This window comes from Mesorhizobium sp. WSM4845 (assembly GCF_055811455.1).
Genome location: NZ_JBVVQA010000038.1, coordinates 1 through 56,228 on the forward strand (window position 1 = coordinate 1; position 56,228 = coordinate 56,228).

A 56,228-nucleotide genomic window follows, 5' to 3' on the forward strand; every position below is an offset into this window, starting at 1 on the left:
CCCCCCCCCCCCCCCCCCCCCCCCCCCCCCCCCCCCCCCCCCCCCCCCCCCCCCCCCCCCCCCCCCCCCCCCCCCGGGCCCCCCCCCCCCCCCCCCCCCCCCCCCCCCCCCCCCCCCCGGCGGTAGCCGTGCCGGCACCGGCGGCAGGCGAGGCGCCGCCGGAGGCAGGCGGGGCGCCACCAGCGGCAGGCGCGTTTCGCGCCGAGTTGCGTCCGGGATTCGACGCCAGGAGGCCGGCCACGCTGACCGAGGTGCAGGCGCAATCCTCGGCTGTCGAGCCTGTCATCGCGCGCGTGGAGCTGCCGGTGCGTTCCGATCCGGCTCCGGTCAAATCGCCCGTGACACTTGCTGGTGACAGGGTGGCGGCCGAAGCGGCCCCGGCCGCCAAGCCGGAGCCGAATGCGCCTGCGATGGCAAGGGTTGCGGAGACGACCGACAGTATCGTTGCCGGGTGGCGGCGTGACATCGCCGCAATCAGCGAAGCGAAGACCGCGGCCAGGCCGGACAGGGCCCCAGACAGGGCTGAGCTGCGACAGACGCCGGATGCCGAACGGAAGGCTGAGGTTTTGGAGGACGCGGCCGAACCTGCTTTCGAGCCGGCCGTGCCGCGAAGCGGGTTGGCGCGCCCGGCGACGAGCGAGGCACCGTCCGCTCGTCCGGCGATCCTTTCCGAACATACGGGCCGGCAAGTTGCCGCCGCCTTCGGCGAGCTTTCCGATGCGTTCGCCAGCCGCAGCAAGAAAACCTTCGACGAGATGGCTGAGGAGATGCTGAGGCCCATGCTGCAGGACTGGCTGGACAACAATCTGCCGACGCTGGTCGAGCGGCTGGTACGCGAAGAAATCGAACGCGTGGCGCGCGGCGCGCAGTAACCGGCAAATCGCCGAAGTCGGCGCCGCCCCTCATCTGCCTGCCGGCATCTTCTCCCCGTATAGGGACGGGGAGAAGGGGCTGGCCGCAACCTGGGCGCACTTTCTGCAACGCTGGAAATTGGCGAAATCTTTTGCGATGTGTCTTTCTCCCCGTCACTATACGGGGAGAAATGCCCGGCAGGGCAATGAGGGGCAGCGCAAGCCTCTAAGCGATTGCCCTGCGACGCTCACTTCTGCAAGTTGCCCCGATCTGCCCAGGCGCTATTTGCTGGCATGGCCGTCTGCCGCTCGCTTGCGGTTGACTTGGCCAAAACCTTCCGATTTACACCGGACCAGCAAAAACCCGACAGCCCGGACGCCTTTCCATGCTCGAAAAAACCTACGACGCAAAAATCGTCGAGCCGAAGATCGCCAAAGTCTGGGAGGAGGCCGACGCGTTTCGCGCCGGCGCAGGCGCTGAGGAGGGCGCGGAAGCCTTCACCATCGTCATCCCGCCACCGAACGTCACCGGTTCGCTGCATATGGGCCATGCGCTCAACAACACGCTGCAGGACATTCTGGTGCGCTTCGAGCGCATGCGCGGCAAGAACGTGCTGTGGCAGCCCGGCATGGACCACGCCGGCATCGCCACGCAGATGGTGGTCGAGCGCCAGCTCATGGAGAAGCAGATCCACCGCCGCGACCTGACGCGCGATGAGTTCATCGAGAAGGTCTGGGAGTGGAAGGCCGAATCCGGCGGCGCGATCTTCAACCAGCTGAAGCGGCTGGGGGCCTCGGCCGACTGGAGCCGAGAGCGTTTCACCATGGACGAGGGTCTGTCCAGGGCGGTGCTCGAAGTGTTTGTCACCCTCTACAAGCAGGGCCTGATCTACAAGGACAAGCGCCTCGTTAACTGGGACCCGAAGCTGTTGACTGCGATTTCCGACCTCGAGGTCGAACAGCAGGAGGTCAACGGCAATCTTTGGCATTTCCGCTATCCCGTCGAGGGCGAGGTCTTCGATCCGGAAAATCCAAAAACCTTCATCACCGTGGCGACGACGCGGCCCGAAACGATGCTGGGCGATACGGCGGTGGCGGTGCATCCCGACGACGAGCGTTTTCGGCATCTGGTCGGAAAGAACCTCGTCCTGCCGATCGTCGGCCGCAAGATCCCGGTGGTGGCGGACCAATATTCCGATCCGGAGAAGGGCAGCGGCGCGGTCAAGATCACGCCGGCGCACGACTTTAACGACTTCGAGGTCGGCAGGCGCCACAAGCTGCCGGCCATCAATATCCTCACCGTCGAGGCGGCGGTCGCCCTCACCGACAATGACGAGTTTCTCGCCAGGCTGGAGATAACGCCCGAGCGTCGGGCCGTCTGGGATGAGCTCAACGGGCTCGATCGTTTCGTCGCGCGCAACAAGATCGTCGAGCTGATGGAGGCGGGCGGTTTCCTCGAAAAGGTCGAGCCGCATCGCCATGCCGTGCCGCATGGCGATCGCGGCGGCGTGCCGATCGAACCGTTCCTGACCGAACAATGGTATGCGAACGCGGCGGAGCTCGCCAAGCCGGCGATCGCCTCCGTGCGCGAGGGCCGTACCAGGTTCGTGCCGAAGAACTGGGAGAAGACTTATTTCGACTGGATGGAGAACATCCAGCCCTGGTGCATTTCGCGCCAACTCTGGTGGGGACACCAGATCCCGGCCTGGTACGGGCCGGACGGCCGCATCTTCGTGGAGAAGACCGAGGAGGAGGCGCTCGCCGCCGCAATCGAATATTATCTGGCGCTGGAAGGGCCGTGGAAGGCCTGGGTCGAGGACAAACTCGAGAATTTCAAGCCGGGCGAGATCCTGACCCGCGACGAGGATGTGCTCGACACATGGTTCTCGTCGGCTCTGTGGCCGTTCTCGACGCTCGGCTGGCCGGACCAGACGCCGGAGCTGAAGACCTATTACCAGACCGACGTGCTGGTAACCGGCTTCGACATCATCTTCTTCTGGGTCGCTCGCATGATGATGATGGGCCTGCATTTCATGGGGGAGGAGCCGTTTCATACCGTCTATGTCCATGCGCTGGTGCGCGACAAGAACGGGCAGAAGATGTCGAAGTCGAAAGGCAACGTCATCGACCCGCTCGATCTCATCGACGAATATGGCGCCGACGCACTGCGCTTCACGCTGACGGTGATGGCCGCGCAAGGGCGTGACGTGAAGCTCGATCCGGCTCGTATCGCCGGCTACCGCAATTTTGGCACCAAGCTGTGGAACGCGACGCGTTTTGCCGAGATGAACGACGTCGCGAGAAACGACGATTTCTGGCTGAACGACGCCAAGCTGGCGGTCAACCGCTGGATCCTGACCGAACTGACGCGCGCGGCGCGTGAAATCACCGATGGCATCACTTCATACCGATTCAACGAGGCTGCGACTGCTGCCTACCGCTTCGTCTGGAACCTGTTCTGCGACTGGTACCTGGAACTGCTGAAGCCGGTCTTCATGGGCGCGGACGAGGCTGCCAAGGCCGAGAGCCGGGCTTGCGTCGCCTTCGTGCTCGACGAGATCTACAAGCTGCTGCATCCGATGATGCCGTTCATGACCGAAGAGCTGTGGGCTGAGACATCAGGTGAGGGCAAGCAACGGCCGTCGCTGCTTTGCCATGCCGCGTGGCCGTCGCCCGACTTCGAGGACGAGGCAGCGGCCGCCGACATCAACTGGCTGATCGACCTGGTCTCAGGCATCCGTTCCGTGCGTTCGGAAATGAACGTGCCGCCGGCGGCGATCGCGCCGCTGATGGTGATCGGCGCCAATACCGCAACCCGCGAAAGGCTTGAGCGTCAGGCATCGGCCGTCAAGCGACTGGCGCGGGTCGGCGACATCTCGCTTGTCGATACGGCGCCCAAGGGCTCCGCCCAGATCGTGCTCAACGAAGCCACCATCTGCCTGCCGCTCGGCAGCCTGATCGACCTTGCCGCCGAGGCGGCGCGGCTGCAGAAGGAATTGGTCAAGGTGACCGAAGAGATCGCCCGCCTGCACAAGAAGCTGTCCAACGACAAATTCGTCGCCAACGCGCCGGAAGATGTCGTCGAAGCCGAGCGCGAAAAACTCGCTGAGTATCGCGAGGCGCAAGAGAAGCTTTCGGTGGCGCTGACACGCGTGCGCGAAGCCGGTTGACCCATCTGTGGTATTTGAGAACCGAATTGGCGGAGGAGCGGATTTGCCAACCGGCTTCCGCTTCTTGGGCGCCTGATGCTCAGGATTCGCGAGTTCTGTGAACGCGCTTTTCGGGCGGGCTTCCTGCACGAAAAATAGGCATTCCGCAGGGTAAATCTTGACGTAAACGGAATGTTTTAGCCCCATTGTTGCCATAATGTAACAATGGGCTCAGTTGCCGCAAAACGGGCGGTTTTTGCGCCGTTCCATGTGCGTTTTTCCGAGTTTTTGCTCGATTTGCCGCACACAAGCCGTTTTCCGGCTTTGCTGTGGAGCTGTCACCCTGTCTGAAATGCGGTCGGCGAAGGCGTACATGTACGCATCGAGAATTCGTTGTTGCGCCGTTAACCTGAATTGGGTCTAGCTTAGTCCATTCGTACTAGGGGAGGAGATTCATGAACAATTTGCGTCTGAAAGCGCTGCTGGGGGCGGGGTGCTTTTCGCTATTGATGTCGGGCGTTGCCAACGCCGGCGGCTTCGACCGGGGCGGTGTCAACATCGACCAGTTGTTCGATGCCGCGCCATATTCGTTCGACGCCGGCGTCACCTATGTTTCGCCACAGCGCACACTGAAGAATGTGCAGCGCCTGGATTCTCCGCCAGCCCCGGTTGCGTTGTCGTCCTCGTCGGTGGACGTTGGCGGCGACTATGCGGTGCCGCGCGTCGGCATCAAGGCTAACATTTTTGAACCAGTGGATTGCCTTGCGACCTATACGGAACCGTATGGCGCGGAGGCGGACTTCGGAATGAACAATGCCTATTCGCCATCAGCGGTCGAATACTACGTCAGAACAAATGATTTCGGCCTTACCTGTTCCTACAAGGTGAATGTCGGCAAGGGAGCCCTGCGGTTCATTGGCGGGATCTCCTACCAGGAGGTCGATGCATTTCTGTCGCGCCAGACCTTGCTGGCCTTCGGCAATACCGGCCTTGGCAAATTCCAGCTTTCCGATGAGGCATGGGCTTGGCGCGTGGGTGCCGCCTATGAAATTCCCGAAATCGCCTTGCGCGCAAGCCTGGTCTACTCTTCGCGCTACAAATATGACGAGTTGTCGGGAACCGTCGACTCCACCGGTTTCAGGGGCACCCCTCCGGCGGATCTTGTTCCAGGCTCTACCGGGGTGTTCCCTGTGTCCGCCTCGGCCGAAATACCCCAGGCCGTGGAACTCAAGCTGCAGAGCGGCATAGCGCCGGGCTGGCTGGCGTTTGGTTCTATCCGCTGGCAGGAATGGAGCAAGCTTGGCATAATTCCGATCCAAGGTGTCCGCAGCCCTATAACCGGCGGCATACCTGGCTCCCCAGACTCGCCCGTTTCCTTCGACCTGCTCTATCGCGACGGCTGGACGGTTTCGGGCGGCATAGCGCACAAGTTCACCGACCAGTTGTCGGCCGCGGTTTCGCTGACCTGGGATCGTGGAACCTCGACGACCTCCGGCTATCAGTCGGACACCTGGTCCGTGGCCAGCGGCGTCTCCTATTCGCCGAACGACAAGATCGAGGTCAGACTTGGTGGCTCGATCGGTGTCCTGACCAGTGGGTCGTCGACCTTCACCGGTGTTGGCGACACGGCAAATGCCGTCACCTACACATATGACGACGATCTGCTCCTTGCTGGCTCAGCTTCGGTTAAGGTCAAGTTCTAAACATCTGTTTTTAACAGCAAAAGGGCCGGGCAATGCCCGGCCCTTTTGCTTGAGGGGCTTGCCCGCGACCAGGCGGCGCTGCAACGACGCCGATTCCCTCTGTCTCACGCGATCGTGATGTTTTGGCAACAGTTTCTGAACAACCCTCGCGCCACAACCGCGCCCGCCGACATTGCCTACTTCCCGCCATAAACCCGGCGCACCTCGAATGCGTCCCAGGGCATGCCAAAAGGCTCGGCGTTGGGGCAGGTCGCACCGCTCGCGGCAAGGGAAGAGAATGAACGCCAGAGTCATCTCCAAGGCCAAGCTGCCCAGCCGCTATGTGACCGTCGGTCCGGCGCGTGCGCCGCACCGATCCTATCTTTATGCGATGGGCTTGTCGGCGGCCGAGATCGCGCAGCCACTGGTCGGCGTCGCCAGCTGCTGGAACGAGGCGGCACCCTGCAACATCTCGCTGATGCGCCAGGCGCAGGTGGTCAAGAAGGGCGTTGCCGCGGCTAGCGGCACGCCGCGCGAATTCTGCACCATCACCGTCACGGACGGCATCGCCATGGGCCACCAGGGCATGAAATCGTCACTGGTGTCGCGCGAGGTCATCGCCGATTCGGTCGAACTCACCATGCGCGGCCATTGCTACGATGCGCTGGTCGGCCTTGCCGGTTGCGACAAGTCGCTGCCCGGCATGATGATGGCCATGGTGCGGCTCAACGTGCCGTCGATCTTCATTTATGGCGGCTCGATCCTGCCCGGTTCCTACAAGGGCCGGCAGATCACCGTGCAGGATGTGTTCGAGGCCGTCGGCCAGCACTCGGTCGGCACGATCGGCGATGCCGAACTCCTCGAAATCGAGCAAGCCGCTTGTCCGTCGGCCGGCTCCTGTGGCGCCCAATTCACCGCCAACACCATGGCCACCGTCGCCGAGGCGATCGGGTTGGCGCTGCCCTATTCCTGCGGGGCGCCGGCGCCCTATGAGATGCGCGACCGCTTCAATTTCGCCTCCGGCGAAAAGATCATGGAGCTGATTGCAAAAAATATCCGCCCGCGCGACATCGTCACTCTGGAGGCGCTGGAGAATGCGGCGACCGTGGTCTCGGCCACCGGCGGCTCGACCAACGCGGCGCTGCATCTGCCGGCGATCGCGCATGAGGCGGGGATAAAGTTCGACCTGTTCGACGTCGCCAGGATCTTCCAGAAGACGCCTTATATCGCCGACCTGAAGCCGGGCGGCAAATATGTCGCCAAGGACATGTTCGAGGCCGGCGGCATTCCGCTCTTGATGAAGACGTTGCTCGACCACGGCTATCTGCATGGCGACTGCCTGACCGTGACCGGCCGCACTTTAGCCGAAAATATGGAGCACGTTGCCTGGAATGATAGCCAGGATGTGGTCCGTCCCGCCAACCGACCAATCACCCGAACGGGTGGCGTCGTGGGCTTGAAGGGAAACCTTGCCCCCGAAGGCGCGATCGTGAAGGTCGCGGGCATGTCGGAGCTTAAATTCTCTGGCCCGGCACGCTGCTTCGATTCGGAAGAGGAATGTTTCCAGGCGGTTACGGATCGCAGCTACAGCGAAGGCGAGGTCCTCGTGATCCGCTACGAGGGACCGCGCGGCGGTCCGGGCATGCGCGAAATGCTGTCGACGACGGCGGCTCTCTATGGCCAGGGCATGGGCGGCAAGGTGGCTCTCATCACCGACGGGCGTTTTTCGGGCGCGACACGCGGTTTCTGCATCGGCCATGTCGGGCCGGAAGCCGCCGTGGGTGGCCCGATCGGGCTGCTCAGGGATGGCGACTTGATCTCGATCGATGCGGTGAACGGCACCATCGAGGTGGCGCTGTCCGACACCGAACTGGCGACCAGGGCAAAGGCATGGAAGGCGCGCGCGACCGACTATCAGTCGGGCGCGATCTGGAAATATGCACAAACGGTAGGGCCTGCCCGCGACGGGGCGGTCACCCATCCCGGTGGTGCGAGAGAAACACATTGTTATGCGGATATCTGAGTTGCTGAGGCTGTCTGTCATTTCGGCACTGGTCGCGATCGCCACTTTCGGCGCGACCTTGGGCGCCGCGGGCCAGGCCATGGCCTTCGACGACAAGGTGTTCGACGACAAGACCGGCGTGAAGCCGCAGTCGAGCCCGTGGGCAGTGTTCCAGTTCGGCTTCTCCGCCTACAAGAACGGCCGCAAGGAGCAGGCTGCGGAGGCTTATAAATACGCGGCCGAAAACGGCCAGATCGGCGCCACATGGAAGCTTGCGCGCATGTATGCCGAGGGCGACGGCGTCGAGCGCGACGACTACGCGGCCTTCAAGTTCTTCAGTGAGATCGTCGACCAGGACGTCGAGCCCGGCTCGCCCGAAGAGAGCTATGTCTCGGATGCGCTCGTGGCGCTCGGCGACTATCTGAGGAAGGGCATCCCCGGCAGCCCGATCAAAGAGAACGAGGTGGCGGCCCAGGAGTACTACATGCGCGCCGCCGCCAACTACCGCAACCCGAATGCCCAGTTCGAGATGGGCCAGATCTTCCTGAACGGCAAGGGCGGCGTCAAGGCGAGCATCAAGCAGGCCGGACGCTGGTTTCAACTCGCTGCGGAAAAGGGCCATGCCGGCGCGCAGGCGACGCTCGGCCATCTGCTCTTCCAGAGCGGCAAGATCGTTCGGGGGCTGGCGATGATGACCGCGGCGCTTGAACGAGCCGCGCCTTCCGACCAGCCATGGATACGCGGCATGCAGGAAGAGGCGTTCGCCGCCGCAGGCGAGGCCGACCGCCGCACCGCGATTTCGCTGGCCGACGACATCCTCACCAAGGGTGGCGGCGACCGGTAGTCGCGAAACCAACAGCCAGGAAAGACTGGGTCAATAGTCAGGAAGAGTGGGGATCTCGAAAAGAAAAAAACGAGATCAATTCTCGGTCGGTTGCGTTGGAACGGGACCGGACTCCGGCGTTGAAATCGGCGTGGCCGGCGGCGCCAGCTTGGTTTTAGGACAATCGTCGCGGATCCTTGTCCATGACGTGTTGTTGAGCACCATGTCGCAGCGGGCGAGATGGCTCCGGCCGGAAAGCGTCAGGCAGGCGACCTGGCCGATCTGGAATGATGTTCCGTTGGCCAGGCATGCAGGATTGGCAAACGCCGACGTTGCCGCGAGGGCGAGCGCGGCGGCACATGGGCAAATCGCAAACCTGATCGTCATCCTGAACCCCGGCCGAACCCGGATTGCAGCGGAAACCCCGATTGTGGCGATATGACGGTCTATCAACCGGCAATCCGGCGGTTCGCGCCCCGAAATGATCAGATTGGCGCAAAACCCAGTTCGATGGCCACCGGCACGTGGTCCGAGGGTTTTTCCCAGGCGCGCACATGCTTTTCGATCGAGGCCGAGGAAAAGCGATTGGCGGCCTCGGGCGAGAGCAGCAAGTGATCGATGCGGATGCCGTTGTTCTTCTGCCAGGCGCCGGCCTGATAGTCCCAGAACGTAAAAATGTCCGGCGAGTCGCTGACCGCGCGCACGGCTTCGGTGAAGCCGAGGTTCTTCAGCCGGCGGAACGCCTGCCTGGTCTGCGGCTGGAACAGCGCATCGCCGAGCCAGTTCTCCGGGAACTTCGCATCGATCGGTTCGGGGATGACATTGTAGTCGCCGGCCAGCACCAGCGCCTCTTCGAGCGAGAGCCGTTCCTCGGCCCAGCGCTCCAGCCGCGCCATCCAGGACAGCTTGTAGGAGAACTTCTTCTCGTCATCGATCGGATTGCCGTTCGGCAAGTACAGCGAGGCAACGCGCAACGCGCCCTTGTCGGTCGAGAACACGCCCTCGATGAAACGCGCCTGATCGTCGGCATCGTCGCCCGGCAGGCCCCTGATGACCTCGTCGAAGCGCAGCTTCGACAGGATGGCGACGCCGTTGAAACCCTTTTGGCCATAGATTTCGACGTTGTAGCCAAGCGCCTCGATCTCGGCCCGCGGAAACTGCTCGTCGACCGTCTTGATCTCCTGCAGGCAGGCAATATCGGGCGCGCTTTCCGTCAGCCAGTGGGTCAAATTGCCGATACGGGCCCGAACGCCATTGATGTTCCAGGTGACGATTTTCATGACGGCCTCATTGCTGTTCAGGCGGATGGCGTTCGACGAGGCCGATCGTATTGCCTGCCGGATCCTTTAGGAAGGCCATCCATTCGCTTTCCCCCGCCGGCCCGAACAGGCCCTCGGTGTCGCGGTGGACGAGCATCGGCGGCGCGGTGAAGGGGACACCGGCGGCTTTTGCCGAGGCGTGGAAATCGTCAAGGCCCGAAATGTCGAGATAGACGGTGCCGGCCGGCAGGCCATCGGTGAACAGCAGCCGCACATCGCCGGCCATGATGAAGGCGATGCCAGGCGGATCGAAGCGCACGTGCACGGCCATGCCAAGCACATCCTGCCAGAACGCCAGCGTTGCATCGAGATCGCGCCCGGCTGAAAGCGCGACCTGACGGACCGCGCTAATGGTAGGCATTCCCTAAATACTGAAGCTGGTGCCGCAGCCGCACGAGGCGACCGCATTCGGGTTCCTGATCTGGAACGACTGGCCCATCAGATCGTCGACGAAATCGATCACCGAGCCACCCATATAAACCAGCGAGAGGTCGTCGATCAGCACGGTGGCGCCGTCCTTCTCAATGGCGACGTCGTCATCGTTGCGGGTGTCGACCAGGTCGAACTTGTAGGAAAAGCCGGAACAGCCGCCGCCCTCGACCGAAACGCGCAGCGCCGTCTTGCCGGCTTCGCCAGACACAATCTTGGAAATCCGCTTGGCGGCGGCGTCGGTCATCTCGACTTTCATGGCGGTCTTGGCATCAGCGCCCATGGGCGTCACCTTGCTTTCGGTTTCACATGATAGGTATGAAGCGCGAGGGGGCAAGTCAACTGCGGCGTAGGCTATGGAAATTGGCGGGGCTATGGAAATTGGTTGGGGCTATGGAAATCGGTTGGGGCGATGACAAATGAGTTGGGCGACATCGGATTCGGCTATCGGCCACGCGCCGCCTATGCCTGCGATCCGGCAAAGTCGCGCGGGCGGCTGTTCGACGAGGTGGAGAGCCCGACCCGGACGCCGTTCCAGCGCGACCGCGACCGCATCATCCATTCGACGGCCTTCCGCCGGCTGAAGCACAAGACGCAGGTGTTCGTCGCGCATGAGGGCGACCATTACCGCACCCGGCTGACGCATTCGATCGAGGTGGCGCAGATCGCGCGCGCCCTGGCGCGGGCGCTGCGCGGCGACGAGGACCTGGCAGAGGCGGTGGCGCTGGTGCACGATTTCGGCCACACGCCCTTCGGCCATACCGGCGAGGATGCGCTGAACCAGAAGATGGCGGCCTGGGGCGGCTTCGACCACAATGCACAGTCGCTGCGCGTGGTGACGCGGCTGGAGAGCCGCTATGCCGAATTCGACGGGCTGAACCTCACCTGGGAGACGCTGGAGGGGCTGGTCAAGCACAACGGACCGCTGACCGACGCCAGCGGAAACGGGCTGAAGGGGCCGGTGCCGCAAGCGATCCGCGACTATTCGGAGCTGCACGACCTCGAGCTCGACCGCTTCGCCGGCATCGAGGCGCAGTGCGCGGCGATCGCCGACGACATCGCTTACAACAGCCATGACATCGATGACGGCCTGAGGTCGGGCCTTCTGAAATTGGACATGCTGGAAAAGGTTTCGCTGCCCGGCTCGATCCTCGACGGCGTGCGTCAGCGCTATCCGGCGCTGGACGATGTGAGGACAGGGCACGAACTGATGCGCCGGCAGATCACGATGATGGTCGAGGATGTCATCGTCTCCACCACCGCCAATCTGGCCCGCATTAAGCCGGACAGCGCCGACGCGGTGAGGGCGGCAGGCGAGACGATGGTGACCTTTTCAGCCGAAATGGCCGCTTTCGAAGAGGAATTGAAAGCCTTTCTCTACAAGCATCTCTATCGACACAGCGAAGTCGTGCGCGTGCGCAACCAGGCCGAGCAGATCGTCAACGACCTGTTCGAGGTCTATTTCGCCGATCCGCGCGCCATGCCCGATGGCTGGCGCGAAGGGCTCGACCGGGCTGATGATCGCATCAAGGCGCGCAGCGTCGCCGATTTCCTGGCGGGCATGACGGATACCTACGCTTTGAAGGAACACCGCCGTTTGTTTGACCATACGCCTGAATTAAGCTAGGCGGGGCTCGATTTTGCCGGCCAATAGACCGGTTTCCCGCAAAGCCGCCAGAGCCAGGGCCACACCAATGAACATCTTCGCCGATTTCAACGCGCGAATTATAAAGGCCGTCGAAGCGCTTGATTTGAAAGACAAAGACGGCGGTTCGCTGGACTTGTTGCGCGTCGCCGTCGAGCCGCCACGCGACGCCAGCCATGGCGACCTGGCGACCAATGCGGCAATGGTGCTGGCCAAGCCGACCGGCCAGCCGCCGCGCGCACTGGCTGAAAGGCTGGCGCAAGCGCTGCGCGCCGACCCGGACATCGCCGCTGCAGACGTTGCCGGTCCGGGCTTCGTCAATCTCAGGCTCAAGGACGCGTTCTGGCAGGTGCATCTGACTGCGCTGCTCGGCGAAGGCCGCAATTACGGCCGCTCGACCGTTGGCGGCGGCAAGAAGGCCAATGTCGAATATGTCTCGGCCAACCCGACCGGACCGATGCATGTCGGCCATTGCCGCGGCGCGGTGGTGGGTGATGCGCTCGCCAATCTGATGGCCTTCGCCGGTTATGACGTGATCAAGGAATATGTCATCAACGACGCTGGTTCGCAGATCGACGTGCTCGGCCGCTCGGTCATGCTGCGTTACCGCGAGGCGCTCGGCGACGACATCGGCGAGATTCCTGCCGGGCTCTATCCAGGCGACTATCTCGTGCCGGTCGGCCAGGCTCTGGTAAGCGAATTTGGCCGTTCCTTGCTGCAGATGCCGGATGAGGAAGCGCTTGCCATTGTCAAGGACAGGACGATCGACGCGATGATGGCAATGATCCGTGAGGATCTGGCGCTGCTCAATGTGCATCACGACGTCTTTTTCTCGGAGCGCACCCTACACGCCGACAACGCCCGGAAAATCCGCTCGGCGATCAATGACCTGACCCTCAAGGGCCATATCTACAAGGGCAAGCTGCCGCCGCCCAAGGGCGAGAAGCCGGACGACTGGGAGGATCGCGAGCAGACGCTGTTCCGCTCGACAGCGGTCGGCGACGACATGGACCGGGCGCTGGTCAAGTCGGACGGCACCTTCACCTATTTTGCCGCGGACGTCGCCTATCTGAAGGACAAGGTCGATCGCGGTTTCGTCGAGCTAATCTATGTGCTTGGCGCCGATCATGGCGGTTATGTGAAGCGCCTGGAAGCGCTCGCCCGGGCGATTTCCGGCGACGAGGTGAAGCTCACCGTGCTGCTTTGCCAGTTGGTAAAGCTTTTTCGCGAGGGCGAGCCGGTGCGCATGTCGAAGCGGTCGGGCGATTTCGTAACGCTGCGCGAAGTGGTGGAGGAGGTCGGTCGCGACCCGATCCGCTTCATGATGCTCTACCGCAAGAACGATGCGCCGCTCGATTTCGACTTCGCCAAAGTGACCGAGCAGTCGAAGGACAATCCGGTGTTCTACGTCCAGTACGCCTCGGCGCGCTGCCATTCGGTGTTCCGGCAGGCGAGCGAACAGCTGGGCGAGGCCAATTTCGACCGCAATCGGCTGGCCGCCGCTACCGCTTCGCTGACCGACGAAGGCGAGATCGGCCTGATCAGGAAGCTTGCCGAATATCCGCGGCTGATCGAATCCGCGGCACTTGCGCTCGAGCCGCACCGGCTGGCATTCTACCTCTACGATCTCGCCTCCAGCTTCCACGGACATTGGAACCGCGGCACCGAAAATCCCGACTTACGTTTTGTTAAGGTTAACGACCGACAATTGACCCATGCCAGACTAGGGCTGGTGCAGGCTGTTTCGGACGTTTTGACGTCCGGCCTGACGCTGATCGGAGCCGATGCGCCCACCGAAATGCGTTAGGTTTGACTAAAAAACCTGTCACCTTTTGCCCACATTGCGCTGGTAAGGGCCAACCCTGCGCGACGTCCACGGCGTCCGAATGAGTGCGAGTTCGGGAACAATAATGGCAGACAGAACCCAGCTGAAAGCAGCCGCCCAAAACGATATCGCCAACGATGATCCGTTCGCGGAACTGACCAGGATCATGGGCTTCGACCCGCGCCAGCCGGTCAAGCCGCAGGCCCAGTCGACGGCGGCTGCAGCAAGTCAGCCAGCGGACGACGGCGATTTCGGCATCGACCTCGAGAAGGAACTGATGGGCGAATTCGGCGGCGACGCCAATGACAGCGCAGCCGAGCTTCGCGAGCCGGCTTTCGACGCGGCTGCTACTGACCCAATCGACGACGAGCTTGTCGCGTCGCTCGAACAGGATCTCCTGCTCGACGACGATGCGGTAGACGAAATCGCCGATGCCGTTGCTATCGACGATGTTCGCTCTGGCGTTGCCGGAACTTCCTCGGCTGCTGAAGCTGCTTTCGACGACGATTTCGACGAAGCGCTCGTCAGTTCGCTCGAAGACGTGTCGCTATTCGAAGACGATTTGCCCGTGGACGACGGGCTTGGGAACGACGAGCTTGGGAACGACAGGCTAGGGAACGACAGGCTTGCCGCGTCGCTCGAACAGGATTTCCGGCTGGACGACGACACGGCGGACGAAACTGCCCATGTCGTTGCCGCCGCCGACCTGGGTTCCGGTGTTGCCGAAGTATCCGCGCCGGCTGTTGAAGCGGCGTTCGACGACGATTTTGACCATGCGATCGCCAGTTCGCTCGAAGACGTGTCGCCGTTCGAAGACGATTTGCCGGTAAACGACGAACTCTCTGCGTCGCTCGAACAGGATTTCCGGCTGGACGACGATGCGACGGACGAACAGAATACCGTCGCCGACATCTCCGCGCCGGCCGCTGACCCCGCCTTCGACGATGAATTCGACAACGCCGTCGCAAGCTCGCTCGGAGACGAGCTGACGCTCGACGAGCACGTGCAGGTGGAGCAGGCTGCCGAAGCCGCCGACATCGCCGCGCCGGCCGCCGAATCCGGGTTCGACGATGAATTCGACAACGCCGTCGCAAGCTCGCTCGAAGACGAGCGGACGCTCGACGAGCATGAGCCGATCGAGGCCGCTGTCGAGGCTCCCGCTGCGGCTGTTTGGGCCGTTTCGGATGAGTCCGACGAGGACTTTGCCGAACACGACACTATGGCCGACGTCGCCATGGATGACGTCGACATGGATTTCGACATTTGCACGGCTGAGCCGATCGAAGTCGACGAGCCGGAAATTGACGAGCCGGATTCTATCGCCGCCAACGACGACGAGCCTTCCGCCGCGACCCCGGAACATGCGTTGGACGACGACCTTGAATTGAGCTTGGACGACACGCTTGCCGATGAAGCCGAGGAGCCGGCTACTCGGGCCCCCGGCGTTGCAGCCGAACCGACGGCGCCAGCCGCCGTCGCTGAGGAGCGGAGCCTCGAAGACGAATTGAACGCGCTGTTGGGCACCATGAGCGCACGGGCTGCCCCGGTGGCAGCGTCCGCGGCCGCCATGGTCCAGCAACCTGTAGCCGCGGCTGGAGAAGCCGCCGACGAACCAGTGGATCCCACCGACGAACTGGCCGGGAGCCTTGACGAGCAAGACCTTTCGGAGCAGTCGAATGAAGACGCGGTCCAGGCCGCCGACGCCGATCTCGACACCGTTCTCCTCGACGGGCTCGTGGGCCATGATTTCGGCGCTGAAGATGCTGCCGGACCGGCTGATATCGATTTCGACGACGATGCATTGCACGCCGCCTTCGCCAAGGACATCGGTCTGGATCATGGCGATGACGTTGCGGCCGCCGCTCCACAGCAGGATCCGAATGATTCGCTCAGCTGGATGACGGCACCCTCCGCCGCGCCTGCGCCGGCCCGTTCGTGGAGCCGCGTAACGCCGGTCGCACAGCCGCAGCCTGCCTTTGCAGCCCAGCCGACGGCTTCGGCGACCACAGAAACAACGACACCGCCAACGGCTGCGGCACCCTCCTATCAGGATGAGCCGGCCTATCATGATGAGCCAGCTGAAGGCGATGCCGCCGATGCGGCGCCTGCGCCAGTGCAAAGCGAACAAGCCTCTGCATATGACGAGATGCCCGATGTCGAGACGGTCGATGTGCCCGAGCGCGTCGTGGCGCTGGCGGACGACCTCGATATTCCGGAACTCGACTCCAATGAAGACGAACTGCCGGCGCCTGCCTATGACGATCTCGATACCGAGTTCGCCAACCTTCTCTCGGAAATGAATGCCGTGGACGTCGCTGCCGGGCCGGCGCGCAGCGCGGCCTATGACGACGAATCCTACAATACCGGATTCAAGCCGGGGGCCGGACCCCAGCCGAGGGCAGGGTTCCAGTCAGGCCATGAGTCCGACCGCGTTGAAACGCGAACCTATGCGGCGAGACCCGCAGTATCGCCCGTCAATGCCTCTTACGCCGATGCCGCCAGCGGCTTCGATCTGGGCGACTTGCCCAGCGGCCGACCGGTTTCGCAAGTGCAAGCCAACGACTTTGCCCTGGACGAACTCGACTACGACCCCGAACTGGATGAGGCCATGTCGGTTCCAGGCCTGGCCGAGCAGGATGCCGCGAGGCCCCGGAGCCGCGGCCTGCTGGTCGCCGCAGTCGTCGGCGCCGTGGCGATCGCCGGCGGTCTCGGCGCCTTCGCGCTGTCTTTCGGCGGCAACGGCGGCACCGATGCGCCGGTCATCGTCAAGGCGGACAACGCACCGATCAAGGTCAGGCCGGAAAACCCGGGCGGCACCGTCGTGCCGAACCAGGACAACAAGGTTTACGACGCCGTGGCCAAGGGGGGCGCGAGGCCTGCCGAACCGGTCCAGGAAAAACTGGTCACCAACACCGAAGAGCCGGTGGACGTGGCGGCCAAGGAACCGCCGCAGAGCCGTGTGGTCGATCTTTCGCCCGACGACATCGACACGGCTGAAGCCGCCGATGCGGCCGGCGGCACGCAAGCGGCCGGCGGCACGCAAGCGGCCGGCGGCACGCAAGCGGCCGGCGGCACGCAAGCGGCCGGGAATGCCGACGCCGCCGCGCCGGCACCCAAGTCCGAGGATCGTATCGCCCAGGTTCTGCAAGAGGCCGAGCAGGGCATCGAGCCGGATGTCGTCGCCGTTGCGCCACGCAAGGTGAGAACCATGGTGGTCAAATCTGATGGTTCACTGGTTGCGCGCGAGGATCCGGCGCCTGCGGCATCGCAGGTGGCTGCCGTCGAGCCTGTCGATCCAGCGCCGCAGCTTGTGGCCCCGGCGGGTCAGGCCGGCGAAGCGGCGCAGACCGGTACCGTAGCGTCTGTTGCCGACCAGGCAAGTGGCGACCTGTTGGGCGGCGACCCAGTGGCCGGCGACCGGGCCGAAACCGCCACGCCGGAAGCAGTCAATCTGGCCGCCGTGCCCACGGCTGAGGCTGAAGCTCAAACCAACCAGCCTGCCAACACGCCGGCCACGGTTCCGGTGGCGCCGCAGCGTCCGTCCGACCAGCCGGTCGACGTCGTCGGTGAGGTCAAGCCCGACCAGGTTGCGTCCATCAGTCCGGCGGCGGCCTCGACCGGCGGTGGCTCGTGGTCGATGCAGATCGCCTCGCAGCCGACCGTCGAAAGCGCCCAGTCGACCTATCAGGATCTGCAGCGTCGCTATGGCAGCGTGCTTTCCGGCCACACGGCCAACATCGTCAAGGCCGAGATCGCCGGCAAGGGAACGTTCTATCGCGTTCGCGTCCCGGCGAAGTCGCGCAACGATGCGATCAGCCTGTGCACCAACTACAAGGCTGCCGGCGGCAACTGTTTCGTGTCGCGCTAACCATTTTCAAATCTCCCGCCCTTGGGCCGAAAGAACCGGCGCGGTCACAGACCACGCCGGTTTTCTATGGTGGAAGGAGTTCCTCGTGTGGAAGGGATTCCGGCTCGAGCGATGTGGCTCGATGCGATTCCCTTTGTCTGCGTGAAGCTCTAAACTCCCGCCCATGACCGAATCAAAATCCATGATCCTTGGCTGCGCCGGGAAATCGCTCACACGCGATGAAATCAGTTTCTATCGCAGCGAATGCCCGTGGGGATTCATCCTGTTTGCCCGCAACATCGGCGAGGCCGAGCAGATCCGAGATCTGGTCGCCGCGATGCGCGATTGTGTCGAGCGCCCGGACGCCCCGGTGTTCATCGACCAGGAAGGCGGCCGTGTGCAGCGCCTGCGGCCGCCGCTGGCACCGAATTATCCGGCCGGTGGCGCGCTCGGCGCCTTGTGGCGCAACGACCACGATGCCGGCAACCGCGCAGTATGGCTGATGGCGCGGCTGCATGCTTTCGACCTGCTGCGCTACGGTATCACGGCTGATTGCCTGCCGGTGCTCGACGTGCCGATCGAGGGCGCCAGCGACGTCATCGGCGCGCGCGCCTATGGCAAGGAGCCTCGTGCCGTCATCGAACTGGGCCGCGCCGCGGCGGAGGGCCTGATGTCGGGAGGCGTGCTGCCGGTGATGAAGCATATTCCCGGGCATGGACGGGCCTTTGCCGACACGCATTTCGAACTGCCGACCGTCGATGCCTCGATGAGCGACTTGCAGCGGCATGATTTCGCCCCGTTCAGGGAGCTCAATCATTTGCCGATGGCGATGACGGCGCATGTCGTCTACAGCGCGATCGACCCGAAGAACCCGGCCACCACCTCCGGCAAGGTCATCGACGAGATCATCCGCGGCGAAATCGGTTTCGACGGGCTGCTGATGAGCGACGACACCTCGATGAAGGCACTTTCTGGGGATTTCCCGACAAAGGCGGCGGCGATCCTTGCGGCGGGCTGCGATCTGGTCCTTCACTGCAACGGCGTTTTCGAGGAGATGGTCGGCATTGCGTCGCGCACAATGGGGCTTGAAGGCACGTCGCTGCAACGCGCGCAACGGGCGCTGACCTATATCAAGAACCGCGATCGGGCTGATGAAGCCGAGATACGCGCCGAATTCGCCACCTATTTCGATGCGGTGACCTAGACCATGATGCCGAACGGAGGGAGCCGGTTTTTCGGAACAGATCACGGTCAAACAAGAAGATAGAAGCAAAGGACGCGACAGGAAGTGGCGGAAACGTTGGACAGCAAGGCCGGCAAGGCCGCACCGATGGACCGTCTTTGGGCCGAGAACGACGATTCGCGGCTGACCGGCGATCCCGCGCTGGTCGTCGATGTCGACGGTTTCGAGGGCCCGCTCGATCTTCTGCTGCATCTTGCCCGCAACCAGAAGGTCGATCTGTCGCGCATCTCGATCCTGGCGCTTGCCGAGCAATATCTGGCCTTCGTCGAAAAGGTGAGGGCGCTCAGGCTGGAGCTTGCCGCCGACTATTTGGTGATGGCGGCGTGGCTGGCGTTTCTCAAGTCGAAGCTTTTGATCCCCAAGCAACCCGGCGACGACGGTGAAAGCGGCGAGGAACTGGCGGCGGTGCTGCAATTCCGGTTGAAGCGGCTGGAAGCGATGCGTGACGCGGCGGCACGCCTGGTCAATCGCAATCGGCTCGGGCGCGACGTGTTCGCCCGCGGCATGCCGGAAATGGTCATCGTCGAGAAACGCAACGCCTATTCGGCCTCGCTCTACGATCTGCTGACCGCCTATGCGGCGCAACGCCAGAAGCAGGCGATCACCAATGTGACGATCGCCAGGCGCGGTGTGTGGTCGCTCAAGGATGCGCGCGACATCCTGAACAGACTGATCGGCACGCTTGCCGACTGGACGGCGCTGGACCGTTTCCTGGTCGAATATCTGACCGACCCGGACGAGCGGCGTACCGCGATTGCCAGTTCGTTTGCGGCGACGCTGGAGCTGGTGCGCGAAGGCAAAATGGAAATGCGGCAGGACGACGTGTTCGCGCCGCTCTATCTGCGCGGTCGTGCGCAAGGCATCAGGGCAGTTGAGGTGGCATCATGAGCGAGCGTACCAACGCTTCGGTCATTCCGTTCAAGGTCGACGACGAGACCGAAGACGGCGTGCTCGCCGAGGTGCCGGCAGAAAGTCAGGCCCAGAACTTGTCCCAGAATCCTGGCGAGCGGCTGCATATGGCAGAGGCCGTGCGCATGGCCGAGGCGATCGTGTTCGCCAGCGCCGAGCCGGTCAGCGAAAGGCAGCTTGCCGGGCGCCTGCCCGACGGCATCAATATTGCCGCGGCGATGGCTGAACTGCAGCAGATTTATGCGCGGCGCGGCGTTAATCTGGTGCGCGTTGGCGATGCCTGGGCGTTCCGCACCGCCGGCGATCTCGCTTTCCTGATGAGCCGCGACACGGTGCAGCAGAAGAAGCTTTCCCGTGCGGCGCTCGAAGTGCTGGCGATCATCGCCTACCACCAGCCGGTGACGCGCGCCGAGATCGAGGATATCAGAGGCGTCGAGACCTCGAAGGGCACGCTGGACACGCTGATGGAGACCGAATGGGTGAAGATGCGCGGCCGGCGCCGCACGCCCGGCCGTCCCGTCACCTACGGCACCACCGACATCTTCCTCGACCATTTCGCGTTGGAGGAGATTCGCGATCTCCCAGGCATGGAGGAATTGAAGGGTGCCGGGCTGCTTTCGGGCCGCATGCCGTCGAATTTTTCCATTCCGATGCCGCCGGCCGACCCGGACGTGCTGACCGATGACGAGGATCCGCTGACCGACATCGACCTTGAGGAACTCGGCCTGTTGACGCCGCGTGTCGAGGAAGATTGACCGCAAACGACGTGCCGAAAGCGATGGTATTTAGCGGCTGCGCCGATAGGTAGCGGGCTGAGGCGCCGAAACTGCGTGACTTCGGCCACTCATTTATAAACTCTGTCGCGGTTGTGTTTGAATCCCGGCGCGAAAGCGCATAGATCATCGTCAGAGAAAACTTTCGAGAGAGATTGTTATGGGTTCATTTTCGATTTGGCATTGGCTGATCGTGCTGGTGATCGTGCTGCTGGTATTCGGTCGCGGCAAGATTCCCGAGCTGATGGGTGACATGGCCAAGGGTATCAAGAGCTTCAAGAAGGGCATCGCCGACGACGAGGTTGCTGAGGACAAGCGCACCGTCGAGCACCGTGCGGACGAAACCGTTTCGGCAGCGAAGGAAAAGGCCAGCAAGAGCTGAGCCCAAAACTTTAGTCGGAACGTATCGCCATGTTCGACATCGGCTGGACCGAGATGCTGGTGATCGCGATCGTCATGATCGTGGTCGTCGGGCCCAAGGATTTGCCCAAGATGCTGCGCACTTTTGGCCGCACGACGGCGAAGATGCGCGGCATGGCCGCCGACTTCCAGAAACAGTTCAACGATGCGCTGAAGGAGGCCGAGCTTGACGACGTCAAGAAGTCGGTCGATTCACTCAGAAGCCTCAACCCGGCCGCCGAGATCAGGAAACAGCTCAACCCGTTCGAGCAGGCGGCGGCCGACGTCCGTTCAGGCGTCGACGCGGTGATGAAGCCGAAGCCGGCCGCAGACCCGGTCGCGCCGGCTGCTTCGACGCCGCAGGATACCGAGCTGAACAATGGCGCGACGGTGCTGCCGGGCGTCGATGCCCCGGAAGCGGCGCCGGCGGCGCCGACCTTTCCGGCGATGACCGATGGTTCGGTGACACCGCCTGTCGCGACGGCGGCGCCGGCCGCATCGCCAAAGGCCTCGGCGGCGAAGACGGGTGCCGCGCCAGCGAAAGCGATGCCGGCCTCCAAGGCCGCAGCGAAGCCAGCGGCAAAACCTGCTGTGACAAAGACCGCGGCTAAAAAGGCCGAGCCGAAGCCCGCACCAGCAACGGTTAAGAAGCCGGCCGCAGCCGCCAAAAAGACGGCGGGAGCCGCCAAGTGAGCATTTCGGAAAAGGACGAGATCGACAAGTCGGCGGCTCCGCTGATGGAGCATCTGATCGAGTTGCGCCGGCGGCTGATGTGGTCGATCGGCGGGTTCTTCGTCGCCTTCCTGTTCTGCTTCTTCTTCGCCAAGCAGTTGTTCAACCTGCTGGTCATCCCGTTCAAATGGGCGACGCAATGGGCAGGGCTCGACCCGCACAAGGTCGAGCTGATCTACACGGCGCCGCAGGAATTCTTCTTCACCCAGGTCAAGCTGGCGATGTTCGGCGGCATGGTGATCGCCTTTCCGCTGATCGCCACCCAGATCTACAAATTCATCGCGCCCGGCCTCTACAAGAATGAACGCAACGCCTTCCTGCCGTTCCTGATCGCTTCGCCGATCCTGTTCCTGATGGGCGCGTCGCTGGTCTATTTCTTCTTCACGCCGATGGTGATGTGGTTCTTCCTCGCCATGCAGCAGGCCGGCACCGACGACCAGGTGCAGATTTCGCTGCTGCCGAAAGTGTCGGAATATCTCAGCCTGATCATGACGCTGATCTTCTCCTTCGGGCTGGTGTTCCAGTTGCCGGTGGTGACCAGCCTGATGACGCGGGTGGGCATGCTGTCGTCCGAGGCGCTGGTCGAAAAGCGCAAATGGGCAATCGTCATCGCTTTCGTCGTCGCGGCTATTCTGACGCCGCCCGACCCGATAAGCCAGATCGGCCTGGCCGTTCCCACGATCCTTCTCTACGAGGTCTCGATCTGGTCGGCCCGGCTGATCGAGCGCAGCAAGGAACGGGAACGTCTGGCGCGCGAGAAGCGGGAGGCTGCGGAAGCGGCGGCCGAGAAGCCGGCGGACGCGTCGTCGACCTAGCGGCATCGCCGTTATCTTGAGGTTTGCGGGACAGCGCGGGGCGCGAGGGAACTCGATCTTCACATCTTGCATCGGTCAAGGATGCGGTTTACGCCCCCTCTAGCCTACTTGAGGACGAACAGACCATGCTTGACATCAAATGGATTCGCGACCATCCGATGGCCCTTGTCGAGGCGCTCCAGAAGCGCTCGTGGTCGGCTGCGGAGGCGGAGTCCACGGTCGATGATCTGATCGCCAGGGACGAGGCGCGGCGCGAACATCTGACCGAGCTGCAGACCAGGCAGGAGCGCCGCAACGCCGCCTCGAGAGAAATCGGCAACGCCATGCGCTCGGGCGACGCCGCCCTTGCCGAAAGACTGAAGGCCGAGGTCGGCGAGATCAAGGCCTTCATCCAGAACGGCGAGGCGCGCGAACGCGAGCTCGACAACGCGCTGAACGACGCATCGGCGGTGCTGCCCAACGTGCCGTTCGACGACGTGCCGGTCGGCAAGGACGAGCACGACAACGTCGTCAAGCGCACCGTCGGCAAGGTGCCGGCCCGCCCGAACTGGGTGAAGGAGCATTTCGAGATCGGCGAAGCGCTCGGCATGATGGATTTTGAGCGGGCGGCGAAACTGTCCGGTTCGCGGTTCACGGTGCTCAAGGGCGGACTGGCACGGATGGAGCGCGCGCTCGGCCAGTTCATGCTGGACCTGCATACGACCGAGCATGGCTACGAGGAGGTCCAGCCGCCGCTGATGGTGCGCGACGAAGCGCTTTTCGGCACCGGGCAACTGCCGAAGTTCGAGGAGGATCTGTTCTTCGCCCCGCATGGGGACGGCAGGCTTGGCCTCATTCCCACCGCCGAAGTGCCGCTGACAAATCTCGTGCGCGAAGACATCACGCCGCATGAAAGACTGCCGCTGCGCTATACCGCGCTGACGCCGTGCTTCCGTTCGGAAGCGGGCTCGGCCGGGCGCGATACGCGCGGCATGCTGCGCCAGCACCAGTTCTACAAGGTCGAACTGGTGTCGATCACCGACCAGGACACCTCGCTTGCCGAGCACGATCGGATGACCGAATGCGCTGAGGAAGTGCTGAAGCGGCTCGGCCTGCCGTTCCGCACCGTGACGCTGTGCACCGGCGACATGGGCTTTGGCGCGCGCAAGACCTATGACATCGAGGTCTGGCTGCCGGGCCAGAACGCCTATCGCGAGATTTCGTCCTGCTCGGTCTGTGGCGATTTCCAGGCGCGGCGCATGGATGCCCGCTACAAGGATAAGGACGGCAAGGGCAACCGCTTCGTCCACACGCTGAACGGTTCCGGCACCGCCGTCGGCCGCGCCCTTATTGCCGTCATCGAAAACTACCAGAATGAGGATGGCAGCGTAACCATTCCTGAAGCGCTTCGGCCTTACATGGGCGGTCTGGAAAAGATCGAATCGAGATAATGCGCATCCTCCTGACCAATGATGACGGCATCCATGCCGAGGGCCTTGCATCGCTCGAACGCATCGCCCGCACGCTGTCGGATGATGTCTGGGTGGTGGCGCCGGAGCAGGATCAGTCCGGCTATGCGCATTCGCTGTCGATCTCGGAGCCGCTGCGCCTGAGAAAGATCGGCGAAAAGCACTTTGCCGTGCGCGGCACGCCGACCGACTGCGTCATCATGGGCGTAAAAAAAATCCTGCCCGCAGCACCAGACCTGATCCTGTCCGGGGTCAATTCCGGCGCCAACATCGCCGACGACGTCACCTATTCGGGCACCGTTGCCGGCGCCATGGAAGGCGCATTGCTCGGCGTGCGCTCGATCGCGCTCAGCCAGGCTTATTCCTATGTCGGCGAGGATCGCCTCGTCCCTTACGAGACCACCGAGGCGCTGGCGCCGGCGCTGCTCAAAAAACTGGTCGCCATGCCGCTGCCGGATGGCGTGCTGCTCAACGTCAATTTTCCGAATTGCCTTCCCGAAGAGATCGCCGGCACGGTGGTCACCTCGCAAGGCAAGCTCGTCCACAGCCTGTGGGTCGACGAGCGCCGCGACGGCCGCGGGCTTCCCTATTATTGGCTGCGCTTCGGCCGCGAGCCGGTCGAGGGCAAGCAAGGCACTGATCTCCATGCCATGCGCAACCGGCTGGTGTCGGTGACGCCGCTGCAGCTCGATCTAACAGCGCACGAAATCCGCGATCAACTAACCAAGGCGCTCGCATGAACCTGAACCATGGTCCGACGGCCGATGACCGCGAAGGCTTCGCCGCTTTCCTGCTCCGCCTGCGTGGCAAGGGCGTGGTGCCGAAGGCGCTGATCGCCGCCTTCGAGGCGACGCCGCGGCGCGGCTTCCTTTCCGCACAGTTCCATCCGATCGCCTGGTCGGACCGCATGCTGCCGATCGAATGCGGCGAGGCGATCGAGGGCGCCGATCTGCAGGCTGCGGTGATCGCAGCACTTGCCATCGAGCCGGGCAACCGGGTGCTCGAGATCGGCACCGGGTCGGGCTACACGGCGGCGGTGATGTCGCGGCTCGCCGCGCGCGTCGTCACCATCGATCGCTACAAGACGCTGGTCGAGCAGGCCAAACAGCGCTTCGAGGCGCTCGGCATCGGCAATGTCATCGTGCGCCAGGCGGACGGCTCCAACGGACTGGCCAATGAAGCGCCGTTCGACCGTATCGTCGCGTGGGCGGCCTTCGACAGCCTGCCGCGCTTCCTGCTCGATCAATTGTCGAGCGGCGGCATCGTCATCGCCCCGATCGGACCCGAGGAGGGCGAGCAGGTGCTGGCCAAGCTGACCAAGGTCGGCAGCCGCTTCGAACGCGAGGACATCGGTCTCGTACGCCTGCAGCCGATCCTGCGCAGCGTGGCCGCCGTCATCTAGGATCTGTCGATATTCAGGTGATGCCCGCAACTTACCTGTCTGGTCCGTCTCCGGCTTACCTGAGCTGGACCACGCCCGTCCAAGCAGCTTTAAATATTTTAAGAAAATTTGCGTCTGATTCTAGAGGTTTAACCGGCCGGTAACATTAACGCGCTTTAATCACGGTCAGTCTGTACCGGGTATCTGCGGGTAAATGCGATGCAATTCAGTATTTTGAAGGCAAACGGACGCAACCTGGCGCGGGGTATCGCCGTCCTGATGGTTGCGGGCACTACGGCGGGATGCAGTTCCCAGGTCTCGCGGTTCAACAGCGTCGACGATGTCTTCACGTCGTCGACAAACAACCAGCGCGCCATAATCGACAAGCAGGACGCCGCCCAGCCCTATCCCGGCGATGCCGCCGCGGTTTCGGCCGCGCCGTCCGACGGCAGCCACACCCAGTCGGTAAGCCGTTCAAGCCTCGAACCGGTCACGACGCAGCAATTGCCGCCGGTCGACCAGGCGCAGCCGGCTACCGCGTCGGCGCCCGCCGCCAGTCCGGCTCGCACCGCTTCGGCGCCAGCCGCTCCCCGGGTCGACCGGACTGCGACCGGAACCGTGGCAAAGCCGTTCAAAGAGTCACAGCCCGATGCTCCGCGCATGGCGACTGCGGGCGGCGAGCCGCGTGCCACCGAGATCATCGTCAAGGACGGCGAGACAATTTCCGGCCTGTCGCGGCGCTACGGTGTGCCCGCCGACGCGCTGATGAAGGTCAATGGGCTAAGCGCGACCAACGGGCTGAAGACCGGCCAGAAGATCGTCATCCCGGCCTATGCCTATTCGGGCAAGAAACCGGCCCCGAAGCTTGCCGACGCCAAGCCTGCGAACGACACCAAGCACGATGTGCCGGCCAAGGCACCGGAGATGGTCGCCGTGCTGCCGCAGCAGCCCAAGCTCAAGGAGGGCAAGTCCACCGCGCAGGTGGATGCATCGGCCGCAGCAAGCCAGCCGAAGGACGCCGCACCCAAGGCGGCTGGTGCCGGTGGCTCCTACACCGTGCAGCAGGGCGATACGCTGTCGGCCATCGCCAGGAAGACCGGCGTCGGCGTGGTTGCGTTGAAGCAGGCGAACGGCATGCAGGACGGTCTGCTCAAGATCGGCCAGACATTGAAGGTGCCGGCCGGCGGAACCGCGACAGTTGCCAACGCCAAGCCGGCAAAGGTCGATCCGGTAACAACTGCCACCACCCCGCCTGCGGCGAAGACGACGCCGTCGGAAACGCTCGCCGCCTACACGCCGCCGAAGAAGGAAAAGGTCATCCAGCAGGCCGAGGACGACGACGCGGTCGCGCCGAACGCCACCGGTATCGGCAAGATGCGCTGGCCGGTGCGCGGCCGCGTGATCTCCAGTTTCGGCGGCGGCAAGGACGGTGTCGACATCGCCGTGCCGGAAGGAACGCCAGTCAAGGCGGCCGAGAACGGCGTCGTCATCTATGCCGGCGATGGCCTCAAGGAATTCGGCAATACGGTGCTGGTGCGCCACGAGAACGGTTTGGTCACAGTCTATGGTCACGCCCGTTCGATAGAGGTCCAGCGCGGCCAGAAGGTCAAGCGCGGCCAGGAAATCGCGCAGTCCGGCATGAGCGGCACCACCGACTCGCCGAAACTGCATTTCGAAGTGCGCAAGAATTCGGCGCCGGTCGATCCTTCGACCTATCTTGAATAAAGAAAGTCGATCGTTCGACCTATCTTGAATAGAACAAGAAAAGCGATTGCGGGCCGCCTGACCTCCAGTCCGGCCCGCCGCTCAGCCCGCTCCGCAAGGGGCGGGCTTTTTTAGGGGCTTTTCCGGACCATGATCTTGTCCGAAAACCGGGCTCCACTTTTTGCTACGCTGACCTTCGGTTCGGGATCATGGTCTAATCCTGGAGCGACTTGCCGAGCCGGCCTGCCAGATCCTGGGTGTACTGCCAGGCGACACGGCCCGAACGGCTGCCGCGCGTCGTCGCCCATTCCAGCGCCTCGGCGCGCAGCGTCTCGGGATCGATGGCAAGTCGGTGATGGCGGACATATCCGTCGATCATGTCGAGATACTCGTCCTGCGAGCATTTGTGGAAGCCGAGCCAGAGGCCGAAACGGTCGGAGAGCGAGACTTTTTCCTCGACCGCTTCCGACGGGTTGATGGCGGTCGAGCGCTCATTGTCGATCATGTCGCGCGGCAAAAGGTGGCGCCGGTTCGACGTGGCGTAGAAGATCACATTGGCCGGGCGGCCCTCGACTCCGCCTTCGAGCGCCGCCTTCAGCGACTTGTAGGACGTGTCGTCGTGGTCGAATGAGAGGTCGTCGCAAAACAGGATAAAACGGTAAGGCGCTGCCTTCAGCAGCGCCATCAGCTTCGGCAGCGTGTCGATGTCCTCGCGGTGGATCTCGATGAGCTTGAGTGGCAGGTCCAGCTTTGCCGATGCGTTGACCGCCGCGTGCACGGCCTTGACCAGCGAGGATTTTCCCATGCCGCGTGCGCCCCACAACAGCACGTTGTTGGCTGCGTAACCGGACGCGAAACGCTCGGTGTTGTCGACCAGTATGTCGCGGACGCGGTCGACGCCGCGGATCAAACCGATGTCGACGCGGTTGACCTTGCGCACCGGCTCCAGATAGCCGGGATCAGCCTGCCAGACGAAGCAGTCGGCCGCGCCGAGATCGGTTTCCGGCACCGGGGGCGGGGCGAGGCGGGCGACCGCCTCGATCAGGCGGTCGAGCTTCCTGTTCAGGGCTTCGATGGTGCTGTCGGTCATTCTTGTCTTTTGTTTTTGCATTCAGCAAGCAACGGACCCTGTCGATTCCGGCGGCTTCGCAACCGGCTCCAACCTTTTGTTAGGGCACGATCTTTTTCGAGAACCGCGCTCCGTCTTTCGGGACCATGCTCTAACACGGCTCAACCAGCCGGAAAAGCAGCTGAAATGCTCGGCCGCAGTTGCATTGGCAACTTTACCGACTATATTCCGGCCAAATTTCACGGGGCCGCCAAATTACCCGTTTGGCGGCTGTTTTTCAAAATTCAGGAGTACTTCGATGTTCGTGACACCGGCATATGCCCAAGGCGTCGGCACCTCCCCGGATATGTTTATCAGCATTTTGCCGTTTGTCCTGATTTTCGTGATCATGTATTTTCTGATCATCCGGCCGCAGCGCACGCAGTTGAAGAAGCGCGGCGAGATGCTGGCGGCGGTGCGCCGCGGCGATACGGTCGTCACTGGCGGCGGTTTCGTCGGCAAGGTGACCAAGGTCATTGATGACAACGAGCTCGAGATCGATCTCGGCGGTGGCACCAAGGTAACGGCGCTGCGCTCGACGATCGCCGATGTGCGCGTCAAGGGCGAGCCAGTGGCGAACCAGAACGCCAAGAAATAAACCGATTGTCGGCGAACTATCTGCGGATACGCCCAGACCGACAAACGCCATTTGCTGTATTTTCGCGCTTCAGGACGAACCTGATCTGGCTGGCCGCCGGTATCACGGGGCGCCAACGATCTCGTGATGCCATTGCGCGCTGGTCCCATGCCGGCAAGATTGACAATAGTTGAAGAAAGCCCGATGGCAGCATCAAAGTGAACTGCCTTGTGCTCGACATCAACCTTTGTGCGGACCACGGCGAGCCAGTGGCGAACCAGAGCGCCTAGAAATAACCCAATTCCAGGCGGAACGATCCGCCCGAATGCCGTGACGGACGACGCCATATGCTCTATTTCTCGCGCTTCAAGATGATCCTGATCTGGCTGGCCGTGGCCGCCACAGTGATCCTGGCTGCGCCCAATCTTTTTTCGGCAAGCACGCTCGCCAAGCTTCCCGACTGGGTGCCGAAGCGCCAGATGACGCTCGGCCTCGATCTGCAGGGCGGCTCGCATATCCTGCTCAGGATGGATCCGAACGATCTGATCAAGGATCGGCTGGAGACGACGCGCGACGAAATCAGGACGCGGCTGCGCGATGCCAAGATCGGTTATACCGGCCTTGCCGGATCAGGCCGGGCCGTGCAGGTCCGCATCACAGATCCCGGTCAGGTCGAAGCCGCCAAGACGGCGCTGAAGACATTGACCGACCCGGTGGCCGCCGGCCTGTTCAGCGGCGGCTCTGTCCAAGAAATGTCGCTGGATGATTCCGAGCCCGGCCTGCTCAAATTCGCCTTCACCGATGCCGGCATCAAATATCGCACGTCGACGGCGCTGGCGCAGTCGCTCGAAGTCGTCGAGCGCCGCGTCAACGAACTCGGCACCACCGAGCCGATTGTGCAACGCCAAGGCGACGACCGCATTCTGGTCCAGGTGCCGGGCCTGCAGGATCCGCAACGGCTGAAGGACATTCTAGGCCAGACCGCCAAGCTGACCTTCCAGATGGTCGACCAGTCGATGCCGGTGCAGGACGCGCTCAACGGTCGTCCGCCGGCCGGATCCTCGGTGTTGTATTCGCAGGATGATCCGCCGGTTCCCTATCTGATCGAGAACCGCGTCATCGTTTCTGGCGAGAATCTCGTCGATGCGCAGGCGACGTACAATTCCCAGACCAATGAGCCGGTGGTTTCGTTCACCTTCGATTCCAAGGGGGCGGCGCGTTTCGGCCAGGCCACCTCGCAGAATGTCGGCAAGCTGTTTGCCATCATCCTCGACAATCAGGTGATTTCGGCGCCGCAGATCCGCGAACCGATCCTTGGCGGCAGCGGCCAGATCTCAGGCAATTTCACCGCCGAGAGCGCCAACGACCTCGCCGTGCTGTTGCGTGCCGGCGCGCTGCCGGCGACGCTGACGGTGATCGAAGAGCGAACGGTAGGCCCTGGGCTCGGCGAGGATTCCATTCACGCCGGCAAGGTCGCCGGCGTGATCGGCTCCATCCTCGTCGTCGTGTTCATGTTCGTGGCCTATGGCTTTCTCGGCTTCATTGCCAACATCGCGCTGGCGGTGCATGTCGCGATGATCATCGGGTTGTTGTCATTGCTTGGCGCGACACTGACATTGCCCGGCATCGCCGGCATCGTGCTGACCATCGGCATGGCGGTCGATTCAAACGTTCTCATCTACGAGCGCATCCGCGAGGAGCGACGAAACGGTCGCTCGGTAATCCAGGCGATCGACACGGGCTTTTCCAAAGCGCTGGCGACCGTCGTCGATTCGAACGTCACCTCGCTGATCGCGACCGTGGTGCTGTTCTGGCTCGGGACCGGCCCGGTGAAGGGCTTTGCCGTAACCTTCGCCATCGGCATTCTGACCACCGTCTTCACCGCCTTCACCTTCACCCGCCTGCTGGTGTCGATCTGGCTTCGCCGCGCCCGCCCGAAGGAATTGCCGCGCGCGCCGGTGACCTTCGTCCCGCCGGGCACGCGAATTCCGTTCATGGGCATCCGCCGCTGGACATTCGCGCTGTCCAGCGTGCTGTCGATCCTGGCGGTCGTGCTGTTCATGACCGTCGACATCAATTACGGCATCGACTTCAAGGGGGGGGCGCTGATCGAGGTCCAGGCCAAGGATGGCACCGCCGATATTGCCGACATCCGCGGCAGGCTTTCGGAACTCAACATCGGCGAAGTGCAGGTGCAGCAGTTCGGCGACCCGAACGACGTCTTGATCCGCGTCGGCACGCAGGAGGGCGGCGAGAACGCCGAACAGACCGTCATCGACAAGGTGCGTGGCGAGTTGCAGGACCATTACGATTTCCGCCGCGTCGAGGTGGTGGGACCGACGGTTTCCGGCGAGCTTGCCAAGCAAGGCACCATCGCCATGCTGATCGCGCTGCTCGGAATCCTGGTCTATGTCTGGTTCCGCTTCGAATGGCAGTTCGCGGTCGGCGCCATCATCGCCACGGTCCACGATGTGGTCATGACCATCGGCTTCTTCGTCATCACCGGTCTCGAATTCAACCAATCGTCGCTTGCGGCGATACTCACCATCATCGGCTACTCGCTCAATGACACGATCGTCGTCTATGACCGTGTTCGCGAAGACTTGCGAAAATACAAGAGGATGCCGCTGCCGCAATTGTTGAACAACGCCATCAACGAGACGCTGTCGCGAACGACGCTGACCTCGGTGACGACGATGCTCGCGCTGCTGGCGCTTGTGCTGTTCGGCGGCGAGGTGATCCGCTCGTTCACGCTGGCGATGCTGTTCGGCGTCGTCTTCGGAACCTATTCGTCGATCTTCATCGCCGCGCCATTGCTCATCCTGTTCAAGCTGCGGCCGGAGACCGCGACGGCCGACGTGGGGAAGCCGGTGAGCGGCGGCAAAGCCATAGCAACCTGACGGGCGGCCAACGGGATGACCAAAGGCATTGTCATCCGTGAAGCGCATTTCCCCGGCCGTGCGCCGATCGAGGCATATGGCAATGGCGGGTTTCGTTTCGCCGACATGTCGCATCGCGGCTCGCTCCTGTGCCTGCCGTCGGGCATCTATGGCTGGGAACCGGCTGATCCCTTGGCACTGACGGCGGCGGATTTCGCCAAGCTGCTCAACGAGGCTGACCAGGTCGAGATCCTGCTGGTCGGCGCCGGCAAGGATCTCAGGCCGTTGCCGGCGGCGCTGCGTGCTGTGCTGAAGGCGGCGGGCATTGCAGCCGATCCGATGTCGACTGGTGCTGCCGTGCGGACCTACAATGTTCTCCTGGCGGAAAACCGTGCGGTGGCCGCCGCGCTGATTGCCGTCGAGTGACGTGAGCGAAAACGCCAAAATCGTCATGGAAACGGTGCGCTCCGCCGACCATGATCGCTATGTTTGCGCGCTCTATGCGCCCGAGGACAAGCGTGACGCGCTGTTTTCGCTCTATGCCTTCAATGCCGAGATATCAGGCATTCGCGACCGTATCCGCGATGCACTGCCCGGCGAGGTGCGACTGCAATGGTGGCGCGATGTCATCGCCGCCGAGGACGCCGGGGTAGGCACAGGCCATCCCGTCGCCGACGCGTTGAAGGCGACGATTTCCGCCCATCACCTGCCGAAGCCCGCCTTCGAGAACATGCTCGAAGCCCGTATTTTCGATCTCTATGACGACCCCATGCCGTCGCGCACCGATCTGGAAGGCTATTGCGGCGAGACAGCAGCGGCGCTCATCCAGCTTGCAGCCATGGTGCTCGATCCAGTCGCAGCACCGCAGTTTGCCGAACTTGCGGGCAGGGCAGGTTGCGCACAAGCGATGACCGGCCTTTTGCTGCTGCTGCCATTGCATCGCAAGCGTGGGCAGTGCTTTGTCCCGGCCGACATTCTGGCCGCGGCAGGATCGTCGTCCGAAGAGTTCGTTGCGGGCGATGACGGGCCTGGAGCACAACGCGCCGTCGCCGCAATGAGCGCGCTGGCGCAAGAACATCTTGCAGCTTTCGAAAGCGGGGCATCGTCGTTGCCGGATTCGCTCAGACCAGCATTTTTGCCGCTGGCCTTGTCGCGCGCCTATCTCGACAAGATGGAAAGTTCTCATCAGTCACCTCTCAACGAGGTGGCGCGGCTCTCGGCCTGGCGCCGGCATTTTCTGTTGTTGCGCCGCGCGACGCGGGGCTGGCCGGACGCCTGAAGGCTGCCAAGCATGAAGGAATCCGGAAAGCCGGAACTATCACGGCAGCCGTAGACGTCTGTCACGACGCCTCGCTCGATCCGCCATCGCGCATCAGCGCCTCATAGTCGCGACCGCCATAGAAGATGTTGACGATGCGGACGACATCGTCATCGACAACGTAAGCGATGATGGCAGAGTGCTCGAACGGCACTGTTCGCAATCCCGGCGCAATGTCATCGCGCGACCGGCCGCCGCGAGGCGCGTTGCCGATGCTCTGGCAGCGGGATTTTCAGCGCAACTTCCGGACTTCCGCCAGCCTCTATGATGTTCCTGAAAATGTCGGCCAGATCATTCCTGGCGGTTTCTCGATACTCGACTTCAAGCCGCTGAATCATCAGAACGGCTCGAAAGTCGGGCGACGAAACCCCGAAGGTGAGCGCGAACCTCTTCTCCTGAATAGCCCGGCCTTGTATCCTCGATCGATGCCTTCACGCGCGCCCTGCTCGAGGCCATGCGCTCGGCATGCTCTTCCTCCTCGCGCTGGAAGGCGCGAAGGGCTGCACGGATGACCTCGCTCGCCGATCCAAAGGTGCCATCCTCGACTTTTTCGCGGATCATGCGCGCCATGGCGGGCGTGACAGTGACGGACAGTTTCTCGGCGGGTTCCATGGAATTGCTCCCTATAAGTAGGATATTATCCTACTCTCCTGTCGACCGATCGAAACAGACAGGCGGACTATTCCGCCGCTTCCGCCGCCGATGATGCCAGCCCAAGCCATTCGCGGCAGTCGGCCAGCGCGCGCGATGTCACCGCACGCCGCTTGGCGACGGTCTTGTCCTTGCCGCGCAGGCGTTTTCCCTCGGCTTTCGGCGCTTCCACCGGAGGGAACAAGCCGAAATTGATGTTCATCGGCTGGAATGAGCGCTTTCCCGGCTCGTCGTCGGAAACGATGTGACCGCCGGTAATATGGTTGAGCAGCGCGCCAAAGGCTGTGGTCATCGGCGGCAGCGCCGGCGCGCGGCCCAACCGCTCGGCGGCGGCAAAGCGCCCGGCAAGCAGGCCGATGGCGGCACTTTCGACATAGCCCTCGCAGCCGGTGATCTGGCCGGCGAAGCGCAGGCCGGGCCGTGATTTCAACTGCAGCGATTGGTCAAGCAACGTCGGCGAATTGATATAGGTGTTGCGGTGCAGGCCGCCGAGGCGGGCAAACTCGGCGTTTTCGAGGCCCGGGATGGTGCGGAACACGCGCACCTGCTCGGCGTGCTTCAGCTTGGTCTGGAAACCGACCATGTTGTAGAGCGTGCCCAACGCATTATCCTGGCGAAGCTGCACGACGGCATAGGCCTTTACCGACGGATTGTGCGCATTGGTCAGCCCCATCGGCTTCATCGGCCCATGGCGCAGCGTCTCGACGCCGCGCTCGGCCATGATCTCGATCGGCAGGCAGCCGTCGAAATAGGGCGTGCCTTCCCATTGCTTGAATTCGGTCTTTTGGCCGTCGACAAGCGCCTGCACGAAGGCAAGATATTGCTCCTTGTCCATCGGACAGTTGATGTAATCCTTGCCGGTGCCGCCAGGTCCGACCTTGTCGTAGCGCGACTGGAACCAGCAGATGCCCATGTCGATCGTGTCGAAATGGACGATCGGCGCGATGGCGTCGAAGAAGGCGAGCGCATCGGCGCCTGTCACTTCCGCGATCGATTGGGCGAGCCCAGGTGCGGTCAGCGGGCCGGTGGCGATGATCGCCTGGTCCCAATCCGCCGGCGGCAGGCCGAGCACTTCCTCGCGCTGGATGGTGATGAGCGGGTGCGCTTCGAGCTTTCTTGTCACCGCTCCGGAAAACCCGTCGCGGTCGACAGCCAGCGCTCCGCCGGCCGGCACCTGGTGCGCGTCGCCGGCGCTCATGATCAGCGAACCGGCCAGCCGCATTTCGGCGTGCAGCAGGCCGACGGCGTTGGTCTGCGCATCGTCGGAGCGGAAGGAATTGGAACAGACGAGTTCGGCCAATCCATCCGTCTTGTGCGCATCGGTGCCGCGGATGGGACGCATTTCATGCAGCACGACGGGAACGCCGGCTTCGGCCGCCTGCCAGGCGGCTTCAGAACCGGCCAGGCCACCGCCGATGACGTGAATGGGATTCTTGTTCATGAGCGCCGAAATAATCCTTTGTAGCTGCGATTGCAATTACACGAGCCGGCCGCGTTGTTGCCGCCAAGTGCTGCAATCGTCTACTGTCGGAGAATGGACGGGATGCTTGGGATCTTTGCCAGAGCGACATTTCTGACAGTCGTGATCGCCGTGGGCGGATCAGCGGCCGCCGGCGAACTGGCTGCGACGGCTTCCAAGCGGATCCCCATCTGCCACGGCTACAGCTGCAACTATCGCACGATGCTGGCGCTTGGCCCCGGTGACGGCGCGCGTTTCCGCTCTATCCTGCGTGCCGGCGCCGGTTCGCCGCAAGCCGAGCGTGCGGCTATTTCGAAGGCTGTTCGCTATTTCGAGCAGCGCATTTTCCGGGCCACCGGCATTCGCGATCTGCCGCAGTCGGAATTCGGCGCATCGCGCATCAGGGGCCAGATGGATTGTGTCGACGAATCGACCAATACCCATGCGCTGCTGGTCTATCTTGCCGAGCGAAAATTGCTCAGGTTCCACAAGGTCGAGGACAAGGCCTCGCGAGGCTTGTTTGTCGACGGGCGCTATCCCCATTGGACGGCGGTGATCAGCGACCGCAGAGGCACCGAGTGGGTGGTGGATTCCTGGTATGCGCCGATGGGCGGCGCACCGGACATTTTTCCGCTCAGCCAGTGGAAGAAGAGGGGCGTGCTGGAAAGCGGTGCGCTCGACTGACAACAGGGGCTTCCCCGCCAGGACGAATTCCCAGAACGATTCTCAAAGTGTGCGTCGACCCTGAAAAACAACAACACCCGCCGAGGGAGGATCCGGCGGGTGTCGTTTTGCTGGTCGATCCTCGGGAGGAGGTGAAGATCGACCGTATTCGCCATCGCCGGGGAGGAGGTCGGCTTTGACGAAATTCCTTTCGCCAGATGAAAGGGGGCGAAACCCTTTTGGACGAAATCGCTTCGCCTTGGGGAAACAGCGCCCGCCGCGGGAGGAAGGTGCGGCGGGCGCCGTTTTTGTGGTCAACCCTCGGGAGGAGGTGAAGGCTGACCGTATCCGTCAGGGTCGGGGAGGAGGTCGACCCTGGCGAAATTCTGACTAGATCGCCTTGCGGGCGATGCTCTTGATCTCTTCGCGGACGATGCCGAGATCATGCAGCTGGCGGTTCGAAAGGCGACCCAGCTCGGTAACCGTCGAGCGATAAACGCGCCAGTTACGATAGTTGCGGATCAGGTTCATGGTCGTTCTCTTTTCAAGTCAAACTGGTTCGGACCATTTGCGGTCCGAAGAGGATTAGACCGCCTTGCGGGCGACGTAGTGGATGTCGCTGCGGCTGATGCCGAGGTCGGTCAGTTCACGGTTGCTCAGGCGGCTCAGCTCGGAAACGGTGTCCCGGTAGCGGCGCCAGTTGCGGTAGTTGCGGATCAGGTTCATGGTATTCTCGTTTCGTCTTTCTTCCGGATCATTCCGTCTTTGTGTACGCCATGAAGATAGGTCGGGTCATATCGATTTAAAAGCGCTATTGGTGCATAGCAGCAATGCAAATTGTGCAATGCACAATCCCGGCGATTCTCGTCTTCGACAGAGATAGGCCCGAATCGGAAAATGCCGTAGCGTCAACGGTTTGTCCGGGTCGGCTGAAGAAACGACCAAGCTGGAGGGAAAGGCATGGCGAGCTATTCGTCGCGGGTCAGGGCCGATATCACACGATGGCTGCAGGCTGGCCTGATCGACGCCTCGACGGCCGACGCGCTGACGCGCGACGTCGAGGCCAATGAGCGCAAATCACTGAGCTTCGGCTCGATCCTGGCGATGATGGCGGCGCTGCTTTTTGGTGCGGCCGTGCTGATCTTCGTCGCCGCCAACTGGGAAGCCATCCCGCGACTGGCGCGGGTGGCAGCGCTCTTCGCCATCATCTTCGCCGGCTATGTCGGCGGCGCCGTTCTGAAGACACGCGACCATGCTGCAATCGGCGAGGCACTCTGGATCGTCGCCGCGGCGGCATTCGGCGGATCGATCGCGCTGATCGGCCAGATGTATCAATTGTCAGGCGACGAAGCGTCGGCGTTGATCACCTGGGGCGCGGGCACCGCCCTGGCGGCAGTTGCGCTGCGCTCGAACCCGCTGACCGTCGCTTCTGTCGGCATTGCCGACGCATGGCTGTTCCTGAGAGGGTTCGATTATTTCAGGCGCACGGAATTTCCGCACCTCTTCGTCGTCATGGCGATCGTGTTGTTCGCCATTTCGTTCTGGACCCGCAGCCAGGCGGCGCGGCATCTGATCATCCTGTCGGTCATCTTTTATCTCGTGCTGTTGTTTACGGAATACGAAACGCTGCAGGTCGCCGTCCCGCTCATTGTCGTGTCGGCGCTGCTTTTCGCGGCTGCGATCTTCGCTGCCGAGCCTGTCGACGGGGTCTTGCAACTCGGTGGCAGGTTGCCGTTACACGCGCTGATCGGGTTTCTCACCGGCCTGGCGATGATCCAGTTCGAACTGGCCGGTGACAGCAATAACAGCGGCTTCGGCATTGCCTCGGCCATTGCGCTTGCCGGCATTGTCGCGGCAATCGTGCTGGGCGGCCGCGAGAGCAGGGGCTTGCGCTGGGTTGCCTATGCCGGCTTCGCCTTCGAACTCGCCATCATCTATGTGGTGATGCTGCAGTCGATGCTCGACACGGCAGGCTTCTTCCTTGCAGCCGCTGTGCTTCTTGGCCTGCTTGCCCTAGTCATCCTCCGCGTGGAGAAGCGCATGAGGCTCCCGAGCGTAGAAGGAGCAGCGGCATGATGACCGGCAAGAAACTGATCATTTCAGCGCTGGTGCTGGCACTCGTCCAGATCGGCTTCCTGAGCTGGATCATCGCCGGCCGGGCGGCGATGATCCGCGACGGCAAGCACGTGCTGCTGAGCGTCGAACCGATCGATCCGCGCGATCTCCTGCGCGGCGACTACATTATACTCAGCTATGATATTTCGCGCCTACCGGTGAAGCTGATCGCCAACATTCCGACCGGCAAGCTGGTGAGCGACGATACGCCGATCGTGGTCAGGCTGAGACAGGGCGCCGACGGCTATTGGGGCGCAACCACGGCCTGGTTCGGGCAAGCGCCTGCGCCGGCAGCATCCGATGAAGTCGATATCGTCGGGCATGTGTCAGAAGGCTGGGATCTCAGCGTAGCCACGACGATCGCGCCGGATTACGGCATCGAGCGCTTCTATCTGCCGGAAGGCGAGGGGATGGCGATTCAGAACGACATGCGGGTGCGGCCGTTTGGCGTCCGCGTCGCAATCGCGGCCGATGGCGCCGCGCAGATCAAGGCGCTGATGGACGGCGACAAAACGCTGTTCGAGGAACCGCTCTATTAGAATTGGCCCGGATTGAATTGGCAAAGCGTGGCCGGCTCGGACAGCATCAAACATGACGATTTTCGTGACGAGACGAGAAGACATATGGACGACGGAAGCACGCGCCGGCCGCTGCCGCGATGGCGATGCTGGCGGTGATCGCCTCGCAGGCGGACTCGACCCCAACGCCTTCCGGTACTGGAACCTTGATCCACTGTTCGAGGGGAGCAGTGGTGCGGGTAGAGGGACTCGAACCCCCACGTTCTCACGCCAGAACCTAAATCTGGTGCGTCTACCAATTCCGCCATACCCGCTGGCTTCGTGTCACCGTGACATGTCTATGTCACAACCCATGTCACAAGTTCAACACTTAGATTTTCGAGGTTTTTGGGCCTCGCATTGGTGGGGGGGCACGGCGCGGACTTTCTGTCCAAAGTAGGCGACGGCGGCGCGAACGAACTCGTCGGCGGCCGGGTCTTCCTGCCCAAGGATGTATTCAAATTCTTTCAAATTGATTCGGAATATTTTTCTACCCGTAAGTCATGACCGCAACATTGTTTCGTGTTAGCGATTCAAACACTCTCTGGGTTCGTTATTGCTAAAGTAGCAAATTTGAAACTGCTGCTGTGGGGTAATTTCCAAAGGAGAGTGTCATGGCAAACGTCGTTAACAGCTTCGCCGCAGCTTTGGCCTGTAGTGCACTTGTTTTATCTCTTTCTTTTCCCTCCAGCGCAGGCGGCATTAGCGTCGGCGCCGGCGCATCGGTTGGCGGCCGAGGCGGCGTAAACGCCGGTCTCGGCGCCTCGATCGGCGGCAGTGGCGGCGTCAATGCGGGAGTCGGCGCTTCGATCGGCGGTAGCAGCGGGGTAAACACGGGAGCCGGTAAATCGATCGGCAGCAAGAAACGCATTATCGCGGGTGTCGGCGCTTCGATCGGCGGCCGAAGCGGGGTGAATGCCGGCGCCGGTGCGTCGATCGGCGGCAGCAGGGGCGTTAGCGCTGGTGCCGGCGCCAACGTCGGCGGCACTCGTGGCGTCACGGCTGGCCTGGGTGCCAATGTCGGCGGCACCCGTGCCGTCACGGCCGGCCTGGGCGCCAGTGCCGGCGGCACAGGTGGTGTCACGGCCGGCCTGGGCGCCAATGCCGGCGGCACCGGCGGTTTCACTGCTGGCGCAGGCGCAAATGTAGGCGGCACCGGCCTCGTTGCAGCGGGTGTGAGTGCCAATGTTGGTGGGACGACCGGGGTCGGCGTCGGTGTAGGCGTCGGCGGTGGGACCCTTGCTGGCACACCCGCGACTCCTGGAACACCCGGGACTCCTGGCGTGAGCGTGGTCGCGCAGATGTCCAGCAGCCAGTTGATACGGATGAAGAAGCGCTGCGTGGATGTGCTCGGGAGCGGCGGCACATACGATCGCGACCTGCGTGAGCTTTGCTTGCTGATCGCACGCCGCTGAGAAGACTGTTGCGCAAACGGGAGTGTCGCATCGGCCGTACAGGCTTTGACAACACTCTCCTGGCCTTGCGGCCGGCCCGCCACTCGGAAGGTGGCGGGCTTCTCTGCGTCAGGACCGCTGCGCTGAGCGGATGACGACTTCGGGGTAGCTACACCAGCGGGAGCCAAGTCGGAGTGGTGCCTAAAATCCAGCGCGTCCAGCAATTCCGCCGCATCCGCGTTGCCCGCAGGCAGCCATCATTCTGTCAATGTCGCGGTCAAAATAGCGGCCGTTCGCCGGCGCATGATCCCGAAAAACGAAAAATCGTATTTTTGGCGATCATGCGCCAAAATCAAGGTGCTCCAGCTTCCTGTGCGCGTCCAAGATGACGCGCGGCGCTGTAGACGCGAAGATGGTTGAAAATCGGCCGCGCCTGTGACAAAAGGCGTGTCGAATGTGACGGGATGCGACGATCCACTTCTGCAGAATGTGATAAGAAGTCGGAAAAACAAAGACTTATTCACATTTTGGAGCGTGTTTCTGGACGATTTTGAGCCGCGTTGAGTGGACAGATCGCCAAGTCCCGCACCAAAAGCCATTCCCGGCAAGATCATACCGGCAGGCTGTAAACGGCAAGAGCCGTTTGGCTGCGGAAACGAAGGTTCTATGATGCAGGTCACCGAAACGCTCAACTCCGGTCTCAAGCGCGAGATCAAGATCACCGTGCCGGCCGGTGACATGGAAGCCAAGCTGATGGCGCGGCTTTCAGATGCCAGGAGCAAGGTCCGCATCAACGGCTTTCGCCCCGGCAAGGTGCCGGTGCAGCACCTGCGCAAGGTCTATGGCAAGTCGTTCATGGCCGAAGTGGTCAACGAGATCCTCAACGATTCGACCCGTTCGATCATTACCGGCCGTGGCGAAAAGGCTGCCATGCAGCCCGAAGTGATCATGACCGAGGACGAGAAGGAGGCCGAGAAGATCCTGGCCGGCGGCGCCGACTTCGAGTTCCGCCTGAACTACGAGATCATTCCGCCGATCGAGATCAAGGATTTCTCCGACATCAAGGTGACGCGCCAGGTGTTCGACGTGCCGGATTCGGAAATCGATGAGCAGGTCAAGCGTGTCGCCGAATCGGCGCGCACCTACGAACCGAAGACCGGCAAGGCCGCCGAGGGCGACCGCGTGACGATCGACTATGTCGGCAAGATCGACGGCGAAGCCTTCAGCGGCGGCGCCGGCACGGACCAGCCGCTGGTGCTCGGCTCCAAGGAATTCATTCCCGGCTTCGAGGATCAGCTCATCGGCAGCAAGGCCGGCGACGAGAGGCAGGTCACGGTCACATTCCCGGAAAACTACCAGGCGGCGCATCTTGCCGGCAAGGAAGCCACCTTCGACGTCACCGTCAAGGAAGTGTCCCAGCCCGGTGCGTTGGAGATCAACGACGAAATGGCCAAGAATCTCGGCCTGGAGTCGCTGGAGCGCCTGCGTGAGGTGGTGCGCGGTCAGATCGAGAACCAGTTCGGCTCGATGACGCGCCAGAAGATCAAGCGCCAGCTGCTCGACCAGCTCGATGCCGCCTACTCGTTCGAGGCGCCGTCGAAGCTCGTCGAGGCCGAGTTCAACAACATCTGGAACCAGGTCAACCGCGATCTGGAAGCCGCCGGCCGCACCTTCGCCGACGAGGAGACGACGGAAGAAGAGGCGCGCGCCGAATATATGCGGCTTGCCGAGCGCCGAGTGCGTCTCGGCCTGGTTCTCGCCGAAATAGGCGAGAAGGCCGGCGTCACCGTGTCGGACGAGGAATTGCAGCGCGGCCTGCTCGAGCAGGTGCGCCGCTATCCGGCCAACCAGCAGCAGGAAGCCTTCGAATTCTACCGCAGCAATCCTGAAGCGCTGAACACGTTGCGCGCGCCGCTGTTCGAGGAGAAGGTGGTCGACCATCTGCTCAGCCAGATTTCGGTCACCGACGTCAAGGTCAGCAAGGAAGAGCTGATGGCCGACGACGAGGACAGCGAGACGGCCAAGGCGAAGCCGGCGAAGAAAGCCGCAGCAAAGAAGGCCGACCCCAACAAGGCCGACGATGCGGAAGAGCCCAAGAAGAAGCCCGCGCCGAAGAAGAAATCTGCCAAGGACGCCGAGTAACACGGCATTCTGCTGGATGTGAAAGGCCGCCCTCGAGGCGGCCTTTTCTCGACGACGCCGACGTCGCAAGGCCGCTGCCGTCACCGTTGCCGCTCTATTCGCGCGGCAACTGATTGACGAGGATCCGCATCACCGTGACCCGTTCGGGCAACTCGACGAGGAACTCTTCGTCGCGCGGCAGGTGATGGATCTTATGCGGGTCACCGCCGGTGAAGCTCGCCATGGCTTCGACGTCAGGCCAGTACGAGATCGTCACGAACTCTGTCTCTTCTTCACGATCCTCGCGAAACAACTGCACGCCAAGTGCCTTCTCCTGGAGTGGCGGAATGCCTTCGCGGCGTAGATATGGCTCGTAGGCGTCCGCCAGATCACGGCGTGTCGTTCCCCGCCAGATCCGGGCGATTGTGGCGTTGTCGATCATGGAGTGCGCTCCCTCTCGATGGGTTGTCATGAGGCTGGGGCAGCGATGGCGGATTCCGCTGCGGTGTTGTGCGGGCGATTAATGCAGGACCTTGCCCAGAAACCGTCGCACAAATGGCAGGGCGACCTCGAAATGGGTCTCCAGCAACCAGTGGCCTGCGTCGTCAAGCAAATGCAGCTCGGCCTCGGGGAGATCGCGCAGATAGGCGCGCGCTGCCGGCTCGGGCATATATTCGTCCTTCGGTCCCCAAAGGATCATTGCCGGTGGCCGCTGCTCGCGCAGGTATGCCTGGTAACGAGGGAACCAGTCGAGATTAGCCTTGAGCTTCTCCATCAGTCCGACTGAAAGCGCACGGCGCACAGGCGTATCCATCAGCGGCCAATGCAACTTCCACAGATCGGGCGGGACGCGTCGAGCGACGTCGTCATCGACTTCGCCTACGAACTCGGCGCGAAAGCCGTCTTCGCTCACCGCCTGCTCGAGCGGCGCACGGTTCGCTGGTGAAGGATCACGCCAGAAACGCCGGATCGTTTCATACTTCGGGCCAAGAGCATCGGCGTAGATGTCGCCATTCTGGATGATCAGGGCCCTGATCCGCGATGGGTGCGCTATGGCGTGGCGCAGGCCGATCTGCGAGCCGTAGTCGTGCAACCATAGCGCGTAGCTACCGAGCTCCAGCGCGTCGGTGAACCGCTCAAGGAACGTTGCATAGGCATCAAAATCATAACCGAACCGTGCCGGATCGCCACTGTAGCCAAAGCCGGGGAAATCCGGCGCGACCGTCCGCCACCGATCGGCGAGCGCCGGCATCAGCCGGCGATATTGGAAGGATGAGCAGGGATAGCCATGCGGAAGCAGCAACACCGGCGCGGTTTCAGGACCTGCTTGTCTGTAAAAGACGGTGTCGCCGTCGATCGTGCGGGTGCCGTGGCGCACCTCCAGGTCGCTCCTGTCGTTCATAGACACTTCTCTGAATTTTTGATCTTTCAGATGTTTAACCGTAGCTGGTCTAACGCCTTTACCCGGTATGCGTTCCGGTTACGCTCTACGCCGATCGGCCTGCCTCGTCGCTTCGGCGCCAATCTTGCTGGTCGACTTCTTCTATCTGCCGGCCAGATTTTGTGGTATGTAGATGCCGCAATTCCATGCGGGAGACGCGGATATTCCGCTCTGTCGTGCAAGGGGCGTATGACGGCGAAAGTGTCGGCAGGCGCAGATCGTCCAAGGCAGATTTGGCGATCGGGGAGGAAATGCCATGCATGCAATCGCGTTTTTCGCAGTCGTGTCCGTTGCGACCTTTGTCACGAGCCAATCCCAGGCACAGGATGCCGCCGCCGGTGAGAAGGTCTTCGCCAAATGCAAGGTTTGTCACGTCGTTGACAAGGACCAGAACAAGGTCGGGCCGTCGCTGAGCGGCGTCATCGGCCGGACGGCCGGCACGCATCCCGGGTTCAAGTATTCCAAAGCCATGACTGAGGCGGGCGCGTCCGGCGTCAAATGGGACGACGCCACGCTGACGAATTATCTTCGCGATCCCAAGGCCATGATCAAAGGTGGGAAGATGGCGTTTCCCGGCCTCAAGAAGGACGAGGATCTCGCCAACGTCATCGCCTATCTGAAGCAATTCTCCAAATGACCCGGTTCTTCCACCAGGAAGTAACCCGGTTCTTCCGTCGGCCGATGGGCCGGCCAGATTGCGTGTGCCAATCGGTAGTCGCCTGAAATGTCGGCTCGGGAAAGCGGCCTCAAGGATACCGGTATCCAGATCTCTGAAGCGACGGTCAGTGATTTCTTCGCGCTTTTGAAACCACGCGTCATGGCGCTTGCTGTCTTTACCGCTTTCGTCGGCCTGATGGTGGCGCCCGGGGCGATGAACCCGGTCATCGCCGTGATTGCAATCGGTGCAATTGCGGTTGGAGCGGGAGCGGCCGGGGCACTCAACATGTGGTACGATGCCGATATTGACGCGTTGATGTCGCGCACCTCAAAGCGGCCGGTCCCGTCAGGCCGGGTCACGCCAGGCGAAGCGCTCGGCTTCGGGATGGTGCTTTCCGTACTTTCGATCATGACGCTCGGCGTGCTGGTGGGGTGGCTCGCCGCATCGCTGCTGGCCTTCACCATCTTCTTCTACGTCGTCATCTACACGATGTGGCTGAAACGCTCGACGCCGCAGAACATCGTCATAGGTGGTGCCGCGGGCGCGCTTCCTCCGGTCATCGGGTGGGCGGCCGCCACTGGCGCCGTCGGGGTTGAAAGTCTCGTCCTGTTTCTGATCATTTTCCTCTGGACGCCGCCGCATTTCTGGGCGCTCGCGCTGTTCAAGATCGGCGACTATGCTGCGGCCGGCATTCCGATGATGCCGAACGTGGCCGGCCAGGTTTCGACCAGAAAGCAAATCTTCGTCTATTCGCTGATCCTGGCGCCAATCGGCGTGCTCCCTTGGGCTGTCGGATTCGCGAGCGGATTGTACGGGATTGTTTCGGCCGCATTGGGCGCGGGTTTCATCTGGCATGCCTGGAAGCTTCTGGTCGACAAAAGATTGGCTGAAGGGTGGGAGATGAAACGCGCAAAGGCGCTGTTTGCCTATTCGATTCTCTATCTTTTCGCGATCTTTGCCGTGCTGCTTGCCGACACCGTTGCAATGCGTGTCGTCATGTCAGCCGGAAATTGACGGCATGACCTGCCTCGTGACTGCATTGAATCCTGATGTTCTCGGATTGTTTGCCGGGTTGAGAGTCGGCGATTGCTGAACGAGGTGCGTCCGAACCTGCTCAAACCTCACGTTGGCACTGCGCAGAATCCCAGCACCAGCAGAATAACTATGCCAAGGCCGAGTATAAGAACGGTCTTTCCATCCATGACCTTCACCCTTCAACCCAGCTTTGAGACTAGCGAAGAAAGGCCGTTAGAGCCAGCGGGATCACCGGAGCCGTGCCCGCAGACAAAGGGCGGCGACAAATGCCATGCAAGAGCGTATGTTGATCATGGTGCAGGTCGCGGTTTTGCGTGGCCAGTCACGCTGAACGACAGCACCGTGAAATCGCGACCTTTACCGGACCTGGTCTGGAGGAATGGTCATGGCAAGTTTTCACGTGATTGCAGGCGCCAGCGAGAAGCTGGAGCACACCAGAATTCGAAAGATAGGCGTTTCCGACCTTTTCGACGCGCTCAAGCGTGGCGTCGACGATTTCATGGTCAAACCGTCGCACATCGTTTTCCTCTGCCTGATTTATCCACTTGTCGGCGTCGTGCTCGCTGTCTGGACGTCGGGCAACAACACGTTGCCGCTGTTGTTTCCGCTGGTGTCTGGTTTTGCGCTGATCGGCCCGTTCGCGGCGCTCGGCCTGTATGAGATCAGCCGGAGGCGGGAGGCCGGGCTCGACGCCTCATGGAGCCACGCTTTCGAGGTCAGGAATTCTCCAGCGCTGCCGGCCATCGCGGCGGTCGGGATCATGCTGCTTGCGATCTTCGTCGCCTGGCTGTTGACCGCGCAGATATTTTATCAGCAGGTGTTCGGTCCAGCCCCGCCGGAATCACTGTCCAGCTTCATCAGTGAAATATTCGCCACCGGGCGCGGCTGGACGCTGATTATCGTTGGCCACGCGATCGGCTTCGTCTTCGCCGCGGTCGTGTTGTGCACCACGGTCGTCGCGTTCCCGTTGTTGCTCGACCGCGACGTCGGCGCCTACGAAGCCATCCACACCTCGGTGCGGGTGGTCCTGGCGAATCCGATCGTGATGGCTGTCTGGGGCCTGATTGTCGCCGTCGCCCTGATCATAGGCTCGCTGCCGGTGTTCGCCGGGCTGGCGGTGGTGCTGCCGATCCTCGGTCACGCCACCTGGCACGTCTATCGGAAAGTCGTGGAATCGCCGGCCTCCACCAGACCGGCGGACTGAAAAAACTCTGCCCTGCCGCACCGGCGAGAGGCCGCTGCGGCAGGTTGGCAAGAGTGCTTAGTAAGCCGGGTAGCTAAAGCGGGCTTGCTGTGCGTCGCTGGTCAGGTTGCGGAAATCCTTGCCGCTGACATGCACGAGCGTCCTGTGGTCGCCACCCTCGAAATAGATATCGCCGGCATTGCCGAGGCTTTCATCGACAATCACCGGCACATCGTAGGCCGCGCCGATCGGCGGGATGGCGCCGGTGTCGCAATCCTCGAAGAGCGAAACCACCTCGTCCTCGGAGGCGAGCCCAATGCGCTGGTGCATGACGTCCTGCAATGTGCCGAGCTCGATCCTGTGCGTGCTGGGCACCACGGCCAGCGCATAGCCACCGTCGTGGTGAACCACCACCGATTTGGCCATTGTGCTGCCGGGCACATGTGCCGCTAAGGCGGACTGCCTGCTTGTCGACGTGCGGTGGTGCTCGACGGTATCGTAGGAAATTCCCTTCTCGTCGATAAAGTCCTTCAATCTGTTTGCGATCGTCATCTTGAGCCTCCCTTCCTGGAGTTCGCGACGGAGAACCGACGAAAATCGTTCCTCCTTCTGTCGTTTTCCGGTGGTGACAAAAATGGGCCAGCTGTCGACCGTTTCAAGGCAACGCAGAGCGGGCCGTGAACAGCCCCTCCGGCTCGCGACGGGAAATGCTGCCCGAACCCGGATTGCGCGTCAGGGCTCGGTCCCAAAAAACAGCGTCCGGGTGAGAAGCGTGTACTCCGATTCGAAGACCATCATTGCCACGAACACCAGCACCAGGATCGGCGGCAATATGATCGCATAGGTCAGCGCCAGCCGCTCCCAGGCCATGTGCATGAAGACCGCGACGATCAGCCCGGCCTTGAGCATCATGAAGATTAGGATCAGCGACCATCTGAGATAGCCCTGGAGGCCGACATAATCGACCAGATAGGAGCAGGCGCTGAGGATGAACAGCCATGCCCAGACCACCAGATAGAGCTTGATCGGGTGCTCCTGATGAACCTCCGCAGGCGCGATGCCTGCTGCTGCCGGATCATGCGCTTGAACTCCGTGCAGCGTATGTTGCCCCAGGCCGTTTGCGGTTGCTTCAGCCATATCTGCCTCTCACCAAAGCCATGTCTGCCTCTCACCAAAGATAGAAGAATGCGAAAATGAACACCCAGACCAGGTCGACGAAATGCCAGTAGAGCCCCATGATCTCGACGTGCTCGTAGCGGCCCCTGCGGCTGGTGAAGAACCCGGGCCGGCCGGTTTCGTAATCTCCGCGCCAGACCTTTCGCGCGACGATGATCAGGAAGATCACCCCGAACGTCACATGGGTGCCGTGAAAGCCGGTGATCATGAAGAAGGATGACCCGAACTGCGCCGCGCCCCACGGATTGCCCCAGGGCCGCACCCCCTCGGAGATCAGCTTGGTCCATTCGAAGGCCTGCATGCCGACGAAGGTCGCGCCGAGCGCTGCGGTCAGAAGCATGAGGATCGCCGTCTTGCGGCGGTCGTGGCGGTAGCCGAAATTCACCGCCATGGCCATCGTTCCGCTGCTCGAGATCAGCACGAAGGTCATGATGGCGATAAGGATCAGTGGAATATTCGAGCCGCCGATATGAAGGGCAAAGACCTCGCTCGGATTGGGCCACGGCACTCGGGTGGACATGCGCGCGGTCATGTAGGAGAGCAGGAAGCAGCCGAAGACGAAGGTGTCGCTGAGCAAGAAGATCCACATCATGGCCTTGCCCCAGGACACGTTCTTGAACGCGCGCTGATCCGAGGACCAGTCGGCGGCGACGCCTTGCAAGCCAGCCGGCCGCGCCTGTGCTTGGCCGGTATGCGTCACTGTCGTGTCTGCCATCCGTCCGGCCCTCCTAGGTCAGCAGCTGTCGGCAAATTTCGATAAAAGTCGCGGCCCAACCGGCCAGAAGTGCAAAAATGGCGAGCCAGACGAAAAGCAGGAAATGCCAGTACATGGCGCACAGTTCGACACTGAGGCGAAGCCGCTCCGGCCGTGCTCCGTTCCAGGCGCCGGCAGTTGTTCTGCCCAGGCCCACCAGCCCGCCCAGTATGTGCAGCCCATGCATCCCCGTTATCAGGTAGAAAAAACTGTTGGCCGGATTGGCGGTCAGCAAGTAGCCGTCGGCGGTCAGTTCCCGCCAAGCCGCAAGCTGTCCGACCAGGAAGGCAAGCGCGGTGAGCCCAGCGGTGACGAGCCCGAGCCTGACCGCGTCGATCTCGCCCCGGCGCGCAGCGACCGAGGCGCATTGCAGCGCGATGCTGCTCAGGACCAGCACGCCGGTGTTGAACCAGAGCACGCGCGGCAGCGGCAGCGCCTGCCAGTCCGACAGCGCCATGCGCATGAAGTAGGCGCTGGTGAAAAGCGCAAACAGGCAGCCGACGACGGCGAGGAAGACGCCGAGCCCGATCTTGGCGGTCGGCAGCGCCGATCCTTCCGGGCCTATAATATCCCCGATCAAACCTTGCTCGAGCCATGGCTTGGCCATCAGCCGCTGATGGGAAAGCCACCATCCGACAAAGCCGACGATGACGAGGAGGAAGACCAGAATGACGCTCATGCCGGCTCCCTGGAGGATCCGAAGGAGCCCGGCATGTTTTGCGGGATAAAGTCCTCCTTGGCGCCCGGGACGCTGTAATCATAGGCCCAGCGATAGACGATTGGCAGTTCCTTGCCGAAATTGCCATGGGCGGGCGGTGTTTCGGACGTCTGCCATTCAAGCGTCGTGGCGCGCCACGGATTGCCGCCGGCCTCGCGGCCGTGGCGAATGCTCCAGATCAGATTGAACAGGAACACGATTTGGGCGAAGCCGACGAGGAACGCCATGATGCTGATGAACGCGTTCAGATCGTGGGCCGACTCGGTCATCACCGTCGTGGCGGTCAGTTCGTTGTAGCGGCGCGGCACGCCCATCAGGCCGATGTAGTGCATGGGAAAGAAAATCAGATAGGCCCCGAGGAAGGTGACCCAGAAATGGAACTGGCCCATGGCCTCGTTCAGCATCCGGCCAGTGACCTTCGGGTACCAGTGATAGATCGCCCCCAAGATCACGAGGATCGGGGCAACGCCCATGACCATATGGAAATGGGCAACGACGAACATCGTGTCCGATAGCGGAACGTCGACGACGACGTTGCCGAGAAACAGTCCGGTCAGCCCGCCATTGACGAAGGTGACGATGAAGGCCAGGGCAAAAAGCATCGGCACGGTGAGGTGGATGTCGCCGCGCCACAGCGTCAGCACCCAATTGTAGACCTTGATCGCGGTCGGGACGGCAATGATCAATGTCGTGGTGGCGAAGAAGAAGCCGAAATAGGGATGCATGCCGCTGACATACATGTGGTGCGCCCAGACCACGAAGCTCAGCGCGCCGATGCCGACGATGGCCCAGACCATCATCCGGTAGCCGAAGATGTTCTTGCGCGCATGGGTGCTGATCAGGTCGGACACGATGCCGAAGGCCGGCAGCGCCACGATGTAGACCTCGGGGTGGCCGAAGAACCAGAACAGATGCTGGAACAGGATCGGGCTGCCGCCGCCGTGCTGCAGTTGTTCGCCCATCTCGACGATGGCCGGCATGAAGAAGCTGGTGCCGAGCGCACGGTCGAACAGCATCATCACGCAGGCGACAAACAGCGCCGGGAAGGCGAGCAGCGCCATGACTGTCGCGGTGAAGATACCCCAGACGGTCAGCGGCAGGCGCATCAGCGTCATGCCGCGTGTGCGGGCCTGCAGCACCGTCACGACGTAGTTCAAGCCGCCCATGGTGAAGCCGATGATGAACAGGATCAGCGAGACGAGCATCAGGATGATGCCCCAGTCCTGGCCGCCTGGTGTGCCGGTCATGATCGCCTGCGGCGGATAAAGCGTCCAGCCGGCGCCGGTCGGTCCGCCGGGCGCAAAGAAGCTCGACACCAAAACCAGCACGGCGAGCAGGTAGATCCAGTAGCTCAGCATGTTGACATAGGGAAAGACCATGTCGCGCGCGCCGACCATCAGCGGGATCAGGTAGTTGCCGAATCCGCCCAGGAACAGTGCCGTGAGCAGGTAGATCACCATGATCATGCCGTGCATGGTGATGAACTGGTAGTAGGCTTCCGGGGTGATGAAGTCGAAGGTTCCGGGGAAGCCGAGCTGCAGCCGCATCATCCAGGACAGCACCAGCGCCACCATCCCGATTGCCGTCGCCGTCGCCGAATACTGGATGGCGATGACCTTGGCGTCCTGCGAAAAGACGTACTTCGTCCACCAGCTGTGCGGATGGTAGAGTTCCATCTCCGCGACTTCGGCCGGCGGTACCCCATCTGCAGGTGTGACATCGACCATATAGGAACACCTCCGTGTCCTTTTCGGCCAGGCTCGACAGTTTTGAGCCGTGCCGCAATTTCAACCCAAATCGCCGTCTTTGCCGGCGTCTACTCTGCCGAGCCCACCTGCTGGGGGGCCGACAATTGCGCAAAAGTCTGCTGTTCGCCGAGCCACGCCAGATAGTCTTCCGGCGTGTCGACCATCACCACGCCATTCATCAACGGGTGCCCCTGGCCACAAAGCTCGGCACACAGGACCTGAAAAGTTCCGGTCTTGGTCGGGGTGAACCAGAAATAGGTGACCGAGCCCGGGATCATGTCCATCTTGGCGCGGAATTCCGGCACGTAGAAATCGTGCAGCACATCGATCGAGCGGAGCAGCATCTTGACCGGCTTGCCGACCGGCAGATGCAGATCGGCGGCTTCGACGACGACATCGTCCTGGCCGTTGGCGTCACTGGGGTCTACGCCGAGAGGATTTTCAGGGCTGACGTTGCGGGTGTCGGACGTGCCGAGCTTGCCGTCCTTGCCGGGCAAGCGGAAACTCCACTGCCATTGCTGGCCGACGACTTCGACCTCGGTTGCGTCGCTTGGGACGCTGACGAACTGGTTCCAGACGAACAGGCCGGGAACCAGCATGGCGGTGACGCCGATTGCGGTGACGATCGTCAGCCACCATTCGAGCCGCTTGTTTTCGGGTTCGTATGCAGCCTGGTTGCCCTCCCGGTGACGGAAGCGGAAGACGCAATAAGCCATGAACAGGACGACGGCGGCGAAGACGACGCCGGTGATCCAGAAGGTGATGATGATGGTGTTGTCGATATAGTCCCAATTAGAGGCAATCGGCGTCCACCACCATGGGCTCAGGAAGTGGAACAACACTGAGCCCACAACTACCAAAACGAGTACAAGCGCTATGGCCATATCCCGTTCCTCCCGGCATTCCAAGGGCGCGAAGCCGTCCCAGGAAATGCCAAATGCATCATAGCTCGATTTCCGGTCGAAATTCTAGTGCGGTCTTCCCGTCAGACGAAAACGCAATGGCGATGATGTGGAAGAACCCAAGAAGAAGAAGGCTGCGGCGAAGAAAAAACCTGCTGGGGCAGCGAACAACACGGCGTTCTGCCGGATCGTGAAAGGCCGCCGGCTCGCGGGGGAGTAGGCTGGTTCGGAATGGTGCCGACGCGATAAAGGCGATTGTTTTTTCGCCGACCGGCTCCTGCTGTCCTGGCGATTCGGCTGCTGTCGGGGCGAGGCGAGGCCGATTTCGACCTAACCGGGTTCAGCGACGCGGTCGGTCGGAATCGCCGGCACCTGCAACATAGAGTTGCTGTGATCGAATCAGCAACGCTCCCTTGGCCGTTGCGCTTTAAGAGATCCAGTGAGTTTTTCCGGTGCAAATGTCTCGAACGCAGCCGCGCAGCCACCGGTGCGCCGGATCGGCATCCAGCCGCGGGTGCCACAAAAGTGAGACCGCGATTTCCGGCAGGGGAACCGGCAGATGGAACCAGAACATTCCATCGCGCAGGTTTCCCGTATAGCGTTCGGGAACGCTGGCGATCAGGTCTGAGGCACGCGCCAGAGCCAGAGCTTCCGAAAAGCCGCTGACGACCGTCACGATCTCCCGTTTCAACCCTAACGGCGCAAGGGCATCGTCGATCGGTCCCCTGTCGAGTCCGCGACGGGAGATGAGGATGTGCCGGCCGGCTGCGTAGCGGGCAGGGGTCATCGTGACCTCGCACAATGGATGTCCGATCCGCACGACGCCGACGAAACGATCACGGAACAGCGCTTGCGCGCGCATCTCCGGTCCCGTGGCCTTTCCGACAACGCCAGTTTCCAGGTCTACGCTGCCGTCGCGCAGAGGCGTGCTGTCCTTGTCCGGCTTCAGCACAAAACGCAGCCGCACGCCCGGTGCTTGTTCGTCGACGCGCGCAATGAGATCCGGCCCGAAATTCTCGACAAAGCCATCCCTGTTTCTAAGCGTGAAGGTCCGCTCAAGCCGTTTCAGGTCGAGCATCTCGACAGGACGCAAAACGGCTTCGGCGTCCTGCACAAGCCGACCGACGCGCTCGCGGAGCTCAAGGGCCCGAGGTGTCGGAACGAGGCCGCGTCCGGCCCTGACCAGCAGCGGATCGCCCGTCGTCTCACGCAATCGCGCCAGCGCCCGGCTCATCGCCGACGGGCTCAGCCGCAGCCTTCTGGCGGCGCGCGCCACGCTGCCTTCCGTCAACAACACGTCAAGCGTGACAAGCAGATTGAGGTCGGGATGCGACATATGATGATCGTAGCATGGCCGGCACGATCTGACATGGCGTCAAACGCAATCATTACGTGCAAATGATGCGCCTTCCGCCATCTCTAGCAAAGGACTACCTGTCTGCCAGCTCCGTTTCGGGAGTCGCGCCAGAAAACGGAGTTCATGTTGAAGCCAATCGATGCAGGACGGGCAGTCGCCGAAAATCCAGAACGGGCACCTGCGGTTCGGTGGGCGCTCGCCAGCCTTTCGCTATCGATGTTGCTGTCCTCGCTCGGTATCAGCATCGCCAATGTCGCCTTGCCGATGTTGACGCAGGCGTTCGACGCCTCGTTCCAGGAGGTCCAGTGGATCGTGCTGGCTTACCTCCTCGCCATCACCACCCTGATCGTCAGCGTCGGGCGACTAGGTGACATCACCGGTCGCCGGCGGCTGCTGCTGGCCGGGCTGTTCCTGTTTACGGTGGCCTCGGTCCTGTGTGGCGTCGCGCCGACGCTCTGGCTGCTGATTGCAGCCCGGGCGGCCCAGGGCTTGGCGGCGGCCATCATGATGACCCTGACCATGGCTTTTGTCGGTGAGACGGTGCCGAAGGCAAGGACCGGCAGCGCCATGGGGCTGCTCGGAACGATGTCGGCGATCGGCACCGCTCTCGGTCCCTCGCTCGGCGGTCTGCTGATTGCCGGAGCCGGTTGGCGGGCGATCTTCCTCGTCAACGTGCCACTGGGCTTGCTGGCATTTTGTCTCGCCTACCGCTATCTGCCGGCTGATCGCCGGGAGCCGAAGACGGATCGGGCTGGCTTCGACGTTGTCGGCACGCTGCTGCTTGCCCTGACGTTTGGCGCCTATGCGCTCGCGATGACGATCGGGCGTGGCAGTTTTGGTCAGCTCAACCTGGCTCTATTCGTGGCTGCAGTCTTCGCGGCCGGCTTGTTTGTGCTTGTCGAGGCGAGAGTGGCGTCGCCTTTGATCCGATTGGCCGCTTTCGGCAATACGACGTTGAGCGCGAGCCTCGCCATGAGCGCGCTCGTTGCGACGGTGATGATGGCGACACTGGTGGTCGGGCCGTTCTATCTGTCTCGTGCGCTCGGGCTCGACGCCGCTGTTGTTGGCATCGTCATGTCGGTCGGTCCGCTTGTCGCGGCGCTGACCGGTGTGCCGGCTGGTCGCATAGCCGACCGTTTTGGCGCGGGGCGCATGACCGTCATTGGGCTTATCGCGATAGCCGCCGGTTGCTTCATTCTATCCGTGATGCCGGCAATATCGGGCATCCCTGGCTACATCGCCCCGATCGCCGTCATCACATCTGGCTATGCGCTGTTTCAAACGGCAAACAACACCGCTGTCATGTCGGATATCCGCCCGGACCAGCGGGGCGTCATTTCCGGCTTGCTCAATTTGTCGCGCAATCTTGGGCTCATCACCGGCGCATCCGTCATGGGCGCTGTGTTCGCATTCGCCTCAGAGGCCATCGACATCGCAACGGCGCGGCCCGACGCCATCGCGACCGGTATGCGGATCACGTTTGCAGTCGCGGCAATACTGATCATCGTCGCGCTCGTCGTTGCGGTCGGAGGCCGCGTTCTCGCGGCACGCCCGTCGCTGCCTGGCGTGTCATGACACGAGACCGGACGCTTTGGGGCCGATGCTTGTCCAAACAGGGCGTCAGATCAGCAGCAGGCCCTTCATGCTGGCATGACCCTTCTTGCCGATGATGATGTGATCGTGGACGGCGATGCCGAGCGGTTTGGCCGTCTCGATGACCAGCTTGGTCATCTCGATGTCGGCGCGCGACGGCGTCGGGTCGCCTGACGGATGATTATGCGCCAGAATGATCGCCGTGGCGGAGAGTTCGAGCGCCCGCTTGACCACTTCGCGCGGATAGACCGGCGTGTGGTCGACGGTGCCGACCTGCTGCACCTCGTCGGCGATCAGCGCGTTCTTCTTGTCGAGAAACAGAATGCGGAACTGCTCGCGCTCCTCGAAAGCCATGACCGACCGGCAGTATCCGAGAACCTGCGTCCAGGACGACAGGACCTCGCGGCCTTTTATCTCGCTGCGTGCCGCGCGTTGGGCGGCCGCGGCAACGATCTTCAGATCGAGTGCCACTGCCGGACCGATACCGCTGACCTCCTCAAGCCGCGCGACCGGCGCGCCAAGCACCTCGGCCAGCGTGCCGAAGCGTGCCAGCAATGCCTTGGCGACGGGCTTGGTGTCGGCGCGGGGGATCAGGCGAAACAGCAAGAGCTCCAGCAATTCGTAGTCGGGGAGGGCGTCGGAACCGGCCGCAAACCGTTGGCGCAAGCGGTCGCGATGGCCGAGATAGTGCGGCTTTTCGGGCGACTTATCGACCGGATTGGCTTTTGCGAGCGGTTTTATCGGTTTTTCGGGAAAGAAGATCCGTTCGTTATCGTCGCTGGTCTTTCCCATAGGCCGCCCGCATTTTCTTGACCGGAAAGATCCGGCCCTCGCGCAAACATTATGCTGGCAGGCCGGGGCGGTCGAGGTTTTTTGGCGACAGCGTGAAAATCTCGCATCCGGTCTCGGTGACGCCGATCGTGTGCTCGTACTGCGCCGACAGCGAGCGGTCGCGTGTCACCGCCGTCCAGCCATCCGACAGCACTTTTACGTGCGGCCGGCCGAGATTGATCATCGGTTCGACGGTGAAGATCATGCCCGGCCGCATCTCGACGCCCTCGCCGGCGCTGCCATAGTGCAGGATGTTCGGCGCATCGTGAAAGAGCTGGCCGACGCCGTGGCCGCAGAAATCGCGCACCACCGAGCAGCGCTCGGCTTCGGCATAGGTCTGGATGGCGGCGCCGATGGCGCCGGTGCGGGCGCCGGGCCTGATCGCGGCGATGCCTCGCATCAGGCATTCATGCGTGACCTCGAGCAGGCGCTCGGCGGCGCGCTTGATCGTGCCCACCGGATACATGCGCGAGGAATCGCCATGCCAGCCATCGAGGATGTAAGTGACATCGATGTTGACGATGTCGCCGTCCCTCAACGGCTTGCTGTCGGGGATGCCATGGCAGACGACGTGGTTGATCGAGGTGCAGGACGACTTGGTGTAGCCGCGATAGTTGAGCGTCGCCGGCAATGCGCCGTGATCCATGCCAAACTCGAAGACGAAGCGGTCGATGGTTTCGGTGGTGACGCCCGGCGCGACGATCGACACCAGTTCGTCGAGACAGCGCGCGGTGAGATCGCAGGCCTTGCGCATGCCGGCAAAGCCTTCTTCGCCATAGAGGCGGATCTGGCCGGTGTTTCTGAGCGGAGCCGTGGCGGCGTCGAGATAGGTGACCATTGTGTCCGTCTTGCCGGGTGAAAGGGCTTCTGTTGAGCCCGCGAGAAAAGTCCCCCAGATTTGGCACCGGACGGCGCCAGGTTCAAGGACGAACTGCCGGCGATTGGGCTCAAGCCGGCGATATTCACGCTTTGCGGCTTCATCTTGTGCGTGTCCGGCCCCATGCCGAGCCGTTC

53 protein-coding genes and 1 tRNA gene are annotated in these 56,228 nt (G+C 62.4%); 31 read left to right on the forward strand and 23 right to left on the reverse strand.

The window, feature by feature from the left end; translation table 11 throughout:
* The first annotated feature begins 128 nt into the window (after positions 1-128).
* The 5 genes from AC0L2C_RS29600 (at position 129) to AC0L2C_RS29620 (ending at position 8,528) form a co-directional block, all read left to right on the forward strand.
* Positions 129-872: a PopZ family protein gene (locus tag AC0L2C_RS29600; protein WP_473525091.1), complete on the forward strand. Its 744-nt coding sequence runs from the start codon at positions 129-131 to the stop codon at positions 870-872.
* Positions 873-1,237: 365 nt separating this feature from the next.
* Entirely contained in the window at positions 1,238-4,021 is a 2,784-nt protein-coding gene (locus AC0L2C_RS29605; RefSeq protein ID WP_287395002.1) for a valine--tRNA ligase, read from the forward strand.
* Positions 4,022-4,455: 434 nt separating this feature from the next.
* Positions 4,456-5,703: an OmpP1/FadL family transporter gene (locus tag AC0L2C_RS29610; protein ID WP_287240630.1), complete on the forward strand. Its 1,248-nt coding sequence runs from the start codon at positions 4,456-4,458 to the stop codon at positions 5,701-5,703.
* Between the two features lie 277 nt (positions 5,704-5,980).
* Complete coding sequence (gene ilvD / locus AC0L2C_RS29615; RefSeq protein ID WP_473525092.1) at positions 5,981-7,705, forward strand: dihydroxy-acid dehydratase; 1,725 nt, start codon at positions 5,981-5,983, stop codon at positions 7,703-7,705.
* Positions 7,692-8,528, forward strand: a complete 837-nt coding sequence (locus AC0L2C_RS29620) for a tetratricopeptide repeat protein (protein WP_287240628.1) — start codon at positions 7,692-7,694, stop codon at positions 8,526-8,528. The genes ilvD and AC0L2C_RS29620 overlap by 14 nt, the downstream gene beginning before the upstream one ends.
* Before the next feature lie 75 nt (positions 8,529-8,603).
* Here the strand turns inward: AC0L2C_RS29620 and AC0L2C_RS29625 are convergent, their stop codons facing one another.
* From AC0L2C_RS29625 to erpA, 4 genes are all read right to left on the reverse strand, one after another.
* Positions 8,604-8,894 (reverse strand): hypothetical protein, encoded by a 291-nt coding sequence (locus tag AC0L2C_RS29625; RefSeq protein ID WP_287077202.1) that lies wholly within the window; start codon positions 8,892-8,894, stop codon positions 8,604-8,606.
* 98 nt (positions 8,895-8,992) lie between these two features.
* Positions 8,993-9,787 carry an exodeoxyribonuclease III gene (gene xth / locus AC0L2C_RS29630; protein ID WP_128246786.1) on the reverse strand — a complete coding sequence of 265 codons (795 nt, stop codon included), beginning with the start codon at positions 9,785-9,787 and terminating at the stop codon, positions 8,993-8,995.
* Positions 9,788-9,794: 7 nt separating this feature from the next.
* Positions 9,795-10,187 (reverse strand): VOC family protein, encoded by a 393-nt coding sequence (locus AC0L2C_RS29635; protein ID WP_023802579.1) that lies wholly within the window; start codon positions 10,185-10,187, stop codon positions 9,795-9,797.
* 3 nt (positions 10,188-10,190) lie between these two features.
* Positions 10,191-10,538 (reverse strand): iron-sulfur cluster insertion protein ErpA, encoded by a 348-nt coding sequence (gene erpA / locus AC0L2C_RS29640; RefSeq protein WP_473525093.1) that lies wholly within the window; start codon positions 10,536-10,538, stop codon positions 10,191-10,193.
* Between the two features lie 129 nt (positions 10,539-10,667).
* Here erpA and AC0L2C_RS29645 point away from each other — a divergent pair, with 129 nt between their 5' ends.
* The 13 genes from AC0L2C_RS29645 (at position 10,668) to AC0L2C_RS29705 (ending at position 26,997) form a co-directional block, all read left to right on the forward strand.
* A complete protein-coding gene (locus AC0L2C_RS29645; RefSeq protein ID WP_287240624.1) occupies positions 10,668-11,882 on the forward strand; it encodes a deoxyguanosinetriphosphate triphosphohydrolase in 1,215 nt (404 codons plus the stop codon).
* Between the two features lie 67 nt (positions 11,883-11,949).
* Positions 11,950-13,707: an arginine--tRNA ligase gene (argS, locus tag AC0L2C_RS29650; RefSeq protein ID WP_128246783.1), complete on the forward strand. Its 1,758-nt coding sequence runs from the start codon at positions 11,950-11,952 to the stop codon at positions 13,705-13,707.
* Positions 13,708-13,810: 103 nt separating this feature from the next.
* Positions 13,811-17,593, forward strand: coding sequence for an SPOR domain-containing protein (locus AC0L2C_RS29655; RefSeq protein ID WP_473525094.1), 3,783 nt, complete (start codon positions 13,811-13,813; stop codon positions 17,591-17,593).
* Between the two features lie 163 nt (positions 17,594-17,756).
* Positions 17,757-18,776, forward strand: coding sequence for a beta-N-acetylhexosaminidase (nagZ, locus tag AC0L2C_RS29660; protein WP_287240620.1), 1,020 nt, complete (start codon positions 17,757-17,759; stop codon positions 18,774-18,776).
* Between the two features lie 126 nt (positions 18,777-18,902).
* Positions 18,903-19,703 (forward strand): segregation and condensation protein A, encoded by an 801-nt coding sequence (locus AC0L2C_RS29665; RefSeq protein WP_023802574.1) that lies wholly within the window; start codon positions 18,903-18,905, stop codon positions 19,701-19,703.
* Positions 19,700-20,479 carry an SMC-Scp complex subunit ScpB gene (scpB, locus tag AC0L2C_RS29670; RefSeq protein WP_287229315.1) on the forward strand — a complete coding sequence of 260 codons (780 nt, stop codon included), beginning with the start codon at positions 19,700-19,702 and terminating at the stop codon, positions 20,477-20,479. Before AC0L2C_RS29665 ends, scpB begins: the two co-directional genes overlap by 4 nt.
* A 178-nt stretch (positions 20,480-20,657) precedes the next feature.
* Positions 20,658-20,879 (forward strand): twin-arginine translocase TatA/TatE family subunit, encoded by a 222-nt coding sequence (locus AC0L2C_RS29675; protein ID WP_023802572.1) that lies wholly within the window; start codon positions 20,658-20,660, stop codon positions 20,877-20,879.
* A gap of 29 nt (positions 20,880-20,908) precedes the next feature.
* Positions 20,909-21,589: a Sec-independent protein translocase protein TatB gene (gene tatB / locus AC0L2C_RS29680; protein WP_287229317.1), complete on the forward strand. Its 681-nt coding sequence runs from the start codon at positions 20,909-20,911 to the stop codon at positions 21,587-21,589.
* Positions 21,590-21,633: 44 nt separating this feature from the next.
* A complete protein-coding gene (gene tatC / locus AC0L2C_RS29685) occupies positions 21,634-22,443 on the forward strand; it encodes a twin-arginine translocase subunit TatC (protein WP_051407946.1) in 810 nt (269 codons plus the stop codon).
* A gap of 125 nt (positions 22,444-22,568) precedes the next feature.
* Positions 22,569-23,873, forward strand: a complete 1,305-nt coding sequence (gene serS, locus AC0L2C_RS29690; RefSeq protein WP_287240616.1) for a serine--tRNA ligase — start codon at positions 22,569-22,571, stop codon at positions 23,871-23,873.
* Entirely contained in the window at positions 23,873-24,631 is a 759-nt protein-coding gene (gene surE, locus AC0L2C_RS29695) for a 5'/3'-nucleotidase SurE (protein ID WP_027156218.1), read from the forward strand. The genes serS and surE overlap by 1 nt, the downstream gene beginning before the upstream one ends.
* A complete protein-coding gene (locus AC0L2C_RS29700; RefSeq protein WP_027156219.1) occupies positions 24,628-25,293 on the forward strand; it encodes a protein-L-isoaspartate(D-aspartate) O-methyltransferase in 666 nt (221 codons plus the stop codon). The genes surE and AC0L2C_RS29700 overlap by 4 nt, the downstream gene beginning before the upstream one ends.
* A 198-nt stretch (positions 25,294-25,491) precedes the next feature.
* Positions 25,492-26,997, forward strand: a complete 1,506-nt coding sequence (locus AC0L2C_RS29705) for a peptidoglycan DD-metalloendopeptidase family protein (protein WP_473525095.1) — start codon at positions 25,492-25,494, stop codon at positions 26,995-26,997.
* 193 nt (positions 26,998-27,190) lie between these two features.
* Here the strand turns inward: AC0L2C_RS29705 and AC0L2C_RS29710 are convergent, their stop codons facing one another.
* A complete protein-coding gene (locus AC0L2C_RS29710) occupies positions 27,191-28,066 on the reverse strand; it encodes an ATP-binding protein (RefSeq protein WP_128246777.1) in 876 nt (291 codons plus the stop codon).
* A 277-nt stretch (positions 28,067-28,343) separates the two neighbouring features.
* Here AC0L2C_RS29710 and yajC point away from each other — a divergent pair, with 277 nt between their 5' ends.
* The 4 genes from yajC to AC0L2C_RS29730 all read left to right on the forward strand — a co-directional run bounded on the left by yajC (position 28,344) and on the right by AC0L2C_RS29730 (position 32,819).
* Positions 28,344-28,682 (forward strand): preprotein translocase subunit YajC, encoded by a 339-nt coding sequence (gene yajC / locus AC0L2C_RS29715; RefSeq protein ID WP_023802565.1) that lies wholly within the window; start codon positions 28,344-28,346, stop codon positions 28,680-28,682.
* Positions 28,683-29,008: 326 nt separating this feature from the next.
* Positions 29,009-31,561 (forward strand): protein translocase subunit SecDF, encoded by a 2,553-nt coding sequence (gene secDF / locus AC0L2C_RS29720; RefSeq protein ID WP_473525096.1) that lies wholly within the window; start codon positions 29,009-29,011, stop codon positions 31,559-31,561.
* A 15-nt stretch (positions 31,562-31,576) separates the two neighbouring features.
* The gene (locus AC0L2C_RS29725; protein WP_023802563.1) at positions 31,577-31,966 is read left to right on the forward strand and encodes an Mth938-like domain-containing protein; all 390 of its coding nucleotides are present in this window, start codon (positions 31,577-31,579) and stop codon (positions 31,964-31,966) included.
* A 1-nt stretch (position 31,967) separates the two neighbouring features.
* On the forward strand, positions 31,968-32,819 hold the full coding sequence (locus AC0L2C_RS29730; RefSeq protein ID WP_473525097.1) for a phytoene/squalene synthase family protein: 852 nt from the start codon (positions 31,968-31,970) through the stop codon (positions 32,817-32,819).
* A 61-nt stretch (positions 32,820-32,880) separates the two neighbouring features.
* On the opposite strand, the gene AC0L2C_RS29735 is transcribed toward AC0L2C_RS29730, so the two are convergent.
* The 3 genes from AC0L2C_RS29735 to trmFO form a co-directional block, all read right to left on the reverse strand.
* Positions 32,881-33,012, reverse strand: coding sequence for a hypothetical protein (locus AC0L2C_RS29735; protein ID WP_353685235.1), 132 nt, complete (start codon positions 33,010-33,012; stop codon positions 32,881-32,883).
* A gap of 167 nt (positions 33,013-33,179) precedes the next feature.
* On the reverse strand, positions 33,180-33,470 hold the full coding sequence (locus AC0L2C_RS29740) for a type II toxin-antitoxin system ParD family antitoxin (protein ID WP_128246775.1): 291 nt from the start codon (positions 33,468-33,470) through the stop codon (positions 33,180-33,182).
* Between the two features lie 67 nt (positions 33,471-33,537).
* Positions 33,538-34,950 (reverse strand): methylenetetrahydrofolate--tRNA-(uracil(54)-C(5))-methyltransferase (FADH(2)-oxidizing) TrmFO, encoded by a 1,413-nt coding sequence (trmFO, locus tag AC0L2C_RS29745; protein WP_128246774.1) that lies wholly within the window; start codon positions 34,948-34,950, stop codon positions 33,538-33,540.
* 102 nt (positions 34,951-35,052) lie between these two features.
* Between trmFO and AC0L2C_RS29750 the strand changes: the two genes are divergently transcribed.
* Positions 35,053-35,652, forward strand: coding sequence for a hypothetical protein (locus AC0L2C_RS29750; RefSeq protein ID WP_027156227.1), 600 nt, complete (start codon positions 35,053-35,055; stop codon positions 35,650-35,652).
* Between the two features lie 369 nt (positions 35,653-36,021).
* Here AC0L2C_RS29750 and AC0L2C_RS29755 read toward each other — a convergent pair whose 3' ends face one another.
* Both AC0L2C_RS29755 and AC0L2C_RS29760 read right to left on the reverse strand, forming a co-directional pair.
* The gene (locus tag AC0L2C_RS29755) at positions 36,022-36,162 is read right to left on the reverse strand and encodes a DUF1127 domain-containing protein (RefSeq protein WP_023802557.1); all 141 of its coding nucleotides are present in this window, start codon (positions 36,160-36,162) and stop codon (positions 36,022-36,024) included.
* Positions 36,163-36,216: 54 nt separating this feature from the next.
* Positions 36,217-36,357 carry a DUF1127 domain-containing protein gene (locus AC0L2C_RS29760; RefSeq protein ID WP_006335194.1) on the reverse strand — a complete coding sequence of 47 codons (141 nt, stop codon included), beginning with the start codon at positions 36,355-36,357 and terminating at the stop codon, positions 36,217-36,219.
* A 234-nt stretch (positions 36,358-36,591) separates the two neighbouring features.
* On the opposite strand from AC0L2C_RS29760, the gene AC0L2C_RS29765 reads away from it, so the two are divergent.
* Together AC0L2C_RS29765 and AC0L2C_RS29770 are read left to right on the forward strand one after the other, a co-directional pair.
* Positions 36,592-37,707: a DUF2157 domain-containing protein gene (locus tag AC0L2C_RS29765; RefSeq protein ID WP_473525098.1), complete on the forward strand. Its 1,116-nt coding sequence runs from the start codon at positions 36,592-36,594 to the stop codon at positions 37,705-37,707.
* Positions 37,704-38,285: a GDYXXLXY domain-containing protein gene (locus AC0L2C_RS29770; RefSeq protein ID WP_287240605.1), complete on the forward strand. Its 582-nt coding sequence runs from the start codon at positions 37,704-37,706 to the stop codon at positions 38,283-38,285. Before AC0L2C_RS29765 ends, AC0L2C_RS29770 begins: the two co-directional genes overlap by 4 nt.
* 210 nt (positions 38,286-38,495) lie before the next feature.
* On the opposite strand, the gene AC0L2C_RS29775 is transcribed toward AC0L2C_RS29770, so the two are convergent.
* Positions 38,496-38,578, reverse strand: a tRNA-Leu gene (locus tag AC0L2C_RS29775).
* Positions 38,579-38,917: 339 nt separating this feature from the next.
* Here AC0L2C_RS29775 and AC0L2C_RS29780 point away from each other — a divergent pair.
* Positions 38,918-39,718: a hypothetical protein gene (locus tag AC0L2C_RS29780; protein ID WP_473525099.1), complete on the forward strand. Its 801-nt coding sequence runs from the start codon at positions 38,918-38,920 to the stop codon at positions 39,716-39,718.
* Positions 39,719-39,954: 236 nt separating this feature from the next.
* Here the strand turns inward: AC0L2C_RS29780 and AC0L2C_RS29785 are convergent, their stop codons facing one another.
* On the reverse strand, positions 39,955-40,389 hold the full coding sequence (locus tag AC0L2C_RS29785) for a hypothetical protein (RefSeq protein ID WP_287240602.1): 435 nt from the start codon (positions 40,387-40,389) through the stop codon (positions 39,955-39,957).
* On the opposite strand from AC0L2C_RS29785, the gene tig reads away from it, so the two are divergent.
* Positions 40,367-41,839, forward strand: a complete 1,473-nt coding sequence (gene tig, locus AC0L2C_RS29790; protein ID WP_287240686.1) for a trigger factor — start codon at positions 40,367-40,369, stop codon at positions 41,837-41,839. The genes AC0L2C_RS29785 and tig overlap by 23 nt on opposite strands.
* A gap of 94 nt (positions 41,840-41,933) precedes the next feature.
* Here tig and AC0L2C_RS29795 read toward each other — a convergent pair whose 3' ends face one another.
* Positions 41,934-42,260, reverse strand: coding sequence for an antibiotic biosynthesis monooxygenase family protein (locus AC0L2C_RS29795; RefSeq protein WP_287240601.1), 327 nt, complete (start codon positions 42,258-42,260; stop codon positions 41,934-41,936).
* A gap of 78 nt (positions 42,261-42,338) precedes the next feature.
* A complete protein-coding gene (locus tag AC0L2C_RS29800) occupies positions 42,339-43,220 on the reverse strand; it encodes an alpha/beta fold hydrolase (RefSeq protein WP_287240600.1) in 882 nt (293 codons plus the stop codon).
* A 295-nt stretch (positions 43,221-43,515) separates the two neighbouring features.
* On the opposite strand from AC0L2C_RS29800, the gene AC0L2C_RS29805 reads away from it, so the two are divergent.
* From AC0L2C_RS29805 to AC0L2C_RS29815, 3 genes are all read left to right on the forward strand, one after another.
* Complete coding sequence (locus AC0L2C_RS29805) at positions 43,516-43,896, forward strand: c-type cytochrome (protein WP_287284497.1); 381 nt, start codon at positions 43,516-43,518, stop codon at positions 43,894-43,896.
* A gap of 87 nt (positions 43,897-43,983) precedes the next feature.
* Positions 43,984-44,931: a heme o synthase gene (locus AC0L2C_RS29810; protein ID WP_287240599.1), complete on the forward strand. Its 948-nt coding sequence runs from the start codon at positions 43,984-43,986 to the stop codon at positions 44,929-44,931.
* Between the two features lie 406 nt (positions 44,932-45,337).
* Positions 45,338-46,156 (forward strand): DUF2189 domain-containing protein, encoded by an 819-nt coding sequence (locus tag AC0L2C_RS29815; RefSeq protein WP_287240598.1) that lies wholly within the window; start codon positions 45,338-45,340, stop codon positions 46,154-46,156.
* Between the two features lie 57 nt (positions 46,157-46,213).
* On the opposite strand, the gene AC0L2C_RS29820 is transcribed toward AC0L2C_RS29815, so the two are convergent.
* The 7 genes from AC0L2C_RS29820 to AC0L2C_RS29850 all read right to left on the reverse strand — a co-directional run bounded on the left by AC0L2C_RS29820 (position 46,214) and on the right by AC0L2C_RS29850 (position 52,769).
* Positions 46,214-46,687: an aminoacyl-tRNA deacylase gene (locus tag AC0L2C_RS29820; RefSeq protein WP_473525100.1), complete on the reverse strand. Its 474-nt coding sequence runs from the start codon at positions 46,685-46,687 to the stop codon at positions 46,214-46,216.
* Positions 46,688-46,867: 180 nt separating this feature from the next.
* Positions 46,868-47,272 carry a cytochrome C oxidase subunit IV family protein gene (locus AC0L2C_RS29825; protein ID WP_287240597.1) on the reverse strand — a complete coding sequence of 135 codons (405 nt, stop codon included), beginning with the start codon at positions 47,270-47,272 and terminating at the stop codon, positions 46,868-46,870.
* Positions 47,273-47,303: 31 nt separating this feature from the next.
* On the reverse strand, positions 47,304-48,026 hold the full coding sequence (locus tag AC0L2C_RS29830) for a heme-copper oxidase subunit III family protein (protein ID WP_023802546.1): 723 nt from the start codon (positions 48,024-48,026) through the stop codon (positions 47,304-47,306).
* Between the two features lie 13 nt (positions 48,027-48,039).
* Positions 48,040-48,744 carry a cytochrome c oxidase subunit 3 gene (locus tag AC0L2C_RS29835; protein ID WP_287240594.1) on the reverse strand — a complete coding sequence of 235 codons (705 nt, stop codon included), beginning with the start codon at positions 48,742-48,744 and terminating at the stop codon, positions 48,040-48,042.
* Positions 48,741-50,510, reverse strand: a complete 1,770-nt coding sequence (gene ctaD, locus AC0L2C_RS29840; RefSeq protein ID WP_023802544.1) for a cytochrome c oxidase subunit I — start codon at positions 50,508-50,510, stop codon at positions 48,741-48,743. The genes AC0L2C_RS29835 and ctaD overlap by 4 nt, the downstream gene beginning before the upstream one ends.
* A gap of 89 nt (positions 50,511-50,599) precedes the next feature.
* Positions 50,600-51,415, reverse strand: coding sequence for a cytochrome c oxidase subunit II (coxB, locus tag AC0L2C_RS29845; RefSeq protein ID WP_023802543.1), 816 nt, complete (start codon positions 51,413-51,415; stop codon positions 50,600-50,602).
* 445 nt (positions 51,416-51,860) lie between these two features.
* Complete coding sequence (locus tag AC0L2C_RS29850) at positions 51,861-52,769, reverse strand: LysR family transcriptional regulator (protein ID WP_473525101.1); 909 nt, start codon at positions 52,767-52,769, stop codon at positions 51,861-51,863.
* Positions 52,770-52,916: 147 nt separating this feature from the next.
* On the opposite strand from AC0L2C_RS29850, the gene AC0L2C_RS29855 reads away from it, so the two are divergent.
* Complete coding sequence (locus AC0L2C_RS29855; RefSeq protein ID WP_473525103.1) at positions 52,917-54,365, forward strand: MFS transporter; 1,449 nt, start codon at positions 52,917-52,919, stop codon at positions 54,363-54,365.
* Between the two features lie 45 nt (positions 54,366-54,410).
* On the opposite strand, the gene radC is transcribed toward AC0L2C_RS29855, so the two are convergent.
* Together radC and map are read right to left on the reverse strand one after the other, a co-directional pair.
* Positions 54,411-55,175 (reverse strand): RadC family protein, encoded by a 765-nt coding sequence (gene radC, locus AC0L2C_RS29860; RefSeq protein WP_128246758.1) that lies wholly within the window; start codon positions 55,173-55,175, stop codon positions 54,411-54,413.
* 49 nt (positions 55,176-55,224) lie between these two features.
* A complete protein-coding gene (gene map, locus AC0L2C_RS29865; protein ID WP_128246757.1) occupies positions 55,225-56,052 on the reverse strand; it encodes a type I methionyl aminopeptidase in 828 nt (275 codons plus the stop codon).
* Positions 56,053-56,228 lie beyond the last annotated feature (176 nt).

Coding starts and splice junctions, on each gene's coding strand:
- AC0L2C_RS29605 (WP_287395002.1), top strand. CDS start 1,238: ATGCTCGAAAAAACCTACGACGCAAAAATCGTCGAGCCGAAGATCGCC.
- AC0L2C_RS29610 (WP_287240630.1), top strand. CDS start 4,456: ATGAACAATTTGCGTCTGAAAGCGCTGCTGGGGGCGGGGTGCTTTTCG.
- ilvD (WP_473525092.1), top strand. CDS start 5,981: ATGAACGCCAGAGTCATCTCCAAGGCCAAGCTGCCCAGCCGCTATGTG.
- AC0L2C_RS29620 (WP_287240628.1), top strand. CDS start 7,692: ATGCGGATATCTGAGTTGCTGAGGCTGTCTGTCATTTCGGCACTGGTC.
- AC0L2C_RS29625 (WP_287077202.1), bottom strand. CDS start 8,894: ATGACGATCAGGTTTGCGATTTGCCCATGTGCCGCCGCGCTCGCCCTC.
- xth (WP_128246786.1), bottom strand. CDS start 9,787: ATGAAAATCGTCACCTGGAACATCAATGGCGTTCGGGCCCGTATCGGC.
- AC0L2C_RS29635 (WP_023802579.1), bottom strand. CDS start 10,187: ATGCCTACCATTAGCGCGGTCCGTCAGGTCGCGCTTTCAGCCGGGCGC.
- erpA (WP_473525093.1), bottom strand. CDS start 10,538: ATGGGCGCTGATGCCAAGACCGCCATGAAAGTCGAGATGACCGACGCC.
- AC0L2C_RS29645 (WP_287240624.1), top strand. CDS start 10,668: ATGACAAATGAGTTGGGCGACATCGGATTCGGCTATCGGCCACGCGCC.
- argS (WP_128246783.1), top strand. CDS start 11,950: ATGAACATCTTCGCCGATTTCAACGCGCGAATTATAAAGGCCGTCGAA.
- AC0L2C_RS29655 (WP_473525094.1), top strand. CDS start 13,811: ATGGCAGACAGAACCCAGCTGAAAGCAGCCGCCCAAAACGATATCGCC.
- nagZ (WP_287240620.1), top strand. CDS start 17,757: ATGACCGAATCAAAATCCATGATCCTTGGCTGCGCCGGGAAATCGCTC.
- AC0L2C_RS29665 (WP_023802574.1), top strand. CDS start 18,903: ATGGACCGTCTTTGGGCCGAGAACGACGATTCGCGGCTGACCGGCGAT.
- scpB (WP_287229315.1), top strand. CDS start 19,700: ATGAGCGAGCGTACCAACGCTTCGGTCATTCCGTTCAAGGTCGACGAC.
- AC0L2C_RS29675 (WP_023802572.1), top strand. CDS start 20,658: ATGGGTTCATTTTCGATTTGGCATTGGCTGATCGTGCTGGTGATCGTG.
- tatB (WP_287229317.1), top strand. CDS start 20,909: ATGTTCGACATCGGCTGGACCGAGATGCTGGTGATCGCGATCGTCATG.
- tatC (WP_051407946.1), top strand. CDS start 21,634: ATGGAGCATCTGATCGAGTTGCGCCGGCGGCTGATGTGGTCGATCGGC.
- serS (WP_287240616.1), top strand. CDS start 22,569: ATGCTTGACATCAAATGGATTCGCGACCATCCGATGGCCCTTGTCGAG.
- surE (WP_027156218.1), top strand. CDS start 23,873: ATGCGCATCCTCCTGACCAATGATGACGGCATCCATGCCGAGGGCCTT.
- AC0L2C_RS29700 (WP_027156219.1), top strand. CDS start 24,628: ATGAACCTGAACCATGGTCCGACGGCCGATGACCGCGAAGGCTTCGCC.
- AC0L2C_RS29705 (WP_473525095.1), top strand. CDS start 25,492: ATGCAATTCAGTATTTTGAAGGCAAACGGACGCAACCTGGCGCGGGGT.
- AC0L2C_RS29710 (WP_128246777.1), bottom strand. CDS start 28,066: ATGACCGACAGCACCATCGAAGCCCTGAACAGGAAGCTCGACCGCCTG.
- yajC (WP_023802565.1), top strand. CDS start 28,344: ATGTTCGTGACACCGGCATATGCCCAAGGCGTCGGCACCTCCCCGGAT.
- secDF (WP_473525096.1), top strand. CDS start 29,009: ATGCTCTATTTCTCGCGCTTCAAGATGATCCTGATCTGGCTGGCCGTG.
- AC0L2C_RS29725 (WP_023802563.1), top strand. CDS start 31,577: ATGACCAAAGGCATTGTCATCCGTGAAGCGCATTTCCCCGGCCGTGCG.
- AC0L2C_RS29740 (WP_128246775.1), bottom strand. CDS start 33,470: ATGGAACCCGCCGAGAAACTGTCCGTCACTGTCACGCCCGCCATGGCG.
- trmFO (WP_128246774.1), bottom strand. CDS start 34,950: ATGAACAAGAATCCCATTCACGTCATCGGCGGTGGCCTGGCCGGTTCT.
- AC0L2C_RS29750 (WP_027156227.1), top strand. CDS start 35,053: ATGCTTGGGATCTTTGCCAGAGCGACATTTCTGACAGTCGTGATCGCC.
- AC0L2C_RS29755 (WP_023802557.1), bottom strand. CDS start 36,162: ATGAACCTGATCCGCAACTATCGTAACTGGCGCGTTTATCGCTCGACG.
- AC0L2C_RS29760 (WP_006335194.1), bottom strand. CDS start 36,357: ATGAACCTGATCCGCAACTACCGCAACTGGCGCCGCTACCGGGACACC.
- AC0L2C_RS29765 (WP_473525098.1), top strand. CDS start 36,592: ATGGCGAGCTATTCGTCGCGGGTCAGGGCCGATATCACACGATGGCTG.
- AC0L2C_RS29770 (WP_287240605.1), top strand. CDS start 37,704: ATGATGACCGGCAAGAAACTGATCATTTCAGCGCTGGTGCTGGCACTC.
- AC0L2C_RS29780 (WP_473525099.1), top strand. CDS start 38,918: ATGGCAAACGTCGTTAACAGCTTCGCCGCAGCTTTGGCCTGTAGTGCA.
- tig (WP_287240686.1), top strand. CDS start 40,367: ATGCAGGTCACCGAAACGCTCAACTCCGGTCTCAAGCGCGAGATCAAG.
- AC0L2C_RS29795 (WP_287240601.1), bottom strand. CDS start 42,260: ATGATCGACAACGCCACAATCGCCCGGATCTGGCGGGGAACGACACGC.
- AC0L2C_RS29800 (WP_287240600.1), bottom strand. CDS start 43,220: ATGAACGACAGGAGCGACCTGGAGGTGCGCCACGGCACCCGCACGATC.
- AC0L2C_RS29805 (WP_287284497.1), top strand. CDS start 43,516: ATGCATGCAATCGCGTTTTTCGCAGTCGTGTCCGTTGCGACCTTTGTC.
- AC0L2C_RS29810 (WP_287240599.1), top strand. CDS start 43,984: ATGTCGGCTCGGGAAAGCGGCCTCAAGGATACCGGTATCCAGATCTCT.
- AC0L2C_RS29815 (WP_287240598.1), top strand. CDS start 45,338: ATGGCAAGTTTTCACGTGATTGCAGGCGCCAGCGAGAAGCTGGAGCAC.
- AC0L2C_RS29820 (WP_473525100.1), bottom strand. CDS start 46,687: ATGACGATCGCAAACAGATTGAAGGACTTTATCGACGAGAAGGGAATT.
- AC0L2C_RS29825 (WP_287240597.1), bottom strand. CDS start 47,272: ATGGCTGAAGCAACCGCAAACGGCCTGGGGCAACATACGCTGCACGGA.
- AC0L2C_RS29830 (WP_023802546.1), bottom strand. CDS start 48,026: ATGGCAGACACGACAGTGACGCATACCGGCCAAGCACAGGCGCGGCCG.
- AC0L2C_RS29835 (WP_287240594.1), bottom strand. CDS start 48,744: ATGAGCGTCATTCTGGTCTTCCTCCTCGTCATCGTCGGCTTTGTCGGA.
- ctaD (WP_023802544.1), bottom strand. CDS start 50,510: ATGGTCGATGTCACACCTGCAGATGGGGTACCGCCGGCCGAAGTCGCG.
- coxB (WP_023802543.1), bottom strand. CDS start 51,415: ATGGCCATAGCGCTTGTACTCGTTTTGGTAGTTGTGGGCTCAGTGTTG.
- AC0L2C_RS29850 (WP_473525101.1), bottom strand. CDS start 52,769: ATGTCGCATCCCGACCTCAATCTGCTTGTCACGCTTGACGTGTTGTTG.
- radC (WP_128246758.1), bottom strand. CDS start 55,175: ATGGGAAAGACCAGCGACGATAACGAACGGATCTTCTTTCCCGAAAAA.
- map (WP_128246757.1), bottom strand. CDS start 56,052: ATGGTCACCTATCTCGACGCCGCCACGGCTCCGCTCAGAAACACCGGC.